Genomic DNA, 54,887 nt, shown 5'->3' with positions numbered 1-54,887 from the left:
TGCTGCGGGCCGACGTCCACCATCTGGTGGCGGGCGCCATCGCGGCGATGGTCGCCACCTTCGCCATCCGCGAGAAGCAGCGGTCCCGGCAGGCCGTCACGCTCGCGCTGGGACTGCCGGTGGCGCTCGCCTCGGTGGCGCTGGGCGCGCTCCTCAGCCCGCACGGCGTGGCCAGTGGCCTGTTCTTCATCGCCCTGATCTTCTGCGCCGTCTACGGCCGCCGGTTCGGCGACCGCGGCACGACGCTCGGTCTGATCGGCTTCCAGAGCTACTTCCTGTCGCTGTTCGTCGGCGCCACCGTGTCCGGCCTGCCCCGGCTGTACGGCGCCATCGGCGTGGCCTTCCTCAGCAGCGCGGTGGCCCGCTTCGCGCTCGTGCCCGAGACGCCCGCGGGCATCCTCGACCGGCTGCGCGAGGCCTTCCGGGCCCGGCTGGCACAGCTGGTGTCCGCTCAGCTCGAACTGCTGGACGCAGGGCCGGACGAGGTGGACAAGGCACTGGAGAACGTACGGGACGGCACCGCCCGGCTGCACGAGTCGGCCCTGATGATCCAGGGCCGGCTGGAGGAGGGGACATCCGACGAGACCGTGGCCGGGCTCGTGCAGCGCCGTGTCGCGGAGGCGGAGATCGCCGCCGAGCGGCTGGGCCTGTCGCTGCTGAGCGCCCGCGGCGCGGAACGGGCGGACACCTTGACTCTGCACCTGCCGGGCGCGCCCGCCCCGGCGGTCGGCTCACTGCCCGAGCGGGACGAGGCGGCAGCGCTGCTGCGCCGTGATCTAGAGGCGCTGCGCCTGCTCGTACTGCGGCCCGCGGCCGGTGATTCGGGCGCCGGGATGTCGCGCGTGCGCAACCGGCTCCTCGGATACCGCGACGAGGAGAACCTGCCGCCCGCCTCGGGCGCCGTCCAGGACGTCTTCCGGGGCATCGGCGAACTCGCCCGTGCGGTGCTGGGGCTGCGTATCGCCCTGGACGGGCCTCAGGACGAGTCGGACGACACCCCCGCGACCGCCCGCTCGCGCGAGGAACTGGACGCCGAGGACGCCGCGATCGACGCCGGCGAGGACAGCGGGCGGGAGGAAGAGGAGGAGCCGACCGGGTTGCGCCGGCCCACCACCCGGGCGGCCGTGCAGGTGGCCGTGGGGTCGGCGCTGGCCATCGTCGGCGGTGAGCTCCTGTCCAGCCATCGCTGGTACTGGGCGGTGCTGACCTGCTGGATCGTCTTCATCAACACGGCCTCGACGGGCGAGATCCTGGTCAAGGGCTACCGCCGGCTCGTGGGCACGGTGTTCGGCGTCGTGGCCGGCATCGTGCTGGCGGGTCTGGTCGGCCGGCACACCCTGACGGCGTTCGCGCTGGTGCTGCTCTGCGTCTTCGCGATGTTCTACACCGCACCGCTGTCGTACACGCTGATGTCCTTCTTCGTCACGGCGGCGCTGGGTCTGCTCTACACCCTGCTGCACACCTACAGTTTCTCCGTGCTCGTGCTCCGCGTGGAGGAGACGGCGCTCGGCGCGGCCTGCGGGGTCGTCGCGGCGGCGTTCGTGCTGCCGGTCCGGACGGACCGCCGTACCAACGATCTGCTGGTGACCGCGCTCGACCGGCTCGCCGACGTCACCGAGGCCGCGGTCGACCAGCTCAGCGGCGGGCCCGCGGCCGATCTGCTGGACAAGGCACGGGATCTGGACCAGGCGCTGTCCGACCTGCGGGCCGCCACCCAGCCGCTCACCCACCCGGTCACGCCGCTGCGGACGCGGCGCAACACAGCCCGCTACGTCGTGGCGCTCCTGGAGACCTGCGCGTACCATGCGCGGTCACTGGCCGCCACGGCCGAACTACTGCCCAGCAAACCCTCGATCGCCGCCGACCCCCGGCTGCGCCCGGCCGGGCACCGCGTCCTGCACAACATCAGGGCCATCGCCGCGCACGTCGCCGAAGAGCGGGCGACCGCGAAGGTCGAGACCGGGCCCAGCATCGCGTCGCTGCTCGAACCCGACACCCCCGGCACGCCCCGGTACGGCCGCGTCACCGGCCGGGTGCTGCGGCATCTGCAGCGCCTGGACGAAACGGTGGTCGGTCTGGCCCGGCCGCTGAACGTACGCGTGGCGCCGGCGCGGGGATGACCGGCGCGGGGACGTCTCTCACAGGTCGGTGGGCAGGCCGCTCGCTTCGGCGATACCGCGCAGTTCCTCGTTCGTCCGGTGCCGTTCCCGGATGAAGTCGGCGATCTCGCCGAGGCGCACCGGGTCGGACGCGGTCGCCGCGTCGGTGACCACCCTCACCGGGCCCGTCTCGTCGATTTGGAGCTCGACGACCTCGTTGTCCATCCGGCCCGTGACTGCGGTGGCGATGACCAGGGCGGCCTCGTCCCGGATCTCCTGGGGCAGCCCTTCGGCGTTCTCGTCGTCCAGGGCGAAGTCCAGCGAGGGCACCTGCTGCTGGTCGATGGCCCGCAGGACCGGTTCGACGACCGTGAGCAGGAGCCGGTAGTCGTCGGTGTCCATCCGCAGGCGCAGGAGCTCGAGGTACATGTCCACGGGCCGGCCGTCCGGTGGAAGCTCGGATTCGTTCATGGGGTGCGGGTTCCCCGCACGGGACCGGTCAGACGCGGCGCCAGCGTGCCATGGCGAAGGAGAACACACCGAACAGCACCAGACCGGCCGCGACGCAGACCAGCAGCCATGGTCCGAGCGGGGTGTCGGCGAGGGAGCGGAGGGTGTCGTCCAGGCCTTTGGCCTTCTCGGGTTCGTAGTCGACGGCCGCGTTCACGGCGAAGGCTCCGGCCGCGGCGAACACCGCTCCGCGCGCCGCGCCGCCGACCACGCCGGTCACGTCCACCAGACGCCGCGCACCCGGCCCCGTCTCCCCCGGCCTGAGCTTCTCGTGGAAGTCGCGGCGGACCGCCCGCACGCCGATCCACACGCCCGCCACGACGACCGCCGCCCCGGCGGCACCGACGAGCCACTGCCCGGCGGGAACCTCCAGCGCCCTGGCGGTGACGTCCCGGGACTGCTTGTCGCTCGATGTGCTCGTGCTGTCGTGCGGGGCGGCGGCGAACGACAGCACGGAGTAGGCGACGAACGTGTAGAAGACGAACCGGGCGGCCGCCAGCAAGCGTTTCCCGGGCTTGCGGCCGTCCGGTCCGTCGGAGCCGAAGAGGACCTGGGACAGGCGCCACAGGGCCATGCCTGCCATCCCGATGCCCAGGGCCCACAGCAGTGCGGCGCCGAAGGGCTTCTCCGCCAGTTCGGCGAGGGCGCCGCTGCGGTCCGCCTGCCGTTTGCCTTCCCCGAAGGCGATCTGCAGGGCCAGCACCCCGACCAGCAGGTAGATCACGCCCCGCGCGACGAAACCGGCCCGTGCGGCGCTCCGGGTCACCGAGCCGTTCGCCACCCGGCGGGCCTCACCGCGGCCGGTCCGCGCCATCGCGTGCGTGTCCATGTCTCCTCCCGGAGTGCCGGTGCCCCGTCTTCGGGGCGTCAGTCGGCCGAAGGCGCGGGCTCGGGCACGGGCACGGTGGTGGAGTCGAGCAGCCCGTGCGCCACTTCCAGGGCCTGTCTCACATCGCGTGTGCCGGTCGCCACGCAGAGCGTGTCGGCGAGGTCCCGCGCCCGCGGGCTCGGTCCGTTCGCCGGGATCCTGTCCTCCTCGGCCTCCAGCACCTCGTACCCGTCGACGGGCCCGCGCAGGAAACCGGGACGGGGGATCAGCATCTGTTCGCTCCTCGTCCGCTCAGGCCACCGCCCGTCCGCCTGCGTCATGACGGCTCCTGCGCTGCTCCAGCGCCTCGTCCCGCACCCGGGCGCAGCTGCGGCTGATGAGCCGGGAGACGTGCATCTGGGAGATGCCGAGCCGGTCGGCGATTCGACTTTGTGTCATGTCCTCGAAAAAGCGCATGTAGAGGATGGCGCGCTCGCGTTCGGGCAGGCGGCGCAGTCCTTCCTTGGCGGCCTCGCGGTCGACCACCACGTCGTACGAGGCGTCAGAGGCGCCCAGGGTGTCCGCGAGGCTGTATCCGTCGTCGGCCGACAGCTCGGCGTCCAGTGACAGCGTGCTGAAGCTTTCGAGGGCCTCCATGCCCGCGCCGACCTCGTCCTCGGTGAGGCCCGTGTGGGCGGCGATGTCGGCGACGGAGGGTTCGGCGGAGCCCGGGGTCTGGGTGAGCTCGCGGCGGGCCACCCGGACCTTGTTGCGCAGTTCCTGCACCCGGCGGGGCACCCTCAGTGCCCACATCCGGTCCCGGAAGTGCCGCTTGACCTCGCCGGTGATGGTGGGGACGGCGTAGCTCTCGAAGGCGCCCCGGTCCGGCTCGAACCGGTCGATCGCCTTCACCAGCCCCAGTGCCGCAACCTGCCTGAGGTCCTCGATCGACTCTCCGCGGTCGCGGAACCGGCCGGCGATGCGATGGGCCATGGGCAGCCATGCCGTGACGAGTTCGTCGCGCACGGCGTCCCGCTCGGGGCCGTCCTCGAGTTCGGCCAGACGGGTGAACAGGGCGGCGGTGTCGGGGGCGTCGTCGTGCCGGCGCCGGGTCGGGGTCGGGGCGGTGGGCTGGGTGGGCGTGCCGGGACGGCTGGTCGACATTTCGATGAGCATGCGGAATCGCTCCTGAACGGTGGTTTCAGGGACTTACCGCGGGAGGGTCGCTGCCCGGATCGCCTGGACGGCCCCGGGGCAGCCGTACCGCTCCCGCTGGCGCGCCTCCGGTCCGAAGCACGAAACTGCGTCTGCCCGCACCCTGGGGGACCAAACTCCGCTTCGCTGCGAAAAGTGCTGGGGCGGGGGCCGGGAGGCGTCGAGGAGAGGGCCGGCCGTGGTCAGATCAGGTCAGGTCAGGTCAGGTCAGGTCAGGTCAGTGGCACCATGGCGGTGATGCACTTGCCGCCCGTGGGCAGGTCCGTCACCCGGATGTCGTGGGCCAGCCGGCAGACGATGGGCCAGCCCCGGCCGCCGGGCCGCCATCGTCCGTCCTGGTCGACCTGCGCCAGGGCCACCGGAATCTCGTCGCTGCGGTCGCTCACCGATACGCGTACGTCGGGTCCGACGACGTCGACGTGGAAGTCCGTGACTCCGCCGCCGTGCAGGATCGCGTTGGTGGTGAGTTCCGAGGTGACCAGCAGGGCGTCCGAGAGGGCGTCCTCGTCGCAGGCGGTATGGGTGACGCGACAGCGTTCGGCCACGGCCTGCGCCACGGCCCTGCGCGCCTCGGCCGGCCTGCACGGACACGGGTGCCCGTGGTGTCGAGCGACGGACGGCTGGAGGGCGGATTCGGTCCTGTGCCTCTCGCACATGCCTGAACTCCCTGATCTCTGATGGAAGCCGGACCCGGCCACGCCCGCGGTACCGAGTCCGGACCGTACCCCGCTCTCGGACACGGCGGTCGCTCGCCACAGTTGTCGTGCCCCGCGCTGTGCGAGCTCCGCAGGCCTCTTCTCTTCGGCTGACCTTTCCGCGCCTGGACAAACCTCCCGATGTGCGGGCTTCAGCAGGCGATCCCGGTCCGATTCGGGGTACGCGGAGTTCATGACCGATGTCGTGGACTCAGACGAGCTGATGCGGCGTATCCAGCGCGCCAGGGCCTGTGCGCAGGAGGAGGAACGGGCATGGCGGGCGCGCAGCGGCAACCTGCGGCCGGGCGATCCGGAGGGAGCGCGTGACGCGGCCGTACGGAGCCTGGCCTACGAGGCCGTGATCAGGGTGCTGGACGAGGTCCTCACGCCCGGCAGACACGCCGCGGAACGCTGACCTGCCGGGACCCCGTGACGCGCCCCAGCCGGCGCAAGGGCTGATTGCGGCCGTTCGTGCCGGGAACCCGGCTCCCGTGACTGCCGATCACACCCAGGCACCGGTCCTTGAAGCCCTGGCGGACTATCACCGCAAGGGGCGGCTGTCGTTCGCGCCCCCCGGGCACAAGCAGGCCCGTGGTGCCGATCCCGCGGTGCGGGAGGTGCTCGGTGACGCGGTGTTCCTGGGTGACGTGCTGGCATCGGGCGGCCTGGACGACCGGCTGACCCGGGGGCGGGTGCTGGACCGCGCCGAGAAGCTGATGGCCGACGCCGTGCACGCCGAGCACACGTTCTTCACCACGTGCGGGAGTTCCCTGTCCGTCAAGGCGGCCATGCTGGCCGTCGCGGGTCCGCACGAGAAGCTGCTGATCGGGCGGGACGCGCACAAGTCGGTCGTGTCCGGTCTGGTCCTGGCCGGAATCGAGCCCGTCTGGGTCGAGCCGCGGTGGGACGCCGAGCGGAACATCGCCCATCCCCCGTCCGCAGAGGACTTCCGGCAGGCCTTCGAGGCTCATCCCGACGCCAAGGGCGCGCTGATCACCAGTCCGACGCCGTACGGCTGTTGCGCGGACCTGCGCGCCGTCGCCGAGGTCTGTCACCGGCGGCCGGTGCCGCTCATCGTGGACGAGGCCTGGGGCGCACATCTGCCCTTCCACCCCGATCTGCCGTCCTGGGCGATGGACGCGGGGGCCGACATCTGTGTGACCAGCATCCACAAGATGGGCAGCGGCCTGGAACAGGGTTCCGTCTTCCACCTGCAGGGTGACCTCGTCCCGCCGGACCTGCTGAAGATGCGCGCCGACCTGCTGGGCTCCACCAGTCCCTCGGTGCTGATCTACGCCGGGCTGGACGGCTGGCGCCGGCAGATGGCTCTGCACGGCAAGGAGCTCATGGGCGGCGCGCTGGATCTGGCGGCCCGGGTGCGGGCCGCCGTGGAGGAGATCGACGGGATGCACGTCAACGACCGCGAGGACTTCTGCGGTGCCGGGCTCGCCGACGACATCGACCCGCTGCCCGGCGTCATCGACATCAGCGGGCTCGGGATCACCGGTTTCCAGGCCGCCGACTGGCTGCGCGAGCACCGGAGGATCGACACCCATCTGACCGACCACCGCCGCATCGGCGCCCAGATCACCCATGCGGACGACCGCGAGACCACGAGCCAGTTGCTCGCCGCGCTCAGGGACCTCGCACAGGCGGCACCCGACCTGCCCCCGGCCCCGGGCGTGGATGTGCCCTCGCCTTCCGAACTGCGGATGGCCCAGGCGCTCCTTCCCCGGGACTCCTACTTCGGACCCGCCGAGAACGTGCCGGTGAGTGAGGCGGCCGGACGGGTCGCGGCGGAGATGATCACGCCGTATCCGCCCGGGATCCCGGCCGTCCTGCCGGGTGAACGGCTCACCGAGCCCGTGCTGCGGTATCTGCGCACCGGCCTGGCCGCCGGCATGAACCTCCCCGATCCCAGCGACCCGGAGCTGGACACGATCAGGGTGGTGGCGTCGGACGCGTAGTCAAGCCGAAAGGCGGACAGAGTGAAACAGGTCACGTGACCGGCTCCTGAGTACGCACCACGCACCATGATGGTTTACCTTTCATTGATACGTGGCGACGGGGTAGACAGCATCCGTCCTCCGTACGTCACCGCGAACGGCCCTGGCTGGCCTCCCCCGTCCAGCCAGGGCTTTTTAATGCCGCCGCACATCCCGGGCCGACAGTTGCGTCCGCCGAGGTGCCCGGGGCGTCGCGAGCCGCTGAAATGGGCGTAGGGAAAGCACCCCGGAAACGAACGCCGGCGAGGAGCCCCGCGTCATGACCAAAGCGACCAAACTGCTGACCGCCCTTCCCCCGCCCCAGCGTCAGCGCCTGATGACGCTCGCGCGCGAGGTCTCGTTCCCTGAGGACGCCCGGATCTTCGAGGCGGGAGGCACGGCCGACCGCTTCTGGGTCATCCGCTCCGGCGCGGTCTCCCTCGACCAGCAGGTGACCGCCGTGCAGAAGGTGACGGTCGCCAGCCTCGGCGCGGGCGATCTGCTCGGCTGGTCCTGGCTGTTCCCGCCGTACCAGTGGGACTTCGGCGCCGAGGCCTTCAGCCCCGTGCGCGCCCACGAGTTCGACGCGGCCGCCGTGCGGCGGCTGTGCCAGGAGGATCCCGAGCTCGGGATGATTCTGGTGCAGAACGTCGCCGAGATTCTCGCGCACCGCCTGGAGATGACCCGGGGCAAGCTCATGGAGCAGTACACGCTGCACCGGCGGAGCGCCCTGTAGGGCATCAGACGCGGTAGCGCCGCAGCGCCGGCACCACGAGGGCCAGGCCGAGCATCGCGGCGACGACCAGGAGCCCGCCGCCCGCGACCGCCGGGCGCGCACCGAAGGCCGAGCCGGCGGTGCCGTGCAGGACGTCGGCGAGGCGCGGTCCCCCGGCGACGACGACAATGAAGACGCCCTGCATGCGGCCGCGCATCTCGTCGGTGGCGGCGGACAGCAGGATCGCCCCGCGGAAGACCATCGAGACCATGTCGGCGACCCCGGCCACGGCGAGGAACACCACCGCGAGCCACAGGTTGCCGCTCAGCCCGGAACCGGTGACGGCGAGCCCCCAGGCGACGACCGCGCCGATCACCATCCAGCCGTGGCTGCGGGCCCGGGCGAACGTGCCCGAGAACAGTCCGCCCGCCACCGCGCCGAGGGGGACCGCGGCGAACAGCAGGCCGAGCGCGAGGCCTTCGCCGTAGGACGCGTACGTCTGGGCGGCGAGCTGCGGAAACAGTGCGCGCGGCATGCCGAAGACCATCGCGATGATGTCGGCGAGGAAGGACAGCAGCAGGACCTTGTGCGTGGCGATGTAACGGAATCCGGCCGCGATCTCCCGCACGCCCGCCCGGCGGACCGCCGCCGTCGCGAGAGGCGGAAGGGCGGGCAGCCGGTAGACGGCCCACACCGTGAGGCACAGCGCCACCGCGTCGATCAGATACAGCTCGGGCAGGCCGAGGACGGGGATGAGGACACCGGCGAGCAGCGGCCCGACCACCTGGCCGGTCTGCATGACGGTCGAGCCGAGGGCGTTGGCAGCGGGCAGTTCGTCCTCGGGGACGAGGCGGGCGATGGAGGCGTTGCGGGCCGGTGCGTTCAGGCCCCAGAACGCCTGCTGCACGGCGAGCAGGACCATCAGGGCGGCCACGGACTCGAGCCCGGCGAGGGCCTGTATCCAGAACAGCAGCGAGGTGACGGCTATGCCGCTGTTGGTGATCAGCAGCAGCTTGCGGCGGTCCATGCTGTCGGCCACGGCCCCGCCCCACAGCGCGAACACGATGAGCGGCACCAGGCCGGCGAGGCTGGCTGCGCCGACCCAGGCCGAGGAGCCGGTGATGTCGTAGATCTGCTTGGGCACGGCGACCGCGGTGAGCTGGCTGCCGACGGCCGTGACGATCGTCGAGGACCACAGCCGGCGGTAGGCCGGGCGGCGCAGGGGGCGGGTGTCCATCGCCCAGCGGCGCCATCCTCGCCGGGCCGGCTCGGCGGCTTCCGGCACTGCCGGCTGCGCTGCGGTACTGCTCTCGCTCGTGTCCACGGGCTTCCTGGATGCTCGATACATCTTTCGGGTCGGGCGTCACTATGGCAGCACTCGGTGAGCGGTCCGGATGAATTCCGATCACCGAGACGACGTTCAGGAGCCCGTCGTCGACTCCAGCTGGGCCGCCGCGCTGTCCAGGAGCATCTCCAGAGCCGTCGGATAGGCACTGGTGACCATGCGGGTCGCCAGGAGGGGCGCCGCCTCGGCGATGCGGGGGTGGGTGGTGCGGGGCAGGCGTGCGTACGTCGAGCGCCACATGTCCTCGTCGGCACGCTGTGAGGCGCTCGGCAGCGTCAGCGAGGCGGCGTCGAGCGCGGCGAAGGCCAGCGTCTGGTCGATGAAGGCGTGGTAGATGCGCACCGTGTCGGGCAGCGGGAATCCGGCCGTGCGCAGTACGTCGAGGACGGCCTCGTCGGCCGCGAGTTCGTGCGCCCGCCCGGTGACCCGGTTCGTGGTCAGCAGGGCCGCCTGTGGGTGGGCGACGTAGGCGGCGTGGATGCGCAGCCCGACGGCGCGCAGGTCCGAGCGCCACTGACCCGTCGGACGCCAGCCGTCCAGGGCCTGCCCGATGAGCGCGTCGCCGATGGCGAGCGTCAGGTCGTCCATGCCCCGGAAGTACCGGTAGAGCGTGCTCGGGTCGGCGTCCAGGGCCAGGCCGAGGCGGCGGGCGGTGAGGCCTGCGCTGCCGTGTTCGCGCAGCATGCGCAGCGCGGTGTCGACGATCAGCCGCTCGGACAGCACGGTACCGCTCCTGGTGGGCCGGCGCCGTCGCCGCTTCTCCTCGGGTACCACCGGTTTGGGCATCCCGTCACCCCCTTTCATCCTTATGCCAACGTCATTGACCTTACGGGAGTCCGCGGCGTTGTATCTCCCTCAGGGCCCCAGGTTCTTCGACCGTCAGCAGAGGGAGATCTGTCATGCGCGTACTGCTTGTGGGAGCCGGTGGTGTGGGCACCGCCATCACCCGTATCGCGGCCCGGCGTCCGTTCTTCGACGCGATGGTGGTGGCCGACTACGACCTGGCGCGGGCGGAGGCCGCGGTCGCGGCCCTGGGCACGGAGGAAGGCCGGTTCCGTGCCGCCCGGGTGGACGCGAGCGACGAGACGGCCGTGGCGGCGCTGCTGGAGCGGCACGCGTGCGACGTGCTCCTCAACGCCACCGACCCGCGGTTCGTGATGCCCCTGTTCCGTGCTGCGCGCAGCGCCGGGGCCGGCTATCTCGACATGGCGATGTCACTGTCGCACCCGCACCCCGAGCGCCCGTACCAGGAGTGCGGGGTCAAGCTCGGCGACGACCAGTTCGCCGAGGCGGCCGACTGGGAGAAGGCCGGGGTGCTCGCGCTCGTGGGCATGGGCGTCGAGCCGGGGCTGTCGGACGTCTTCGCTCGGTACGCGGCCGACGAGCTCTTCGACGAGATCGAGGAGATCGGCATCCGCGACGGAGCGAACCTGACCGTCGACGGCCACGACTTCGCGCCGTCCTTCAGCATCTGGACCACGATCGAGGAGTGCCTGAACCCGCCGGTGGTCTACGAGGCCGGCCGCGGCTGGTTCACCACCGAACCCTTCAGCGAGCCCGAGGTGTTCGACTTCCCCGAGGGCATCGGCCCGGTCGAGTGCGTGAACGTGGAGCACGAGGAGGTACTGCTCGTCCCGCGCTGGGTCGACGCGCGCCGGGTCACCTTCAAGTACGGCCTGGGCCGGGAGTTCGTCGAGACGCTCAAGACGCTGCATCTGCTGGGTCTCGACCGCACCGCCCCGGTCACCGTGCCGGGCGCCGCCGGCACGGTGACGGTGTCGCCCCGGGACGTGGTCGCCGCATGTCTGCCCGACCCGGCGACGCTCGGCGAGCGGATGCACGGCAAGACCTGCGCGGGCACCTGGGTGCGGGGCGTGAAGGACGGGGCGCCGCGCGAGGTGTACCTCTACCACGTGGTCGACAACCAGTGGTCGATGGCGGAGTACGGCTGCCAGGCGGTGGTGTGGCAGACGGCGGTCAATCCGGTCGTCGCCCTCGAACTCCTCGCCACGGGCGTCTGGTCCGGCGCGGGCGTCCTCGGCCCGGAGGCGTTTGCGTCCCGGCCCTTCCTGGATCTGCTGACCGAGTACGGCTCCCCGTGGGGCATGCGGGAGCAGTGAACGCATTTCCCGGGAATCCGCTGTTTCACTCGCGTGTCGACAGGTGACCCGAAAGCGAGTAATGCATCCCCGAGGGCACCGACTTCGATCGCAGGTGACATTGATGGACAACTGGCGAGACCACGCCGCGTGCCGCCACGAGGACCCCGATCTCTTCTTCCCCTTCGGCACGACCGGCCCGGCCCTGGTACAGACGGAGCAGGCGAAGGCCGTCTGCCGGAGCTGCCGCGTCCGGGAGCAGTGTCTGCGGTGGGCGCTCGACACCGGGCAGACCATCGGCGTCTGGGGCGGCACCAGCGAGAACGAACGGCGTGCGCTCAAGCGACGCGCGGGCTCCCGCCGGAGCTCCGGGTGACCCCCGTACCGACTCCACCGGGCACGCCCGTCGCCGGCAGCACCGAACGCCAGCCGTTCACCGGTGCCGCCGCGCCCGGCAGGCGCATGGTGAAAGGTGCCGCCGCGCCGGCCGCCGCAGCCCGTGGGGAACGGGATGCGGCGGCGGGCGTGAGGCGGGCTCTGCGTGTGGTCATGGATGGATCTTGACCGGCACCTGTGACGAACCCGTCGGGTTCTAGGGTTGGTTCGGCTTCCCCGCGGTGTACAGCCAGGTCTGGAACAGGCTGTCCAGATCCTTGCCGGACTCGCGCTCCGCGAGACGCACGAACTGCGCGGTCGTACCGTGGCCGTCGCGGTGCTCGGCCGGCCAGGCCTTCAGGATCCCGTAGAACACCTGGTCCCCGACGGCCGTACGGAGTTTGTGCAGGGCCATCGCGCCGCGCACGTAGACGGGGGTGCCGAAGATGTTCGCGCCGCTGCCGGGGTCGCCGGGCGGGAACTCCCACAGGTCGTCGCCGGCCGGGCGGGCGTAGAGCGCGTCGAAGGTCTTCTGCGCGCTGTCGCCGCCGTGCTGCTCGCTGTAGAGCCACTCGGCGTAGGTCGCGAAGCCCTCGTTGAGCCAGATGTCCTTCCAGGAGGTGAGCGAGACGGAGTCGCCGAACCACTGGTGGGCGCTCTCGTGCACGAGGGTGCTCAGGTCGGGCGCCGAGTCGTAGACGGGTCGCGTCTGGGTCTCCAGCGCGAAGCCGACGTTCGGGGCACGGTCGACGATCGCCCCGGCGGCACGGTACGGGTAGGGCCCGAAGACCTTGCTCTCCCATTTCAGGACGGACGGCAGCTTCTTGAGGACGGGAGCGGCCGCACCGGCCTCGCGCGGGTCGACGGCGTTGTAGACCTTGATGCCGTCGGATGTCGTGTACCGCTCGACCTTGAACTTCCCGATCGTCGCCGTGGCCAGGTAGGCGGCCATGGGTTCCCGCTGGCGCCAGCGGAACGTGGTCCTCCCGTCCTCGGTCCGCGAGCCGAGATAGACCCCGTTGGCGACCGCGGTACGCCCCTCGGGGACGGTGAGGGTGAAGTCGTACGACGACTTGTCCAAGGGGTGGTTGTTCGCCGGGAACCAGGTCATGGCGCCCTGCGGCTCGCCGGCGACGAAGGCTCCGTCGTCGGTGGGGATCCAGCCGTCGAGCGAACCGTCCGGGTCGGTGGCCGGCTTGGGGGTGCCCTTGTAGGTGACGGTCACCTTGAACTTCTCGCCCTTGTGCAGCGCCCGGCCCGGGGAGACGACGAGTTCCTGGCCGTCGCGCCGGTAGTCCGCCCTGTCGGGGCCGACCTTGAGGCCGGTGACCTTCAGCCCCTTGAGGTCGAGGTCGAAGCGGGTCAGCTTCTTGGTGGCGCGGGCGGTCAGGACGGCCCTGCCGACGAGATGCTTGCTCGTCGGGTTGTAACGGAGGGTCAGGTCGTAGTGCTCGACGTGGTAGCCGCCGTTCCCGGCGAGCGGGAAGTACGGGTCACCGACGCCGGATGCGCCGGTGGTGCCCGCGGCGGCGGGTCCGGCCGCCGCCAGCAGCGCCGCGAGGGCGACGGGGACGGTCATGGTCACGGCCTCGCGGCGGAGGACGGCGGGGCGTCTGGGGGCCTGGGTCACATGAACTCCTGTTTGGGGGGGTGGACAACTGCCCCAGCGTAGGGGCCGCTTGGCCCGAAATCCCCCTCGAACAGGTCAAGTCGCGCGGCGTCACCGGCCGTCGCTCGTTTCCCGGGCGTACGCTCCCCGCGTCATCGCCCCCGGAGAAAGGCCCGCCCGTGAGCGTGCGCATGCGTCGCGTGTATGAACCGCCCGAGCCGGACGACGGTGCGCGCGTCCTGGTCGACCGGCTGTGGCCGCGTGGTCTGTCGAAGGACGCGGCACGTGTGGGCGAATGGCCCAAGGCCCTCACCCCGTCGACCGAGCTGCGCCGCTGGTACCACGCGGGCGAGGGGTCGTACGAGGAGTTCGCCGAGCGCTACGAGGCGGAGCTCGCCGCCCCTGAGGCGGCCGAACTCCTAGACCGCCTCCGCGCGTTGGCCCGCAAGGGGCCGGTGACCCTGCTGACGTCCGCCAAGGCGCCGGAGCGGAGTCACGCGGCGGTGCTGGCCCGCCTTCTCGAGGCCTGAGGAGACGGACCGTGCGGTGCGGTCAGGCGGTCTGGCGCGCTGCCGCCCGGCCCGCCGCCCGCCCGGAGAAGAGGCAGCCGCCGAGGAACGTGCCCTCGAGCGCGTTGTAACCGTGGACGCCACCACCGCCGAAGCCCGCGACCTCGCCCGCGGCGTACAGCCCCTCGATGGCGTTCCCGTCGCGTCCCAGGGCGCGGGAGTCGAGGTCGGTCTGGATGCCGCCGAGCGTCTTGCGGGTCAGGACGTGCAGCTTGACGCCGATCAGCGGCCCGGCCGCCGGGTCGAGGATGCGGTGCGGGGTCGCGACCCTGCCGAGGCGGTCGCCGATGTAGCGGCGGGCGTTGCGGATGCCCTGCACCTGGGCGTCCTTGCTGTACGCGTTGGCGATCTGCAGGTCCCGGGCGTCGATCTGGCGGCGGATGCCGGCGGCGTCGAGAAGCGGCTTGTCCGTCAACTGGTTCATCTTGTCGACGAGTTGCTCCAGGTCGGGGGCGGTCACGAAGTCCGCGCCCTTGCGCAGGAAGGCGTCGACCGGTCCCGGCGCGCCCTTGCCGAGTACCCGCTCCTTCAGGAACCCGGCACGGTCCTTCGCGGTGATGTCGGGGTTCTGCTCGGAGCCCGACAGCGCGAACTCCTTCTCGATGATCTTCTGGGTGAGGATGAACCAGGAGTGGTCGTGCCCGGCGATGTCCTCGGTGGCGCGCAGGTACTTGAGGGTGCTCAGGGTGTCGTAGCCGGGCAGGCAGGGGCCGGGCAGCCGGCGGCCGAGGGCGTCGAACCACAGCGAGGAGGGGCCGGGCAGGATGCGGATGCCGTGGCCGGGCCAGATCGGGTCCCAGTTCTGCAGGCCCTCGGTGTAGTGCCACATGCGGTCGCGGTTGACCAGGCGCACGCCCGCGTCGGCGCTGATGTCGAGCATCCGCCCGTCGACGTAGGCCGGCACGCCCGTGACCATCTCCGCGGGCGGTGTGCCGAGGCGCTCGGGCCAGTAGCGGCGCACGATGTCGTGGTTGGCGCCGATGCCACCTGTGGTGAGGACGACTGCCTGCGCGGTGAGTTCGAACTCGCCCGCGCGGTCGCGGTTGGAGGCGACGCCCCGCGCCGAGCCGTCCTCGGCGAGCACCGTGCCGCGCACGCCGCGTGCGGCCCCGCCCTCGATGACGAGCTCGTCGACCTGGTGGCGGTGGTGGAAGGTGAGCAGCCCGTCGCGGGCGGCCTGCTCGGCGTAGTGGACGAACGGCTCCACAACCCCCGTGCCGGTGCCCCAGGCGACGTGGAAACGGGGTACGGAGTTCCCGTGTCCGTGCGCCCTCAGATCGCCCCGCTCGGCCCAGCCCACCGTGGGCAGGAACTTGATGCCGTGCCCGTCCAGCCATGCCCGCTTCTCCCCCGCAGCGAACTCGACGTAGGCGCGCGCCCAGCGCACGGCCCAGGAGTCCTCGTCGTCGGTCCGGTCGAACTGCGCGCTGCCCTGCCAGTCGCTCCAGGCCAGGTCGAAGGAGTCCTTGACGCCCAGCCGGCGCTGCTCCGGCGAGTCGACGAGGAAGAGCCCGCCGAAGGACCAGAACGCCTGCCCGCCGAGGTTGGCGGCGTTCTCCTGGTCCACGAGTGCGACCCTCCGGCCCCGGCTGGTCAGTTCGTGTGCGGCGGCCAGGCCCGCGAGTCCGGCTCCGACGACGATGACGTCCGCGTCCATGGCGACCGTTGCCTTTCTCAGGGGGTTCTACGGGGGTTCTATGGGTGTTCTCGGGCGTTCTGTCCGGGTGTGCCGCTGCCGTCGGTCAGGAGTGCGGTGAGCAGCCGGCCCAGCCAGGCGCGAGCACGCTCGACGTCCTTGTCCAGCAGCAGTTGGGTGGTGACACCGTCGTACGCGGCGACCACGGCGCGGGCGGCGCCGTCGGCGTCGCCGAGCACGGCGGGCAGTCCGGTGCGGCCCCTGGCCCGGGCGAGCCGGTCCGCGACCGCCTGCCGCAGCCGCTCCCGGTGCTCCAGCAGGGTGTGCGCGACGTCCGGATCCCGGGCCGCGTGCACCAGGAAGTCCGTCTTCACCAGGAGCCAGTCCAGGTCGAGCAGCAGCACGTCGGTGACGCGGTCGACGGCGGCGGGCACGTCGAGGTCCGGCCCGTCGAGGGCGAGCGCACCGGACACCTGCTCCGCGATCAGGTCGGCGCGTTGCCGGTAGAGGGCGAAGAACAGCTCGTCCAGGCTGTCGAAGTTCGAGTAGAAGGCGCCCCTGCTGTACCCGGCGGCCTCGCAGACCTCCTCGATGGAGACCCGCCCGAATCCCTTGGCCGCGAAGACCGCGAAGGCGGCGTCCAGGAGGTTGGCGCGAGTGCGGACACGGCGCCGGGTCACGCGCTTGGTCGTGCCGTCCGCCACCATGTGCCACCCTCCGTTCCCCCATTCGATACACGAATGTATCCGATACATCGACGTATCCAAAGGTCTGGAACGCGAAGAGTTCCGCACGAGCCCACCCGCCCGCTTTGGAACACATTTTCGAATAAGGAGTACGCTGGATCCATGACCACGCACCTCCAGGGCTCCCTCTTCGACCAGACCGACCAGCTGCGGCTCGGCTCTCTCGACGGGATGCGCCGGACCGAACTCGGCCTCGGCGCCTGGATCGACGTACTGCCCGGCTGGCTCTGCGGCTCCGACGCCCTGTTCGAACAGCTGGCCTCCGAGGTCCCGTGGCGGGCGGAGCGCCGCAAGATGTACGACCACGTCGTCGACGTACCGCGACTGCTGGCGTTCTACGGCGCCGGCGACCCGCTGCCGCACCCGGTGCTCGCGTCGGCACGCGACACGCTGTCCGCGCGCTACGCCGAAGAGCTGGGCGAGCCGTTCACCACGGCCGGGCTGTGCTACTACCGCGACGGCCGGGACAGCGTCGCCTGGCACGGCGACCGCATCGGGCGGGGCGCGCGCGAGGACACGATGGTCGCGATCCTCTCCGTGGGAACACCCCGCGATCTGCTGCTGCGTCCGGCGCACGGCGGCGACACGGTCCGGCGCCCCCTGGGGCACGGCGACCTGATCGTCATGGGCGGCACCTGCCAGCGCACCTGGGAGCACTCCATTCCCAAGACCACCAGGGCCGCGGGACCGCGTATCAGCGTGCAGTTCCGTCCGGACGGCGTGCACTGAGGCGGAGAGGCGGCTGCTTCGGCTGTGCGCCGGGGCTGCCTCCGGCGGACGGCGCCGGAGGCGGCCCTCTTCACACGTGCCCTGTCCGGTGCCGTGGGCTGGTACTGGGTGGTGGCGGTCCCGGGGCTGCTCGACGGGCCCGGCCGGGAGGGCGGTCCCCCGGTGTGCCCTCGGGTATCTCGCGGTCGCCGCACTGCCGTTGTACGTCCTGCACCAGCCGGTCGTCGTCGCCTTCGCCTGAGGGGTCATGGGCTGGAGCGCACCGTGGCGGTCAAGTACGCGGCGATCGTGGCCCCTTCGCCAGTGGTGATCCTTCTGGTGTACGAGTTCGGGGTGCGCACGACCCGGGTGACGCGTTTCCTGTTCGGTATACGGCCGAACCCGCCGACGACGTCGCCCTCGTGATCTGCTTTGCTGTGTCCGTCGGGCAGGGACCTCACCACTCGGGACGATCATGCGGACGGATGTGCGGCAAGTCGCCGACGGCACCTATCTGGTGCACGGCAGCAACACGAACTGGGTGATCATCACGGAGGGCGACGCGGTCACGCTGGTCGACACGGGTTACCCGGGAGACCGGGAGCAGGTTCTGGCCTCCCTGACGGAGGTGGGAAGTTCACCCGAGGCGGTGGCGGCGGTGCTGATCACCCACGCCCACAACGATCACCTGGGCTCCGCCGAGTACCTGCGCGGCACGTACGGCACCCCCGTGTACCTCCACGAGGCCGAAGTTCCGCACGCCCGCAGGGAGTTCCTGCACCAGGTGTCCGTCGGAACGGTCCTGAGGAACGGCTGGCGTCCGGGCGTCCTGCCATGGGCGCTGCACGCGATCCGCTCGGGTGGCACGACCCACGTCCCGGTGACCGCTCCCGAGCCGTTCCCCACGGCCGGTGCGCTCGACCTGCCGGGCCGCCCCGTGCCCGTGCCGACACCCGGCCACACCCTCGGGCACTGCGCGTTCCACCTCCCGGAGCGCGGGGTGGTCGTCTCGGGCGACGCCCTGGTGAGCGGCCACCCGACCTCCCGGGCCAAGGGGCCGCAGCTGCTGCCCGACATGTTCCACCACGAGCGCTCCCGTGCCGTGGCCTCACTGGCGGCGTTCGAGGGGCTGGAGGGCGACCTCCTGCTGCCGGGGCACGGGCCGGTGCACCGGGGTTCGGTCCGGGAGGCTGCGCTGCGGGCCCGGGAGCGGGCAGCTTAAGCTCGGGCCATGGCTTTGCAGATCAACGCCACCAACCCGGAGCACCCCGCGCTGCTGCTCGAGCTGCCGTGGCACCTGCCCCTGGAGGTGTGGCCCGAGGAGTACCTCGTCCCGCTGCCGCGCGGTATCTCCCGCCACGTGGTGCGCTACGCCCGCGCCGGCGACGAGGTGATCGCCGTCAAGGAGCTCGCCGAACGGCCCGCGCTGCGCGAGTACGAGCTGCTGCGCGACCTGGACCGCCTCGGCATTCCCGCGGTGGACCCGCTGGCCGTGGTCACCGGCCGCACGGACACCGGCGGGGCCCCGCTCGAACCCGTACTGGTCACCCGGCACCTGGGCGGCTCGCTGCCGTACCGCTCGATGTTCGAGACCACCATGCGCCCGGCGACCATGCACCGTCTGATGGACGCCCTCGCCGCGCTGCTGGTGCGCCTGCACCTCACCGGGTTCGCGTGGGGCGACTGCTCGCTGTCCAACACGCTGTTCAGGCGGGACGCGGGCGCGTACGCCGCGTACCTGGTGGACGCGGAGACCGGCGATCTGCATCCGCAGCTCAGCACCGGTCAGCGCGAGTACGACCTCGACCTCGCCCGGGTGAACATCAGCGGTGAGCTGCTCGACCTGGAGGCGTCGGGGGCGCTGCACCCGTCCGTGGACCCCGTCGAGTTCGGCATGGAGATCTGCGCCCGCTACGGGGGCCTGTGGGAGGAGCTGACCCGAACCTCCGTCTACCCGGCGGGCAAGTACCACTACATCGAGCGCAGGATCCGCCGGCTCAACGAGCTCGGTTTCGACGTGGCCGAGATGCAGATCGAGCACTCCTCCAACGGCGACACGGTCACCTTCGTGCCGAAGGTCGTGGACGCCGGCCACCACCAGCGTCAGCTGCTGCGCCTGACGGGCCTGGACACCGAGGAGAACCAGGCCCGGCGGCTGCTGAACGACCTGGAGAGCTGGATGGCCACCCAGGACGACTACGCGCCGCCCGGCGACCCGCTCGCGGCCCGCCCGGAGGTGCTTGCGCACCGCTGGGTGCGGGACGTCTTCCGCCCCACCGTGCGCGCCGTGCCGCTGGAGCTGCGCGGCTCCATGGACCCGGCGGAGGTCTACCACGAGCTCCTGGAACACCGCTGGTACATGTCGGAGCAGGCACAGCACGACATCGGGCTCGGCACGGCCGTCGAGGACTACATCTCGAACATCCTGCGCAAGGCGCGCGAGACGCCGGAGCCGACGACGCCGGAGTGACCGGGAACCGGCCCTGGGCCAGGCCTGGTGCCGCTGACGCGGCACTAGTGCCGCGTCAGCCAAGGTTTGCCCGTCAAGGAGCGGCGTCCGGTGCGTGCTCTCGGCGTGCCGGCCGGAAGTCCTCGTACTGGACGTACTTGGGCTTTCGGCCGGTGCGGCGAGAGGGGGCACCTCCCACGCCCTTGAGGCAGTGGGGGAGCGTGCCGGGCGTCGCGACGGGGCGAACCTTGGCTGACGCGGCACTAGTCGTGCGGGACGACGGCGACCGGGCAGCCCGCGTGGTGCAGGACGCCGTGGGCCACCGAGCCGATCCGGGCGCCCACGGCGGTGCGGTGGGCCCGCCGGCCGACGACCATCAGCTGGGCCTGCCCGGCCACCGACAGCAGCACCTGCCCGGCACTGCCCATCTCCACGTGCTCGACCACCGGAACGTCGGGGAAGCGCTCCCGCCACGGCTGCAGCGCCACGCCCAGCGCCTTCTTCTCGTACGGTTCCAGGCCACCGGACTCGTCGAGGAGCTTCAGGGAGCCCGGGCTGTAGGCGAACACCGGGGGCAGGGTCCAGGCCCGTACGGCGCGAACGGTGGCCCCGCGTGCCGCGGCCGTCTCGAACGCGAACCGCAGTGTCGCGGCGCTGTCGTCGGGCTCGCCCTGCTGGCCGACGACGATCTCGCGGCCGGCGGCCTCGGCGGCGGGCTCGTCCCCGGCCCGCACCAGGACGACGGGCCGCCGGGCCTCGGCGATCACCTGCTGGCCGATGGAACCCAGCAGGAAGCCGACGAGCGCCCCGTGGCCGCGCGAGCCGAGCACCAGCATCTCGGCCTCCGCCGCCGCGGCCACCAGCGCGTCGACGGTGTCGCCCGGCAGGACGTCGGTTAAGACGTCGAGTCCGGGGTGCCGTCCGTTGACGGTCCGGGCGCCCTCGGCCAGCGTGTCCCGCACCCACGAGGCCTGAGTGTCCGCGTCTCCCGCGTCTACCGCCTCGTACGGCTCGAACCGCCAGGCGTGCACCACGCGCAGCGCGAGCCCGCGGCGGACGGCTTCCCTGGCCGCCCAGCCCAGCGCGGCCAGGCTCTCCTCGCTTCCGTCGAACCCTGCCGTGATCGGGCGCGTCATGCGGTGGCCTCCCTGTGTCGCGGTCACGTACGTGAGGCCAGTCTTCACTACCCTGCCGACATGGCCTTGGAATGGGAGCAGGTTGTCGTGGACGCGGCCGATCCGGCGTCCCTGGGGCGCTGGTGGGCAGACGCCCTCGGGTGGGTGACGACCAACGACTCACCCGAGGAGTACGAGATCCGCCCCGAGCGGGACCGGCTGCCCGGCCTGGTCTTCGTCCCGGTGCCGGACGACAAGACCGTCAAGAACCGCCTCCACCTCGACTTCCGTCCCGCCGACCAGGAGGCGGAGGTCGCCCGCCTGCTCGCCCTGGGCGCGCGCCTCGCAGACGTCGGGCAGGGCGAGCAGCCCTGGGTGGTCCTCGCGGATCCCGAGGGCAACGAGTTCTGCGTGCTCGGCCGACGACACGGCTGACGCCGGCGGCCTCCCGCATGTCTGAGCGAAGCGGGACGATCGAACATACGATGGGCGGGAACCGGCGCGGGGAGAGCGGGGCTCGCCGTGCCGTGCATCCGACCAGTCGGGGTGGGAGACGTATGGCACAGGCCGCGGACACGGCGCGGACCGTCATCATGACCGTGGACGACGACCCGGGAGTCTCCCGGGCCGTCGCCCGGGACCTGCGGCGCCGCTACGGCCAGTCGTACCGGATCGTGCGGGCGGAGTCCGGCGAGTCCGCGCTGGAAGCGCTGCGCGAGCTGAAGCTGCGCGGCGATCTCGTGGCCGTGCTCCTGGCCGACTACCGCATGCCGCAGATGAACGGCATCGAGTTCCTCGAACAGGCACTGGACGTGTATCCGGGCGCGCGGCGGGTGCTGCTGACCGCGTACGCGGACACCAACGCGGCGATCGACGCGATCAACGTCGTGGATCTGGACCACTACCTGCTCAAGCCGTGGGATCCGCCCGAGGAGAAGCTCTACCCCGTCCTGGACGACCTCCTGGAGGCGTGGCGCAGCAGCGATCACCGTCCCGTGCCCAGCACCAAGGTGGTCGGGCACCGCTGGTCGGCGCGCTCCTCGGACGTACGGGAGTTCCTGGCCCGCAACCAGGTGCCGTACCGCTGGTACTCGGCCGACGAGCCCGAGGGCCGGCGGCTGCTTGCCGCCGCGGGGGCGGACGGGCAGCGGCTGCCGCTGGTGATCACCCCGGACGGCACGCCGCTCGTCGAACCGGAAGCTCCCGACCTCGCCGCCCGGGTCGGACTGGCGACCATGCCCACGGCCGACTTCTACGATCTCGTCGTCGTCGGCGGCGGCCCGGCGGGGCTCGGCGCGGCGGTGTACGGGGCTTCCGAAGGGCTGCGGACCGTGCTCGTGGAGCGGTCCGCGACGGGAGGGCAGGCGGGCCAGAGCTCGCGGATCGAGAACTACCTCGGCTTCCCGGACGGCGTCTCCGGCGCGCAGCTCACCGACCGGGCCCGGCGGCAGGCCACGAAGTTCGGCGCCGAGATCCTCAGCGCGCGCGAGGTGACGGGGCTGGAGGTCAACGGGGCCGCGCGGACCGTGCGCTTCTCCGACGGCTCGGCGGTCGCCGCGCACAGCGTGATCCTGGCGACCGGCGTGTCGTACCGGCAGCTGAACGCGCCGGGCGCCGACGACCTCACCGGCTGCGGGGTGTTCTACGGATCGGCGCTGACGGAGGCGGCCGCCTGCCAGGGGCAGGACGTGTACATCGTCGGCGGCGCCAACTCCGCCGGGCAGGCGGCGATGTACCTTTCGAGGGGCGCCAAGTCGGTGACCCTGCTGGTGCGGGGACCGTCGCTGGCCGCGTCGATGTCGTACTACCTGATCCAGCAGATCAGCGACGCACCCAACATCTCGGTGCGCTGCGGCACCGTCGTTCAGGCCGCGCACGGCTCCGGCCGTCTGGAACAGCTGACCCTGCGCGACACGGAGAGCGGGAAGACCGAACTCGTCGACGCGCAGTGGATGTTCGTGTTCATCGGAGCGGCCCCGCTGACCGACTGGCTGGACGGCACGGTGCTGCGGGACGAGCACGGCTTCATCCTGGCCGGCCCCGACCTGACCCCCGACGGCCGGCCGCCGGCGGGCTGGGAGCTGGACCGGCCGCCGTACCACCTGGAGACCAACATTCCCGGCGTGTTCGTCGCGGGCGACGCGCGCGCCGAGTCCGCGAAGCGGGTCGCGTCCGCCGTCGGAGAGGGTGCCATGGCCGTGATGCTCGTCCACCGTTATCTGGAGCAGTCGTGAGCGGGCGGGTCGTGCCCTGCAGCCCGCAGGAGATCGGTTCACTGTTCCTCTTCGAGAAACTGTCCCCGGAGCAGTTGGGGCGTCTGTGCAGCGAGGGACGGGTGGAGCTGTTCGAGCCCGGGCCCGTGTACACCGAGGGCGATCCCGCCACCTGCTTCTACGTGATGGTCGAGGGCACGGTCGTCCTCTCGCGCCGGGTCGGCACCGACGACGTGGAGGTCACCCGGACCTCCCAGCGCGGGGTGTACGCGGGGGGCATGCAGGCCTACCTCGGCGACCGGGTGCCGCAGGTCTACAACAACTCGATGCGCGTCACGGAGCCGACGCGGTTCTTCGTGCTGCCCGCGGACTCGTTCGCGAGCATCATGCAGGAGTGGTTCCCCATGGCGGTGCATCTGCTGGAGGGGCTCTTCTTCGGCTCGAAGAGCCTGCAGCGGGCCATCGGGCAGCGTGAACGGCTGCTGGCGCTCGGCTCGTTGTCGGCTGGTCTCACGCACGAGCTCAACAATCCCGCGGCGGCGGCCGTCCGTGCCACCGCCACCCTGCGGGAACGGGTGGCGAAGATGCGGCACAAGCTCAGCGTCATCTCCGCGGGACCGTATCCGCGTGAGGCCCTGGCCCACCTGATCGAGATCCAGGAGCGCACCGCCGAACGCGTCGCGAAGGCGCCCACGTTGAGCCCGCTGGAGGCCTCGGACCGGGAGGACGCCGTCACCGACTGGCTCGACGACCACGGCATCCCGGAGGGCTGGCGCCTCGCGCCCACCTTCGTGCAGGCCGGGCTCGACCTCGACTGGCTGGACCGGATCGCGGCGGCCGTGGACGAGGAGATCCTCCCCGGGGCGATCGGATGGCTCAACTACACGGTCGAGACCGAGCTGCTGATGGACGAGATCGAGGACTCCACCACCCGCGTCTCGCGTCTCGTCGACGCCGCCAAGCAGTACTCGCAGCTCGACCGGGCCCCCTACCAGAACGCCGACGTCCATGAACTCCTCGACAGCACCCTGCTGATGCTGTCTGGCAAGATCGGCCGGCGGATCGAGGTCGTCAAGGAGTACGACCGTACACTGCCGAAGATCCCTGCGTACCCGGCGGAACTCAACCAGGTATGGACCAACCTGATCGACAACGCGGTCTCCGCCATCGGCGACGCGGGCGGAGAAGGGACGCTGACCGTGCGGACGGCGCTCGCCGACGAACGGCTGCTCGTGGAGTTCCGCGACACCGGGCCCGGCGTGCCGAAGGAGATCCGCAGCCGGATCTTCGACCCCTTCTTCACCACCAAGCCGGTGGGCGAGGGCACCGGGCTCGGACTGGACATCTCCTGGCGGATCGTCGTCAACAAGCACCACGGCACCCTCCAGGTCGAGTCCGAGCCGGGCGACACCCGTTTCCAGGTCCTCCTTCCGCTCACCGCAGCCGAGAACGACGCGCCCGAGGAGCCCGCATGACCAGCGACACCGGAATAGACCCCAGCGTCCCGCCGAGCGGCGCCGGCTGCGTGGAGTGCGACGAGGCCGGCGGATGGTGGTTCCATCTGCGGCGCTGCGCGCAGTGCGGCCACGTCGGCTGTTGCGACTCCTCCCCCGCCAAGCACGCCACCGCTCACTACAAGGCCACGGGCCACCCGGTGGTCCGCAGCTACGAGCCGGGCGAGGCATGGTTCTGGAGCTACGAGACCTCCGAGCTGTACGAGGCCGGACCCGACCTGGCGCCGCCGGTGAGCCATCCCGCGGACCAGCCGGCGCCGGGGCCACAGGGGCGGGTACCGGGGGACTGGGCGAAGACGCTGCGCTGAGCCCCTCACCGGAGCCGCTCCTGATCACGGGGCGTTGTCAGTGCCGCATGCCAGGATGGATCTGTGCCCGAGACCGCGTTCACCACACCGCTCATCGGCCGGGAGGACGAACTCGCCCGACTCGCCGCAGTACTGGAGCGTGCCCGGGGTGGTGAGGCCCGCGCCGTGCTGATCGCCGGCGACGCCGGGGTCGGCAAGACCCGGATGCTGGACGAGGTCGCGGTCCGGGCGGCGGGGGCGGGCATGACGGTGCTCACCGGGCACTGCGTCGACCTCGGTGACGTCGGCCTGCCGTATCTGCCGTTCACCGAGATCCTGGGGGTTCTCGCCGCCGACGAGCGCTTCGCGGACGCTCTCACCGCCCACCCCGTCGTGGACCGCCTGCTGGGCGCGGGCCCGGACGCCGAGCGGGACGTGGGGGGACGGCTGCGGCTGTTCGAGGGCATGGCCGGACTGCTGGCCGACCTGGCGGACATCGCTCCGCTGCTGCTGGTCCTGGAGGACCTGCACTGGGCCGACCAGTCCTCCCGGGACCTGCTGCGGTTCCTGCTCAGCCGGGGCATCCTCCAGCGGCCGGCGGGCGGTGCGCCCACCCACCGGCTCGCGGTGCTCGCCTCGTACCGCGCGGACGACCTGCACCGGCGCCACCCACTGCGTCCGCTCCTTGCCGAGCTGGTGCGGCTGCCCGCCGTCGAGCGGCTCGAGCTGCGTCCCATGGCCGACGCCGAGGTGACCCGGCTGGTGCGGGCCCTGCAGGACCGTCCGCTGCCGGACACCACGGTCCGGCGGATCGTGGAGCGCGCCGAGGGCAACGCCTTCTACGCCGAGGAACTGCTCGCGGCCACGGACACGGAGGCCGGCGGTGTGCCCAGCGGCCTGGCCGACGTCCTCCTCATCCGCTTCGAGCAGCTGTCCGACACCGCCCAGCAGGTGCTGCGTACCGCCGCCGTCGCCGGGCGCCGCGTCGAGCACGACCTGCTGCGGGACGCCGTCGATCTCCCTGAGGACGAGCTGGAGACGGCGCTGCGCGAGGCCGTCGGCCGGCAGCTCCTCGTCCCGGGCCGGGGCGACACGTACTCCTTCCGCCACGCCCTGGCCCGCGAGGCGGTGTACGCCGATCTGCTCCCCGGTGAACGGTCCCGGCTGCACGGCGCGTTCGCCCGGCTGCTCGCCGGCCGCGGCCACCCGGCCGAGAGCGCGGCGGAGCGCGCCCACCACTACCGCGAGAGCCACGATTTGGCCGAGGCGCTCGCCGCCTCCCTGGAGGCCGCCGACCACGCCCAGCGGGTGGGAGCGCCCGCCGAGGAGCTGCGGCATCTGGAGGCCGCCCTCGACCTGTGGTCGGCGGTGGAGCCGTCCGCGCGGCCCTCGGGACCCGACATCGTGACGCTCACCCTGCGCGCCTCCGCCGCGGCCGCGCACGCGGGCGAGTCGCATCGCGCGGTCTCCCTCACCCGGGCCGCCCTCGCCGGCATCGGCCAGGACGCGGACTCCGAACTCGCCGCCCGGGTCCGCTACACGCTGGCCGGCAACCTCATGAGCGTCGACAACCTGTCGGCGGCGTTCGCCTACAGCAGCGAGGCGCTCGCCATGATCCCGGCCGAGCCCCCGTCACGCACCTGGGTGTGGGCGGCGGCCACCCATGTCATGGCGGCGCGTCAGGTCGGGGAGAACGAGATCGCGCGCCGTGTGGCCCGCCGGGCCCTGCGCACCGCGGAGCAGTTGCGGGTGACCGACGCGCAGGCCGACCTCCTGATCTCCCTGGCCGGCCTCGAAGGGGGCGGCCGCCGTACACCGGAGGGCCGCGAGCGACTCAGCCGGGCCCGGGAGCTCGCGCGGCGTTCGGGCAACCCACCGGTGGAGATGCGCGCCCTGTTCAACCTGGCCCTCGGCAGCTTCGAGTCCGGCGACCTCGAGGAGTGCCTGCCCTGGCTGGGCGAGGGGCTCGACCGCGCCCGCCGCGCCGGGCTGCTGTCCTCGCCGTATCCGACGGAGATGCGCTATCTCCAACTGCTCGTGCTCTACACGCTGGGCCGGTGGGACGAGTGCGCCCGCGCGGCGGAGACCGGTGCCGAGGTGCTGCCCGCGGCCGCCGGGTACACGGTCGGGCCCGCGCTGTACGTGGGGCTCGGGCGCGGCGACCTCAAGGCCGCGGACCGTGCACGCGCCCTGTTGGAGGGGCCGTTCGACTGGATGAGCACGCTGGTCGCCGGCATCGTGCTGACCGACGCCGCCGCGCTGCACGGTGAACCGGAGGCGGCCGTGGAGCGGATGCGGTCCACCGTCGCGAGCCTCACCGACGACTCGGGCACGTTTCCGGACGTCACGGTCCGGCTGGCCGCCCTCGCGCTGTCCGCGGTCGCCGACCGGGCCGCAGGGCTCCGCCTCACCGGCGACGAGAGCGGCGCGCGCCGCTGGGCCGGAACCGCGACCGACCTCGTGCTGCTGGCGCGGGACACTGCCACGCACGGCGAGGACGGCACACCGCAGGGACCGGAGGGACAGGCCTGGCTGGCGCGCGCCGAGGCGGAGTGGACCCGGGCCGTGTCCGGGCCGGATGCCGAGGCCTGGGAAAAGGCTGTCGCCGCGTTCGACTACGGTGATGTCTACGAGCGGGCGCGTTGCCGACTGCGGTTCGCCGAGGCCCTGTTGGCGGCCGAGCGGCGCGAGGAGGCGGCCGTCGAGGCCACCGCGGCGCGTGACACGGCCGCCGGGCTCGGCGCCGCGCCGCTGCTGGAGCGGGCGGACGCCCTGATCCGGCGGGGCCGGCTGTCGGGCGCCCGGCCCGCCGACATCCGCTCCCCGGTGCTCACCGCTCGCGAGCACGACGTGCTGCTGCTCCTCGCGCGGGGCCGCAGCAACCGGCAGATCGGCGAGGAACTGTTCATCAGCGGCAAGACGGCGAGCGTCCACGTCTCCAACATCCTGGCGAAACTGGGCGCCGCGAGCCGCACGGAGGCGGTGGCGATCGCCTACCGGGAGGGGCTGATCGCCCCGGAGGGGGCGACGCCCGCCTGACCTCGGTGCGTTCGTCGTCGTGGGCGGCGCCGTCCTCGGCGCGGTGGATCCGGGCCGGAGCGGAAAGGGTGCCCCGCCACGGGGCGGGGCACCCGGATCACCCTTGCCGGTCTGCCGTCAGCGGCGGACGGCCGGCGTGTTGGCGAAGGTCACGTTGACGGCGGCCCAGGACCGGTTCACCGCCTTGTACTCCGTGCTGTTCGCCCCGTACAGGTCCTTCGCCGCCTTCAGCGTCGCCTTGCGGGCGTCGTGGAAGTCGGTCGTGGAGACCATGTAGCGGGTCAGGGCACGGTAGTAGATCTTCGAGGCCTTGGCGCGCCCGATGCCCGTCACCGACCGGCCGTCGTAGGTCGGCGAGTTGTAGGTGACGGAGCCGATCGTCTTGCGGCCGCTGCCCTCGGCGAGGAGGTAGTACGCGTGCGAGGAGACGCCGGAGCCGGCGTGCACCTCGGCGTAGTACGTCGACGGGTCCCAGTAGTCGATCGCGCCTTCGAGCACGTCGAGGGACGGCTTGTCGAGGCGGCGCAGGAATCCCTGGTCGAGGCCCAGCTTCTCGCCGAGGAGGTAGTTCGGCGGGTTCTTGGCGTTCTTCGCGGTGAACTCGACGTGGGAGCCGAAGATGTCCGCGAGGGACTCGTTCAGGGAGCCGGCCTCGCCGTACTGGTTGCCGTACTCGTCGACGTACGTCGGCTCCAGCTTGGCGGTGGCGCCCACGACACCGTGGGTGAGCTCGTGGCCGGTGACGTCGAGCATGACCAGCGGCTTCTTGAACATGTCGCCGTCGCCGTCGCCGTACAGCATGCAGCCGCAGGTCGGGTCCCAGAAGGCGTTGGCGACGTTCTCGCCCCAGTGGACCATGGCGCGGGCGGCCTTGCTGTTGTTATTGATGCCCTTGCGCCCGAACTTCTCCTTGTAGAAGTCCAGGGTCTCGGCGACCCCGTACTGGGCGTCGACCGCCGCACTGGTCCGGCTGGAGACGGTGCCGTTGCCCCACTTGTTGGTGGAGCTGGTGAACCTCTTGCCGGCGCTGAAGCTCTCCGTGTACTGGCCCTTGGCGTCCCGGGTCGCCGTGCCGTAACGGCTCGGGTCCTTGAGGACGAACTTCGTGGGAGCCGTCTGGGTGGTGGTCAGGGTGACCTTGCCGGAGAAGAGCGAGCGGCCCGTACCGGTGGCCTTGCGCGGGTAGCTGACAGCGGCGTCCGTGGAGTCCGCGGTGAGCCCGGCGGACTGCGAACCGATGCCGGTCTCGGGGTCGAGCGTCTCGCCGCGGTCGCGCAGGGTGTCGATCAGCTTCGGCGACAGGAACCCTTCGTTGTCGGGCGTGTTGCTGCGCACCTTGCCGGTGAGGGCGTCGATGACGACGGTCCGGGAACCGCCGGCCTCGGTGGTGGAGCTGTCGCTCACCCGCACCTGGTAGGCGAGGGAGGAGGCGCCGTTCCGGGCGTCGACGACGAGTTCGGCGCTGCCGGCGTCGCCCTTGGCGACCGACGCCGCCTTGGCCTGCGCCTGGCGGGCCGTCAGCTTGGCCTCGGCGGCCGTGGCGTCCACCTTGTGGTCGGCGGCCCGGGTGACACCGTCGTACGCCAGCTTCTCGGTGAGGTGGACGACGAGGTCGCCGCCGAGGACCGCCATGCCCTCGTGGGCCCGGACGAACCGGACGTGCCGGGCGCCTTCCGGGTCGATCATCACTTCCTGGGCGTGCAGTTCGTCGCCCTGGGTGACACCGGTCGCGGAGGCGTGGGCGAAGGCTGCGGCGCGGGCCGCCTCGACGACGGAAGCGGCGGAGTCGGCGGCGGCGGAGGAGGCCGAGACCTGGTCCGTCCCCGTGGCCGGGTCCGCGAAGGCCGTGCCCGCAAGACCCGTTGCGGCCGTCGTCACTGCGACGGCGACCGCCAGGCTGCGTATGTGGGCTCTACGCACTGATGAGGGTTCCTTCGTTCAAAGGCGGCCGGGATCGCCAACCGCCTCGATTCATGGCGCAGTTGAGCGCCATGGGGGCTGGTCGGGCCCCAGCACGAAACCCTTTCAAACAAGTCATGCGCATGTAAAGCGCGAATAGTCGCCTTCCGCGCCTTCCATGACAATCCTTTGCAAACCCCCACAGCCCAGCGGCCCGTAGCGACCAACTGTGCTTCAACTGTGAAGATGCGACCTGATCCGTGAAGGTTGCGCGGCGCGACTGTGACGCATCTCGCACCGGAAGTCGGCGGTACCGGCACCGGCTTGCTGCGCGATCTTGGCGGAATCAACTCCTCCGGGACAGGATGCCCACATGAAGGGTGACTTGTTTTCCAGCGAGCACATGGTGCAGCCGGCCACACAGCCCGGCATGACGGTCGAGAACGCCAAGTGCATCAAGTACGCGGTGCACGGCGAGATGCTGGCCCGGCAGGGGGCGATGATCGCCTATCGCGGCGCCCTCCAGTTCGAGCGCAAGGGCCAGGGCGTCGGCGGCATGCTCAAGCGCGCGGTGACCGGTGAGGGGCTGCCGCTGATGACGGTGCGCGGCCAGGGCGAGGCCTGGTTCGCGCACGAGGCGCAGAACTGCTTCGTCGTCGAGGTCGACCCCGGCGACGAGTTCACGGTCAACGGCCGCAACGTCCTGTGTTTCGACGCCTCGTTGGCATACCGGATCGCGACCGTGAAGGGCGCCGGCATCGCGGGTGGCGGTCTGTTCAACAGCGTCTTCACGGGACACGGCAGGCTGGGCCTGGTGTGCGAGGGCAATCCGCTGGTCATCCCGGTCTCGCCGCAGTACCCGGTGTACGTCGACACGGACGCCGTCGTGGGCTGGACCGCGAATCTCGCGACCTCGCTCCACCGCTCCCAGTCCATCGGGTCGATGCTGCGCGGCGGCTCGGGCGAGGCCGTGCAGCTGATGCTGCAGGGCGAGGGCCACGTGGTCGTACGGCCGAGCGAGGCGACGCCGCAGAAGGCGCAGCAGCACTGAGGCCTCATGAGGTGATCTGCGCCTCACGAGCAACCCGGCCGGTTCTGCCGACGTCTTGATCGACAACAGGTGACCCCCCTGGCCTTCTGGGCCGGGGCCTGTTTTCGACACACTATACACATCACGTATACACGCAGCGTATACGTGATGTGTATACGCGACCGGAAGGCATCCATGTACGGCAAGGCATTCGCCCCGGAGTATCAGGGCGCTCTCACCACGCTGTCGGTCAACTCCTCACTGGCCGACGTACTGGCCGCGGGAACAGAGCGGTTGCGGGCGGCCGAGCGGGCGGGACAGCACGGTGAGGCGGCGCGCTCCGGACTCGCGGTCGCCGAGGCGCACCGCCGGCTCGGTCAGGTCGGGGACGCGGAGCGGGCGTGGAAGGCGAGTTACCGTGCCGCCCGGGAGGCCCAGGACACCGCGGCGATGGCCTGGGCGCTGTGGAGCGGCGGCACGCTGGCCCGCCAACGGGGGGCGTTCCCCCTGGCCCGGCGGCTGCTGGAGCTCGCGGCCGAACTCGGCGAGCGTGGCGGGGACATCGTGGTGCGGGGCTACTCGCTGGCGGGCCTGGCCGAGACGGGCCGCATCCAGGGCGACTACGAAGCCGTCGGCAGGCTGCACGAGCAACTGCTGGCGGAGGCCCGCCGCCGCGGGGAGGCCCGGCACACGGTGTGGGCGCTGGAAGGCATAGCCCAGATGCACCGCAACACGGGCGCGTACGACACGGCGTACGGGCTGTTCGAGGAAGCGGCCGAGATCGCCGGGCGGGCCGACGACCGGCGGGGCCACGCCTGGGCGCTGCGGGGGCTCGCCGACGTCGTCTCGGTGCGCGACGGGGACACGGAGCGGGCGCTCGCCCTGCTCTGCGAGGCGGAGACGACGTGCCGCGAGATGCGGCTGTCCAGCGCGCTGGCGTACAACCACAAGATGCGCGGCAACGTCCTGTACCGCGCCGGGCGTTACACCGAGGCCCGGGATCTGTACGAGCAGGCGCTCGCGGAGTTCCGGGCCATGAGTGAGCCGCGCGGGCAGGCGCTGGCGCGGCTCGGGCTGGCCAAGTCGCTGGCGCGGCTGGGCCGCGACCGGGCCGAGACCGCCGATGAACTGGCCGACGTGGCACGGGTGTTGGAACAGATCGGGCTGCGGCACGCGAGGGCGATGGTGGCCCGGGCGCAGGAGGAGTTCGGCATCACCCCGGAGGCGAACCGGGCCACCGCCGCGGAGGCCGTACGGTGACGCGGCTGCCCTCGACGGTCCACGCACCGCTCGCCACGCCCCAAGTCCTCGACCGGTGCCGCGCGTTGGTGCTGCCCGCCCTTCGGGAGGCCGTCGGACGGCTGCATCCATGGGTCGGTGAGATGGCGGCGTACTCGTTCGGCTGGTGCGAGGTCGGCGGCGCGCCCGCGCTCGCCTCCGGCGGCAAGGGGGTACGGCAGGCGCTGGCGGTGCTCGGGGCCGAGGCGGCCGGTGCGCCGGGGCGGGCCGGGGTCGCCGCCGCGGTCGCGGTGGAGCTGGTGCACGTGTTCTCCCTGGTGCACGACGACATCATGGACGGCGATCCGGCCCGGCGCCGCCGCCCCACCGTCTGGAAGGCGTACGGCACGGGCCCCGCGGTCCTCGCGGGCGACGGCCTGTTCGCGCTCGCCGTGCAGACGCTGGCCGAGACGGCGGCGAGCAGCGAAGCCGTACGACGGCTGTCCGCGGCGCTCGGGGACCTGGTGCGCGGACAGGCGGACGATCTGCTGTTCACCGCACGCCCCTGGACGGGCCCGCAGCGGGTGGGGCCGGACGAGTACCGGGCGATGGCCGAGCACAAGACGGGCGCGCTGCTGGGCTGCGCGGCCTCGCTCGGGGCGGTGCTCGCCGGGGCGGCCCCTGCCACGGTCGCCGCCCTCGACCGCGCCGGCCGCCGTCTTGGGATCGCCTTCCAGGTGGTCGACGACATGCTGGGCGTCTGGGGCGACCCCGCCGTCACCGGCAAGCCCGTGCACGCCGATCTGCGCGAGCGGAAGAAGACGTTCCCGGTCCTGGCCGCGCTGGGCTCCCCGCTTCCCGCGGCGCGGCGTCTCGCGCTGCTCCTGGAGTCGGCCGGTGACCCCGCGGAGGCGGCCGCGCTGGTCGAGGAGGTGGGCGGCAGGTCGGCGGCGCTGACCGAGGCACGCCGCCAAGTCGACGCAGCCGAGGCGGCACTCGCCGGCGTGCCCCTGGAGGGGCGGGCCGCCGGCGAGCTGGGGTCGCTGCTGGACTTCCTGGTGCGCCGCGATCTTTAGAAAGCCCTGTTGACGTTCTCGGCGTCCCGCGTCAGGGTCGAAGCTGCGGGCATCCGCGCCCGTGCCTGGAAGGTGAGTGTCTTGATCGGAGTCTCGGACGTCGAAGCCGCCGCCGAGCGCATCGCCGGACATGTCGTACGCACTCCGACGGTGGCGAGCCCCGGCCTGTCCGCGCTGCTCGGCGTGCCGGTCACCGCCAAGCTGGAACTGCTGCAGCGCACCGGTTCGTTCAAGGCGCGGGGTGCGACGGCCAAGCTGCTGTCGCTGAGCGAGGCGGAGCGGGCCGCCGGAGTGGTGGCGGTCAGCGGAGGAAATCACGGGATCGCCCTCGCGGTCATGGCCGCCGCCCTCCATGTGAAGGCCACGGTGGTCATGCCGCGGTCGGCTCCCGACCGGGCCGTGGAGATCGCGGAGAGCGCCGGCGCGTCGGTGCGGCTCACCGACGACATGGCGGGCGCCTTCTCGCTCGTGACCCGCCTGCGGGACGGAGGGCTGACGCTGGTCCACCCGTTCGACGACCCCGTGGTGGTCGCCGGGCAGGGCACCGTCGGACTGGAGTTCGCCGAGGACGCCGGTGAACTCACCGATGTGCTCGTCAGCATCGGGGGCGGCGGACTGATCGCCGGTGTGGCGGCGGCACTGCGGGCCCGCCGGCCTCACGTACGGATCTGGGGCGTGGAGACCGAGGGCGCCGAGGCCATGTCCAAGGCGCTGGCCGCGGGCGGTCCGGTGCCGGTCGCGCTGTCGTCGATCGTGTCCACGCTCAGCGCACCGTCCGTCTCGCAACTGACGTACGACCATGTGTCCGCCCTGGTCACCGATGTCCTGGTGGTTCCGGACCGCGAGGCCGTGCAGGGCACGCTCGACCTCGCCGACCACGCCAAGGTGTGGGCCGAGCCGGCCGCCGGCTGTCTGCTGCCCGCGGTCCGGCGGGTGGTGGAGCGGGTCGGCCGCGGCGCACGGCTGGGACTTGTCGTGTGCGGGGGCAACGCGACGACCGGCGATGTCATGGCGTGGTCGGAGCGTTTCGGTCTGCGCTGACGGGCCACGGCGCCGAATTCTCGCCGGGGGCGGCGAGTTTCCCCGACCGGTTTTTCTCCGTCGCCGCTTCCCGATTACCGATGGTTACCCACAGGTGGGACAGGAAACAGGGTTCTTCGGGCGGGCCCGGAGGAAATACGGGGTACCTGCACACCGCCGTGAGCTCGGATGACGCCGCCGCGTCCGCTCCCTGGCCGCTTTTCGTCGCACACATGCCCGCAACGGTCGGCAAATCGAAAGAGGCGCCGGGTAGTTGGGGATGCATTTGAACACACACCGTCGCACGCGTCGTACCTATGGGAAAGGTGAGAGCCAGCGGTTTCAGCGAGGGATGACCATGGTCAAGGCACACGTCTCCGCACACGAGTTGGTCGCCGGAAGGTACCGGCTCCTGGAGGTCCTGCACCGCGAAACGAACCGGACGTGCTGGTACGGCGAGGACGTCGACGCGGACCGGCCCCGCCTTCTCACCCAGATCGGACTTCCGTCCGGCCTCGACGCGGACAGCGCGCGCCGGGCCACGGCACGCGTCGTCCGCGCGTCCGAGACCATGACCCTGCTCTGCCCCGGCCGGGTCGCCGCGGTCGTCGACGCCATGGAGGAGGCCGGCACCCTGTGGACCGTCACCGAGTGCATAGACGGCGTCCCCCTCGGCCAACTCCTCGCTCAGCAGGACACGTTCGACCACGTGCGGGCCGCGCGCGTCGGCCTGGAGCTGCTGGAGGTGCTGGAGGCCGGGCACCACGAGGGCATCACCCACGGCGAACTGAGCCCGAACCAGGTGTTCGTGCGCGACCGCGGCCCCGTCGTCCTCACCGGCTTCGGCCTGGCCGGGGCGACCCTCGCACCACGGGTCACCGCACCGTCGTACGCCTCCCCCGAACAGGCCCGCGACGAACGCATCGGGCCGGCGGCCGACCTGTGGGCGCTGGGCGCGATCCTCTACACGATGGTCGAGGGCCGTCCGCCCCTCCGGGACCGGGACCGGCCCGAGGCCACGCTGAAGGGGGTGGCCCGGCTTCCGGTGCGGACGCCGCTGCGCGCCGGGCCGCTCACCCAGGTCGTGCAGGGGCTGCTGCGCAAGGACTCCCGGGAGCGGCTTTCCCACGCGGTGGTCCGCGAGGCGCTCGTCCGGGTTCTCGACGAGGACCCCGACGCGGCCGAACAAACGATGCCGCGGCGGCCCTGGCAGCGCGGCCCGAAAGGGCTCGGCCCGGGGTGGAGCAGACGCACCATGGCCGCCGGGACGGCGCTCGCCGTGGTGACCGTCGCGGTCGCGGTGTTCGCCGTCATACGGCAACTGCCCGGTACCGACGACTCCGCGGCGGACACGGCGGCCCGCCCGTCGGCCGGTGACCGCACCGAGACCCGGACCACCAGCCCGTCCGCGTCGCCGACGCCCACCGCGACCCCGTCGGCCCCTTCGTCCCCCTCGGCCACGGCCCTGCCCGCCGGCTACCGCCGCTACCACGCGCCGGAGGGCTTCTCCGTCGCCCTGCCCGACGGCTGGAAGCGGCTGAGCACCTCGCGCGTGTCGGACGTGGCGTACCGCGTGGTCTTCGGTGCGGCCGGCGACCCCCGCACGCTCGCCGTCACCTACAGCGAGCGGGTCGGCCCCGATCCCGTCGCCGTCTGGCGCGACGACGTCGAACCGAACCTGAAGCAGGACGGCGACTACCGGCGGATCGGCGAGATCCGCGCGACGGCGTACCGCGGCTACGAGGCAGCCGACATGGAGTGGCTCGCCGACAGCGGCGGTACCCGGGTGCGCACCTTCGGCCGCGGATTCCTCCTCGGCGGAACCCGGGGCTTCTCCCTGCGCTGGACGACCCCGGCGGCCGACTGGGACGACAGAGCCAGCCGCGAGGCGCTCGACACCTTCCTGCGGACGTTCCGGGAGCCGTCGGACTGAGCCCCGGGGCGCTTCCCGCGCGGGGGGGGGCGGGCCGCCGTGGGCGACGACGGCGAGGACTCCGGCGAGTGGGCCGGCGAGGCGTACGACACCGTCAAGTCCCTTGTCGCCGAGGTGGTGTAGGCAGATCCCGAGCGCGTCCAGGAACGGCGAGGACCTCCAGCGGGCCATCGCCACGTGCATCACCGCGCTGCGCGGCGCCCAGGAGAATCACCCGCAAGGCTGAGCATCTTGCGCGCGAGAGGGGTACTAGAGGTCCCTACGTCCGAACGTGCTCCACGTCCGCTCCCCTCGGAGGCCCTGCCGTGAACTCCTTCGTGCACAAGACCCTCGTCATGCAGCTCCAGGCGGGCGTCACGGACCGCTTCCCCGTGCTCGCCCACCTGAGCTACGACGCCGACGACCCGTTCGCCGTCACCGCCGTGTTCAGCCATGACGGCCGCGTGCTCGCGCAGTGGCGGCTGGACCGCGAGATGCTCGCCGACGGACTGCGCCGGCCGGTCGGCGTGGGCGATGTGCGCATGCGTCCCGTGTCGGCCGGCATGTGGGAGGAGCTGTGCATGGAGTTCTACGGCGACGCCCGCCCCGACGGAGGCCGCCACCACGCCGTGGTGTTCGCTTGGGCTCCGGGAGTCGCGGCCTTCCTGCGGGAGACCTGCGAGATCGTCGCGCCGGGGCGGGAGAAGGTCCGGGTGGACGACTTCCTGGCCGCGGTCATCACCGGGGGCTGACACGGACGCGAGCTGAGTAGCCGTACTCATGCCGCCGCGGGCGCGCGTCGCGACGATGGGATCTCCACGAGAAGGAGCCCGTCGATGACTGCAGTTCCCCGCCCCGTGCCCACAGCCCTGACCGCGGTGGTGGTCGCGGGACTCGCCGTGTCCGCCTGGGGGGCGCACGACCGGACCACCTGGTTCCTGGAGACCGTGTGGGTGCTGGTCGGACTGCCGGTCGTCGTCCTGGCCCGGCGCCGCTTTCCGCTGACCGACCTGTTGTGCTGGCTGCTGGCCGCGCACGCCCTCGTCCTGGCCGTGGGCGGCCACTACACGTACGCGCAGGTGCCCCTGGGCGACTGGGTCCGGGACACGTTCGGCCTGGACCGCAATCCGTACGACCGGTTCGGGCACCTCATGCAGGGCTTCGTGCCCGCCGTGCTGGTGCGGGAACTGCTCAGCCGTACCTCTCCGCTGCGCGGCAGCCGGTGGCTGGCGCCGCTGACGGTGTGCGCGTGCCTCGCCTTCAGCGCGGTCTTCGAGATGTTCGAGTGGGCGGCGGCGGTGATCGGCGGCCAGGCGGCGGACGCCTTCCTGGCCACCCAGGGGGATGTGTGGGACACGCAGTGGGACATGTTCTGCGCCCTGATCGGCGCCACCGCCGCGGTCCTGCTGCTGGCCCGCGTCCACGACCGGCAGCTCGACGCGCTGCCGGTCACTTCGTCGTATGGCGGCGCCGCGTCCACAGCGGCACCGCGAACCAGCACACCGCGTACCACACGACCACTGCGGTGACCAGATAGGGCACGTATCCGTCGCCGGTGGCGACCCGGAGGATCAGCAGCAGCGCGGCGGTCATGGTGGCGAGCAGCAGCAGCAGGCCGACGAAGGTCATCCGGGACGCCCACCGGACCGCCTGCGGTTTGACCAGCCGCCCCGCCACCAGACGGTGCAGGGACACCGGGCCGATCAGCGCGCCCGTCGCGGCGGCGCCCAGTACGACGGTCACGATGTAGATGGTCTGGTCCGTCTGCTCCAGCTCCGCGTACCTCGGCGTGAACACGACCGTGAGCAGGAACCCGAACAGGATCTGCACGCCGGTCTGGGCGACCCTGACCTCCTGGATCAGCTCCCCCCACATCCGGTCGGCTCTCTCCTCCTCGGTCTCGTTGCGCCCCCTCTTCCGTTCGGCTGCAGGACTTCCCGTGATCGGCAAGGTTCCTCCCGGTGTGCTCGACCCCGATTCCCTCCCTCACCGGGTTCCCCGTTTCACCCGTCCGTTGCCTACCGGTCACGGTGGTGGCAATGCCATGTCGCGGAACGTGTTTGCCTGCGGATCGAACGGCAAAGCGGTTCCCATGAAGGAAACGGACAAGGAAGCGAAGAAGACCACGACCGCGCGAACGGCGGACAAGGCGGAGCGGACTGCGGACAAGGCCACGGCTCCGGCCGCGCGCACCGCACGGGCCGCGGCCACGAAGACGGATGAGGCGGCGTCAGCGGCGAAGGCCGGTGCCGAGCGGGCCGCCGACGCGACTGGCCGGGCCGCGCAGACCGCGGCCCGCAGCGTCGAGGCGGGCCGTCAGGCGATCGTGTCGGCCTCGGGGCAGGTCGCGGCCGGCGCGAAGACGGCCTGGACGGCACTCGCCCACCGCAAGCTCGTCGCCGCGGGCGTCGGCGCGGGCCTGACCGTGCTGGGCGCCGCGTCCTTCGCGGCGGGCCGCCGCGCGGAGCGTCACACACTGGGGCCGGTCACGCGGCTCACCGGAGGACGTTTCTGAAGACGGCCGGCGCGCCCCCGTCGTCGCCCAGGGAGGAGTCACGTCGGTCATGTCCGGCACCGAGCTCACCGTCACCCTCAGCGGTGGCAGCGCCGCCGACGCACGGACGGTCGTGCGGGCCCTCGAGCGTGCCTTCGGAAACACGGACCAGGCGCCCGCCGCCGAGGACGCCACGGTTCACACGGCCACGTTCGAGTACGACCCGTCCCACCGGCCGCGACCGGCCGCACCGGGTGACGACCGCCACCTGTCTGCGCCGGTGACCGTCACCGTGCAGGGCACGCCCGAGGCCGTCGAGAAGGCGGGCTCGACCCTTGCTCACACCTTCGAGGCACAGGACCAGGGATCCGCCTCCGGCGACCAGGAGCGCGAGCGGCAGCTGCTCCTGGAGCCGTGAGCACGCGGCCCGGGGCCTACCAGCGGGCCTCGACCTGGTCCTTGATCCGCCGGTCGTAGAGGCCGCGGATCGCGCGGAGCGTCTCCTGCGGAAGGTCCGGCAGCTTGGCGGCGGCAGCGTTGGCACGGGCCTGCTCGGGCGAGCGGGCGCCCGGGATCACGGTCGTCACCCCTGGCTGCTGGACGATCCAGCGCAGCGCGAGCTGGGCCGGGGTGTATCCCTCGGGGGCGAGGGCGGAGAACTCGGCTGCCGCCTCGACGCCCGTCGCGAAGTCGACGCCGGAGAAGGTCTCGCCCTGGTCGAAGGACTCGCCGTGCCGGTTGTAGGTGCGGTGGTCGTTGGCGGGAAAGACCGTCTCCCTGGTGTACTTGCCCGACAGCAGACCGGAGGCCAGCGGTACCCGGGCGATGATTCCGACGCCCGCCTCCCGGGCGGCGGGCAGCACCTCGCGCAGGGGCTTCATGCGGAACGGGTTGAGGATGATCTGCACGCTCGCCACGTTCGGCCGGGCGATCGCGGTCAGCGCCTCCTCGCAGGTCTCCACGCTGACTCCGTACGCGGCGACGCGCTCCTCGTCGACCATCGTGTCGAGGGCGTCGAACACCTCGTCGGTCGAGTACACGGGCGTCGGCGGGCAGTGCAGCTGCACCAGGTCGACGCGGTCGACGCCGAGGTTGCGCCGGGAACGGTCGTTCCAGGCCCGGAAGTTGTCCAGGACGTAGTTCTCCGGGATCTGGTCGACGCGGCGGCCCATCTTCGTCGCGACCAGCACGTGCAGGTCGGGCCGGCCGCTCAGGAACGCCGCGATGGTCTGCTCGCTGCGTCCGTCGCCGTAGACGTCGGCCGTGTCGAAGAAGGTCACCCCCGACTCGGCCGCCGTCTCCAGCACCGCCAGGGCTTCCTTGTCGTCGACGTCTCCCCAGTCGGCTCCGAGCTGCCAGGTGCCGAGGCCGACGACCGATGCGTGCTGCTGTGACCTGCCGAAAGTGCGCTCGTCCATGACATCAGTCTGTCATTCCCGGTCCGGCGGTTCCGCCAGGCGTCAGGTTGTGCGGGCAATTCACCATGCCAATGAGTTGCCGTTCACCGATACAGGTCATCCGCCGGACGGGCTGCCTGCCGGAGGCCATCACCTCAGGCCCCGCAGCCCCCCGGGCTTCCCGTTTGCGCCACGTTCTCCGCGTGAGGCAGGCCACTGGGGTCCCGTCCGCCCGCGAAAGACCACCGGAAACACCGCCCCCACGAGAAGGAACTCCCCTTCCGGGACGCACGGGACCCCGTCCGGAGCAAGATCATCTTCGTTCAATGTTGCACGGCATGTGGCTGATTGTCCTGATCGCAGCCAACCACCTCCGAGCGATTTCTCCCGCTCTCGACCGGGCCGATAGGCATGTGGGGTCGTCAACCGAACGAACCCTGGAGGTCCGCATGCCGGAACTCAGCCGACGCCGCGCGCTCACCGCCGCGGCCGCCCTCGCCGCCGCGGCAGGCGCCCAGACGGGCGCCGCCCCCACCGCGTCCGCCGCCGGACACCAGCACGGCTCCCCCGCCGCCTTCGACGAGGTCTACAAGGGCCGCCGGATACAGGGCCGCCCGGCCACCGGGGGCGGCCATCACGACCACGGCGGCGGCTACGCCGTGTTCGTCGACGGGGTCGAGCTGCACGTGATGCGCAACGCCGACGGCAGCTGGATCAGCGTCGTCAGCCACTACGACCCGGTGCCCACTCCGCGCGCCGCCGCCCGCGCCGCCGTGGACGAACTGCAGGGCGCCGCACTCCTCCCCTTCCCCGCCAACTGACCCGTTCCGCCCGCACGTTGGGAGCCACCCGCACATGACCGTCCGCAAGAACCAGGCGAGCCTGACCGGCGACGAGAAGCGGCGCTTCGTCGCCGCCGTCCTGGAACTCAAGCGCAGCGGCCGTTACGACACCTTCGTCACGACGCACAACGCCTTCATCATCGGCGACACCGACAACGGCGAGCGCACCGGCCACCGTTCACCCTCCTTTCTGCCCTGGCACCGCAGATTCCTCCTCGACTTCGAGCAGGCCCTGCAGTCGGTGGACGCGTCGGTGGCACTGCCGTACTGGGACTGGAGCACCGACCGCTCGCCGCGCTCGTCGCTGTGGGCGCCCGACTTCCTCGGCGGCACCGGGCGCAGCCGGGACGGCCGGGTGGAGGACGGGCCGTTCGCCGCGTCCGCCGGGAACTGGCCGGTCAACGTGCGCGTGGACGGCCGTACTTATCTGCGCCGCTCGCTCGGGGGCAGCGGACTGCAGTTGCCGACCCCGTCCGAGGTCGAGTCGGTCCTTTCCATACCGACGTACGACACGGCGCCCTGGAACAGCGCCTCGGACGGCTTCCGCAACCACCTCGAAGGCTGGCGCGGCGTCAACCTGCACAACCGGGTCCACGTCTGGGTCGGCGGACAGATGGCCACCGGCGTCTCCCCCAACGATCCGGTGTTCTGGCTGCACCACGCCTACATCGACAAACTGTGGGCCGACTGGCAGCGCCGCCACCCCGGCTCCGGCTACGCACCGGCCGCCGGCACGCCGAACGTGGTGGATCTGGGCGAGACGATGAAGCCCTGGAACGACGTGCGCCCGGCCGACCTGCTCGACCACACCGCCCACTACACCTTCGACACCGACTGACGGCCGGGACGCGGGCTTTGCTCACGCGGCACGGCGGTGTGACCGGCGCGGGCTATCCGGCGGGCGCCGTACGGCACTCCGGATGGCCCCAGCCCTGGTCGTTCCTGGCGATGGGCTCCCCCGCCGCGTAGGAGCGTCCGCAGACGCAGCTGCCGGGGAACTTCGCCTTGATCGTCCGCGAGGAGCCGCCACGCCCGCCGGACGCCTTGGCTCCGGCGGACCGCTTGCGCGGGGCACGGGCCGGCGGCGTGTCCGGTGCGGGCGGCGGCTCCGGCGAACCGAGACCACTGCCCGCGGGCTCCTGGACGGTCGCCGCCTGGCTGGCGGCACGGTCTGCGAAGTCGTTGAGGGGGTCGCCGTCCACCTGGTGGGCGGGTACGTAGCGGAATTCGACCGAGCGGCCGTCGAGCAGCTCGTCGATGCGCACGACCAGGTCCTGGTTGGCGACCGGCTTGCCGGCTGCCGTCTTCCAGCCGTTGCGCTTCCAGCCGGGCAGCCAGGTGGTGACGGCCTTCATGGCGTACTGCGAGTCCATCCGGATCTCGAGGGGTACGTCCGGGTCGGTCGCCGCCAACAGGCGTTCCAGCGCGGTGAGTTCGGCGACGTTGTTGGTGGCCCTGCCGAGCGGCCCCGCCTCCCAGCGGGCGGGGGTCTCCGTATCGTCGGCGACGACCCAGGCCCAGCCCGCCGGACCGGGATTTCCCTTCGAAGCCCCGTCGCACGCGGCCACCACACGTTCACGCATGTGCCCGATCATGCCACGCACGGACGCGAGGCCCGGCCACGGCTCAGGAGACGTCCGTGACCTGCGGCATCTCTCCCTGCTTCGTCGTGACGTCGATCACCGAGAAGCTGGCGCCCTGCGGATCGCCGAGCGCCGCGAAGCGCCCGAACGGGGTGTCCATCGGCCCGAACCGCAGGACACCACCGAGCTTGGTGGCCGTCGCCACGGCGTCGTCGCAGTTCTCGACGGAGAAGTAGACGTTGATGTACGGCGGCACCTCGGGCGGGAACTCCTCCGTCATCCTCATGCGGCCGAGGACCGACTCGCCGCCCACCTCGAAGATGCGGAAGTCCACCGCGTCGTCCTGCAGCTGCTTCGCGGCGTACGGGAAGACGGCGGGGAAGAACGCGTCCGACTTCCCGGGCTCCCGGGTGAAGACCTCGGCCCAGCAGAAGGCACCCGGCTGCTCGGGCGGCGCCTCGAAGCCCTCGTGGGTACCGGCCTGCCACACACCGAACACGACGCCGCTCGGGTCGCGGCCCAGGCACATCGTGCCGAACTCGCCGACCTGCATCGGCCCCGTCAGCACCTCGCCGCCGTTGTCACGGATCTTGCCGGCGGTGGCCTCGGCATCCGGTGACGCCAAGTAGAGGCACCACTGCGACGGGCCCTCCTGGCCCGGCATGGGCGGCACGACGGCGGCGACCGCCTTGCCGTCCGCGTAGGCCTGGGTGTAGTTGCCGTACTCCGACGACGCCTGGCCGAAGGTCCAGCCGAGGACGTCGCCGTAGAAACTCTTGGCTCCCTCGACGTCGCTGAACATCGCATCGGCCCAACAGGGGGTTCCCTCAGGTCGTACGGCCATGACTGCGGCCTCTCCGAATCGGTGGACGGTCCGATACCTCACGCTAGCGAGCGGTTCGCCCGGCCGCGCGCCGAACCGCGCGGCCCGCCTCAGACTGGAGGGAGAGGACGGCGTTCGGCGGCAGGGGAGCGGGATGGCGGACGGGACGATGCACGCGTGGGCCGTGACGGCACCGGGGCCCGTGGAGGAGGCGCCGGGGCCCCTCCGCTTCGTCGAGAGACCGGTTCCGGTGCCCGGGGAGGACGAACTTTTGGTGCATGTGCTCGCGTGCGGGGTGTGCCGCACCGACCTGCACGTGGCCGAGGGCGACCTGCCGGTGCGCCGGCCCGGCGTGACCCCCGGACACGAGGTGGCCGGCGTGGTGGCGGGCCTCGGCGCGGCGGTGCGCGGCTTCACCGTCGGCGACCGCGTCGGGGTGGCCTGGCTGCGCCGCACGGACGGCACGTGCGCCTGCTGCCGGCGCGGCGCCGAGAATCTCTGCCCGTCCTCGCAGTACACGGGCTGGGACGCGGACGGCGGCTACGCGGCGTACACGACCGTGCCGGCCGCCTTCGCCCACCGGCTCCCCGACGGCCTCGACGACGTGGCCGCGGCTCCCCTGCTGTGCGCGGGGATCATCGGCTACCGCGCGCTGCGCCGGGCCGCGCTGCCGCCGGGCGGACGGCTGGGCCTGTACGGGTTCGGGGGCAGCGCCCATCTGTGCGCCCAGGTCGCGCTGGCCGAGGGCGCCACCGTGCACGTCCTGACCCGGGGTGCGGCGGCCCGGCGTCTCGCGCTGGAACTGGGCGCCGCCTCCGCGCAGGACGCGTACGGCCTGCCGCCGGAGCCCCTGGACAGCGCGATCCTGTTCGCGCCTGCCGGCGACCTGGTCCCGGTCGCGCTGCGCGCCCTCGACCGGGGCGGAGTCCTGGCGATCGCCGGCATCCACCTCAGCGACATCCCGCCCCTGCGCTACGAGAGCGAGCTGTTCTACGAGAAGCAGGTGCGCAGCGTCACCGCCAACACCCGTGAGGACGCCAGGGAGTTCCTGGCCCTGGCCGCCCGGTACGGCGTACGCGCCACCACGCACACCTACCCGCTGACCCGGGCCGATGCCGCACTGCGCGACCTGAAGGCCGGCCGCTTCGACGGGGCGGCGGTGCTGGTGAACGACGCGTCCTGAAGGTTCCGTGGCCGACGTATGTCTTCCCCCCGATGCCCGCCATTGCTTGCCTGGGGAGTCGTTTTCGGTGTCCGGGGCGGGGGTTGCTGCGTGCGGAAGCCGTGGTTCGTGGGGTTGCTGCTGGGTGTCGGTGACCCGGCGGTCGACCTGATCGTGGCCTGGAATGTGCTGCCCGACCAGGCCCGCGGCACCTTCCGGGAGGCGGTGGGCGCGGGCGGCGCCGAGTGGGCGCGCGGCCCGGGCTGGGCGCTGTCGATCTCGCTGATCCAGCTCCCGTACTACTGGGAGACCAATCAGGCGCTCGCGGCGAACTCCCGGCATGTGATCAGGGAGATCCTGGCCGAGACCGCGTAGGGCCCTGGGGCCGCCTGTCCGGCGACGGACAGGCCCCAGGCCGGCCGGAATCAGCCGGATCCTCGGCCGGCCTCCGCCGCTGCGGTGTGTCACCCGCCGGCTGCCGCCTTCTCCAGGGCCGCGATATCGATCTTGCCCATCGCGAGCAGGGCCTCGGTCGCGCGGGCCGCCTTCTCCCCGTCCGGGTCGCCCATCAACTCAAGGAGGCGGTCGGGGACGACCTGCCAGGACACGCCGTACCTGTCCTTCAGCCAGCCGCAGGGGCCCGGCTCGCCGCCCTCGGTGAGCTTGGTCCAGTAGTAGTCGACCTCCTCCTGGTTCTCGCAGTGGATCTGGAAGGAGATCGCCTCGTTGAACGTGAACTCGGGGCCGCCGTTGAGCGCCACGAACTTGTGGCCGTTGGCCGTGAAGTCGACGGTCAGCACCGTACCGGCGGGGCGCGGGGCTCCCTCGGAGTAGTGGGTGACGTTGCCGACGCTGGAGTTCTTGAAGATCGAGACGTAGTAGTGGGCAGCGTCCTCGGCCTGGTCGTCGAACCAGAGACACGTAGTGAATCCTTCGGCGGTCATGAGCACCTCCTGGGGGTGAAACGCGGTCATCTGTGTCGACTGATCCTCGCCACGGAACTCATCGGTCGGTCGGCCGATCGATCCGGATGGCCCCGTGCCGGCCCGGAACCAGCATCCGGACCATGACGTCTTCGCCCGCAGACACCATCCGGCCCTTCCGCATCGACGTTCCGCAGCGCGGAGTGGACGGACTCCGCGGAACTGCCCGAGGAGGCGGTGGACCGGGACCGGATGCCGACCAACCTGATGCTGTACTGGCTGACCGGGACGGCCGGTTCTTCGGCCCGCATCTATTACGAGCGGGCGCACACCACGGGCCGTACGGCCCGGCCCGCCGAGCCGTCGACCGCGCCGACCGCACTCGCCTCTCTTCCCGGCCGAGCCGCAGATCGCGCTGCGGCACAAGGCGGAGCGGACCGAGAACCTCGTGGGCTGGACGGAGTTCGGCCGCGGCGGGCACTTCGCGGCGACGGAGGAGCCGGACCTGCTGGTCGGGGACGTACGGGCCTTCTTCCGGGAGCTGCGGGAGAAGGAGGTCCGCTGACACTCTGCCCGCAGCGAATCTGCTGCGGGCAGAGAAATCCCGTGAGCGGGCATCCCCGGGCCGAGAGTGGAAATCACGGCGACGCTGGGCGGACGAGGTGCTCAGCCGGCGTCTCGCACGGGTCTGAGGCGCCGGCTCGGGACGGGTGGTCAGGCGGCCAGGCACAGGCCGTTGTACGGCGAAGTGGACGCGTTCCGGCTCCTGCCCGGCTGCGCCGCGGTGAGCCGGGTGAGCTCGGTCCTGGCCAGCGACAGCAGGTCGCCGAGGCCGAGGCCCAGTGCCTGGGCGGCGGCCGCGAGGACGGGCGGAGGGTCATCAGACGTGCACGCCCGGGTCCACCGGCAGATCCTGGCCACGTTCGCGGGCACCTTACCGGAGTTGGGCAGCTCGACGAGGGTGCCGAGGTCTCCGGAGGAGAAGGCCCGGGCACCCGTCACGCACGCCACCGATTTTCCGCCGGGCGGACACGCGACGGGCATGGCCCGTCACGCCACGGGTACGCGCAACGCAGCAGGATCTGCGGGCGGCCCGCCGCCCGGCGGACGACGTGTGCATACGTCGCCGCCATCCGGGTACACGGCAAGCCGCACACCCGGGCAGGACCAGAAACAACCGAGGCCGAAGAGGCAGACGTCGAGCCGTGACTTTCGTGGGAGAGGTAATGGACACCGCCGTGATCCGGTCGGAGGCACAGGTCGTCGAGAAGACCACCGAAAACGCCAGGACCAGGACGACGGGTGACGGACCACTGCCGGGAGTCGAGGACCCGAAAACCGTGGCTCCGCGCGACGCGCGTGAGCTGTCCCGCCAGTTCTTCCAGCGCCTGACGGAGCTTGAGGAAGGCACGCACGAATACCAGTACGCGCGCAACACGCTCATCGAGATGAACATGTCGTTGGTGCGGTTCGCCGCCGGCCGGTTCCGCGGCCGCGGCGACGACATGCAGGACATCGTCCAGACGGGCATGATCGGCCTGATCAAGGCAATCGACCGCTTCGAGCTGGCGCGCGAGGTGGAGTTCACCTCGTTCGCTCTGCCCTACATCGTGGGCGAGATCAAGAGGTTCTTCCGCGACACCACGTGGGCGGTGCACGTGCCGCGGCGCCTGCAGGAGCTGCGGGTCGAGCTGGCCAAGGCACGGGAGGAACTCGCCAGCAGGCTGGACCGCGATCCGACGGTCTCCGAACTCGCCACCCTGATGAACCTCTCCGAGGACGAGGTCATCGAGGCCCAGATCGCCTCCAACGGCTACAACTCCTCCTCCCTGGACGCCGCTCTCAACGGAGACGGGACCGAGGGCGGCGAGGCGGTGCTGGCCGACTTCATCGGCGTGGAGGAGGAAGGGCTGCGGCTGGTCGAGGACTTCCAGTCGCTCGCCCCGCTGATGGCGGAACTGAGCGAACGCGACCGGCAGATCATCCACATGAGGTTCGTGGAGGAGGCCACCCAGGCGGAGATCGGCGAGCGGCTCGGCTGCTCGCAGATGCATGTGTCCAGGCTGATCAAGCGGATCATCCTGCGGCTGCGCGAGGGAATGCTGGGCGAGCTGGGCTGCGCCTGAGCCGGGCGCACGCAAGCGGGTGCCACCCCACGTTCAGGTACGGGGTGGCACCCGCGTCCGGGGGTGCGGTGGCGCCCGCGTCCGTGCTCACTCGCTGCCGAGGCTCACCGCGGCACTGATGCGCTTGCCGACCGGCACCCGTTCGACGACGACATGCGCCGCGAGCGCGTGGACTATCTCAAGGCCGTGCCGGCCGACCCGTTCGGGATCACGGGGGAAGCGCCTGGGCAGCGCGGCGCTGCTGTCGTAGACCGCCACCGTGAGCGAGGTGTCCGTGCCCTCCAGCTCCAGGATGTACGGCCCGTTGCTGTGCCGGTCGGCGTTGGTGACCAGCTCGCTCACCACCAGGAGCACCTCCCCCTGGGCGCGGGCGCCGATGGCGGCGTACCACTCGGTCCTGAGCTGGTCGAGGAAGAGCGCGGCGAAGTGCCGGGCATCCGCGATGCATCCCGGTTCGCCTGTGTAGTGTGCCGCCCGCCGCAGCGGTTCCACGGGCACGTCGAAACCAGTCGGTATCACTGCCCCGTCCAGGTGGTCGATCATGCGTTTCTCTCTCGGAAGCCGGACTGGCCGGACGCTGCTGCACCAGTGCTCGTACCCCGAGCTGCGCCTCGCAGTCCTGGAAGACACCGTGAGTCCCTTACGCCGTCGGCGCCCGGCCCGGGTGGGTCACAGCAGCGTCGATCGAGTCGTGGAGTCCTGCGGAGCCGAGGAGGGGGGCGGAGCCGAGGACGGGGCAGGCGACCCGGGCGAGGGTGACACGGGAGGCGCGGAGGAAGGCGTCACGGGGGGAGGCGTCACGGCGGAAGGTGTCACGGACGAAGGCGGCACCGAGGACGGCGGCACCGAGGCGGGCGGAGGCACCGAGGACGGTGAGGAGGGCGGCACGGAGCTCGGGGGCGACGGCGCCGTCGGTGTCGGCGGGCACGGGGTCGTCGAGGGGGCGGGCTTCCCCGAGGCGCACGGCGAAGGTGAAGTGGTCGACGGGGACGTCGAAGGAGACGTCGGAGTGGTCGCGCTCACCGACGGGGAGGGCCGGTGCGCCGGCGGCTTGGTCTTCTTGTCCTTGTGGCCGGTGTCGCCGTGGTGCCGGGAGAACCAGCTGTGACGCTTGGAGTCGTAGACCACGAAGGTGTTGACCACCTTCGGCGCCGGCGTGACCACGACGACGTTCGAGGGGTTGTACGACGGCCACGAGTCGCCCGTGCGCCGGGGCGCGGTCTGCTGGGCGACCGGAGGGGTCAGCGGGTTGCCGCAGGCACAGCGCACGCGGGGCACGCCACGGTTGTCCACGAGAACGGCCGTGCCGGTCTGCAGGACGGCCTGGTAGCTGGTGGCGGCGCCGTCGCGGTAGCCGTGGTTGGTGACCCGCGTGTCCATGCGCAGCTGTACGGGAGTGAGGGAGCGCAGATAGGCGGGGGTCCTGGGGGGCTCGACACCGGCGACCGAGGCGAACGCCCTGTTCTTCGAGGGGGATGCCTGGAGGCTCTTGACCTGCTTCTCCACATCGCAGCTGGAGACGTTCTGCGTGCCGCCGTAGAGGCCGGGTGCTCCGCCGTCCACGCCCCGGACCGCGTTGGCCGGGGCCGACTCGGTGGCCGTGGAGGCGGAGACCGGCGGGGCGGAGTTGTCGGTGGCGGTCGACGCGGTGAACGGGTCGGGGCCGGTCTTGCCGGCGGCCTGGAGGAAGACCTCGCCGCCGCTGCCCGAGCTGCCGTCGGGGCGGCTGAAGAGCACCGCCAGCACCACCGCGGCCACGACCAGGGTGGCGAGTACGGCGACGCGGGGTGCGGACTTCCACCACGGGTGGCGGGGCCCCGGCTCCGGCGCCGCTCCGCCGCCCGTCGGCTGGGAGGGCGGGCCCGGAGGCGGCGGCTGGGAGGGCGGGCCGGAAGGCGGCTGCGAAGGGCCTGACAGGGGGCCGGAAGGCGGTCCTGTGGGGCGGCCGGACGACGGCGGTTCCACGCTCACGAGCTCTTCTTCCCGAAGCGGAGCCAAGCGTGTTTGTCATGCTTTCACCGCTTCTGCACCATGACACTTCCATTGTGTGCTCCGGATGCCTGCCGTGCGCAAGCCGACGCGGACGGCCCTCCCGGCGGGCGCACCGCGCGGGGGCTGCATAGCGTGGCAGCGTGAGCCCGCGTACCCCCTCGGACCAGGCAGTCGCCCGACACGGGTGGCCGCAGGCGCTCGCCACGGTGCTGGGCGCGCTGATCGCCATGGGAGCGGTCGCCGCCCTGGGGCTGTGGGCGGCCGGTGCGGCGGATCTGCCGGACAACGCCTTCCCCCGGGTCGTCGCGGCGACCGTGGTCACGGCGGTCGGCGGCACGATCGAACTGTCGGGGAACGCCGGCGCGCTGGCCGAGACCCAGGCGGGGCTGGCCGTGATCCCGCTGTCGGTCACGCTCGTCGGGGCCCTGATGATCGCCGCGGGTTTTCTGCGTGCGCTGCGCCGCCGGGCGGTCGCCGGCGCCGTGGAGCTGGCCGGCTGGGCGGGGAGGATCGCCGTGGTGTGGCTGGTCGCGCTGCTGGCCCTGGCCTTCGCGGCCCGCCAGACGTTCGCGCTCTCCCTCGGGGAGGAGGCGATCGAAGACCTGGGTGACCTGTTCGGCGTCGCGCCGAAGGTCGGCTTCACCACGGACGTGCCGCTGACCGTCTTCTTCGGTCTGGTGTGGCTGGGCGGTGTGCTGGTGCTGGCGCTGCTGGTCTCGCGCAGGGCTCCGCTGCCGGCGCGGCTGCTGCGCTTCCAGGAGACGGTACGGCCGGCCGCGTACGCCATGGTCGCGCTGCTGCTCGTCTACGTCGCCCTGGGCGTCGTCATCGCCCTCGTCGTGGCGGCGACCCGCGGCCATGCCGCCGAGACGATGGCCGTGATCCTGCTCGGCATGCCGAACCTGGTCTGGCTGACGCTCACGATCGGTCTCGGGGCGACTTGGAACGGCCAGGTGTCGGGCCCGTTCGGGCTGCCCATGCCGCATGTGCTCGACGAGGTGCTGCGCAGGGACGACGTCTCCGCGCTCAGTCTGAGCACGCTCTCCCAGTACGACGGGAGGGTGTGGTGGCTCGTGGCCGTCGACGCGGTGCTGCTGCTGGCCGCCGCGTTCGTGATGGCGGCGCGCTCCCCGGCGCGGATGCGGGCCTGGCAGCACGCCGTGCACATGGCGGCCGCGCTCACGCTCACAGTCCTCATGATCTGCCTCGTCTGCCGCGTCACGGCGCACTTCGGTCTGTCGGTGCTCGTCTTCGGCGACCTGGGCGGCGGCCTGTCCGGAAAGCTGTTGCTGGAGCCTGAGTTGTGGTCCGCGCTGGGACTCGCCGTGCTGTGGGGCCTGGTCGCCGGTTTCCTCGGGGGGCTGCTGGCCGGCCCGGTGCACCGGCGGGGAGAGGTCGACGACGTCCGGGGGCGGTGACACCGGCCACGGCTGCCCTGTGCCGCGAAACGGCCCTTGGCCGGGTACGCCTAGTTAGGTGCGCTGCCGGAAGACCGGCTCGGCCCAGCGCGGCGGTGCGGCCGGGCGTTCCCCTCGCGGGTCCACGACCCGCAGGTCCACCTCCGTGGACGGATGGGGGGCCGCCGGGGTGCCGTGGGCGGCCGTGCGCAGGGCGGCCACGAAGGCGAGGCAGGTGTCGTAGCGGTCGTCGGGACTCTTGGCCAGGCCCTTGGCGAACGCGGAGTCCACCTGTGGGACCAGGTCGGGGCGGGCTTCGGTCAGCGGGGGCGGTGGGTCGTACTGGTGGGCCCACAGGAGGGCCATGTCGTCGTCGCGGAGGAAGGGCGGCCGGCCCGCGAGGGTCTCGTAGACGACGCAGGCGAGGCCGTAGACGTCGCAGCGGCCGTCGACCGGGCGGCCGGAGATCTGTTCCGGCGCCACGTAGTCGAGGGTGCCCACGAACTGGCCGACCGTCGTGAAGCCGGTCAGGGACAGCGACTTCTTGGTCAGGCCGAAGTCGGTGAGGTAGACATGCTCGGGGTGGTCGCTGTCGGTGCCGCGGGCGACCAGGATGTTGCCGGGCTTCACGTCCCGGTGGACCAGTCCGTGCTCGTGGGCCGCGTCCAGCGCGGAGGCCACCTGCACCGCGATCCGCAGGGCGGTGGCGTGCGGCAGCGGGCCCTCGCGGTCGAGGAGATGGCGCAGGTCGCTGCCGGAGACGTACCGCATGGCGATGTACAGCACACCGTCCGTCTCCCCCGCCTCGAAGACCGGCACGATGTTGGGGTGGTCGATGGCGGCGGCCACCCGGGACTCGTGGCTGAAGCGCTGCCGGAAGGTGTCGTTGCGGGCGAGTTCGGGGGCGAGCAGCTTGAGGGCGACGGTGCGCTCCAGGCGCAGGTCCCGGGCGCGGTACACGACGGCCATGCCGCCGCGGCCGATCTCGGCCTCGATGCGGTAGCCCGCGACCTTCCTGCCTATCAGTTCGGAGGGCCGGCCGGAGAACAGGCTCGTCTCGTGTGCCATCACGTACCGCCGTCGGGTGTCACGACCTGGGTGGGCGCGTGGCCGGAGTCCTCGGCGGCGCTCGGCGCGTCGTCGGCCGCGTAGGTGTTCAGCCGTGTGCCGTCCCCGTACACCCAGCACCCCTGCCGGCTGTCGTACAGCCACACGGACTCCCCGTCGACCACGACCCCGATCCGCAGCCCCGCCGTACGGCTGCGGAAGGCCTCGCCGTCGAGGGCCGCCTCCGCCAGTTCCTCGACCGCGGTCCGGTAGCGGGCCAGGGCCTGTTCGGTGCGGGCGAGCAGGGGGCGTGGGTCGGCGGTGCGGGCGGGCGGGTCGTCGGCGGCGGGCGGGTCCTGGGGTACGGCGACCAGGTGACGGCCGTCGACCCAGGCCGACCAGCCGTTGGCGCACAGGACGTGGCCCCAGTCGCCGCGCCGCTCCACCAGCTGGACCGGCAGCAGCGGGTCGAGGGGCACGGTGGGCCGGTCGGGGTCGGGTGCCTCCCAGGCGGGCATCCCGTGCCGGGGCACGACGTGCGTGGGCCGGAAGCCGGGTGTCGTCGTCACAGCGCCTACTCCCGCATCACGGCCGGTTCGTGCCGGCGCAGCAGCCGCGACACGACCCAGCCGAAGACCGCCGACAGGACGACCAGCATCGCCACGTTGAGCAGCCAGACGCCCGTGGAGTGCCGGAACATCGGGTCGTCGGTCAGTTCTCCGGGCACGATCCGGGCCAGCCCGATCGTGCCGGCCATCGCCCCGAGCGCCCAGCGCGAGGGAACCAGCCAGGACAGCTGCTCCAGGCCGGGAACGCCGTCGAGCTTCAGCAGGGCGCCGCAGAAGACCACTTGGACGATGGCGAGCAGCACGAGCAGCGGCATCGTCACCTCCTCCTTGCGCACCAGCGCGGAGACGAGCAGGCCGAGCATCATCGCCGTGAAGGCGAGCAGGGCGACGGCGACCGTGATTTCGGCGAGGGGCGGCATCAGCACGCCTTCGCCGCCGGGCGCGTTGAGGTCGACGCCGAGCAGCGCGACGAGGGTGAGCACCACCGCCTGCAGCACGGTGATCGCCCCGAGGACCACCACCTTCGACATCAGGTACGCCGATCTGGACAGGCCCACGGCCCGTTCGCGCTGGTAGATCACGCGTTCCTTGACGAGTTCCCGGACGGCGTTGGCCGCGCCGGTGAGGACTCCGCCCACGCACAGGATCAGCAGCGCGTTCATCGCCGACTCCTGGGTCAGCTTGCTGCCGGCCAGCGCTCGGGCCAGGGCGCCCATCACGAACGGAAGGGCGATCATGACGGCAAGGAAGGTGCGGTCGGCGCTCAGCGCGGCCGTGTACCGGCGGATCAGCGTGCCGAGCTGTGCGGTGCGGCTGCGCGGCCGGGGCGGGCGCGTGATGATGACCGGCTCCGACCTGGGCAGGCGGGGCTGGGCGGAGGCGTCGGCGACGTACTGCCGGTGGACGGGCGATGCGCGGAAGTCTCCCGCCCAGTCCCGCTCGCGGTCGCGTTCGAAGGCCTCGAATGCTTCCGGCCAGTGCTCGAAGCCGAAGTAGGCGAGGGCGTCCTCCGGCGGGCCGTAGTACGCGATCCTCCCGCCAGGCGCGAGGACGAGGAGCCGGTCGCAGACGTCGAGGCTGAGGACGCTGTGGGTGACGACGATGACGGTGCGGCCGTCGTCGGCGAGGCCGCGCAGCATGTGCATCACGGAGCGGTCCATGCCGGGGTCGAGTCCGGAGGTCGGCTCGTCGAGGAAGAGCAGCGACGGCTTGGTCAGCAGCTCCAGGGCCACGCTCACGCGCTTGCGCTGTCCGCCCGACAGGCTGTGCACGGGCTGCCCTGCGCGCTGCTCCAGGCCGAGTTCGAGGATGACCTCGTCGACCCTGGCCCGGCGCTCGGCCCTGGCGGTGTCCTGCGGGAAGCGCAGTTCGGCGGAGTAGGACAGGGCGCCGCGGACGGTGAGCTGGGTGTGCAGGATGTCGTCCTGCGGGACGAGACCGATGCGCTGGCGCAGCTCGGCGTAGTCGCGGTACAGGTCCCGGCCGTCGTACAGCACGGTGCCGTGGTCGGCGGGCCGCTGCCCGGTGAGGGAGTTGAGGAGGGTGGACTTTCCCGCGCCGCTCGGGCCGACGACCGCGAGCAGGCACTTCTCCCCCACCGGGAACGACACGTGGTCGAGCAGCGTTTTGCTGCCGCGGTCGACGGCGACCGTGAGGCCCTGCACGTCGAGGGAGACCTCGCCCGTGTCGACGTACTCCTGCAGCTGATCGTCGACCAGGCAGAACGCCGAGTGGCCGATGCCGACGATGTCACCGGGCCCGATGGTGGCGGACTCGACGGGCCGGCCGTTGAGGAACGTGCCGTTGTGGCTGCCGAGGTCGGCGATCTCGTACGTCCCGTCGGGCAGGGCCCGCAGTTCGGCGTGATGGCGGGAGACGATCAGGTCGTCGACGACCAGGTCGTTGTCGTCGGGGTCGCGGCCGATGCGGACGGTGCGGGCGGGCAGCGGTCGTACGGCGGTGGGGTGCCGGAAGGTGCCGGTGAGGGCGGGCATCGAGACACCGACGGCGGAGGGGCGCTCCGGGGCCGGTTCCGGGCGGCCGAGCAGTGTCACGCGCGGGCCGTCGAAGGGGTTGCCGAGGTGGATGACGCTGCCGGGGCCCACGCTCCACTCTTCGACACGGCGGCCGTCGGCGTAGGTGCCGTTCGTGCTGTTCTCGTCCGCGAGCGTCCAGTGTCCGCCCTCGGGCCGCAGGACCGCGTGGTGCCAGGAGACCCGGGCGTCGTCGATGACGATGTCGCTGGAGGGGTCGCGTCCGACGTGGTAGGCGTGGCCCGGACTCATCACCATGGAGCCCGACTCGGTCTCCAGCACGAGTTCGGGCGCCGTCGGCGCGACCGGCCGCTCCGCCATGCCAGAATTCTACCGATTTGTTCATGTATGCGCCTGATGCACCGCTTCTGGAGCCCGCTCAGGCGACGGGTACGGCCAGCGCCGGAATGGTCCGCTGCATACGCAGGGCGTCGATGGACTCCGCGAGAAGTTCGTACTCCGTGGTGTCGTCGACGGCGGCGATCCGCACCAGCCGCCCGGCCGCCAACTCGTCGGCGACCAGCTCCTGTCGGGCCACGTCGCCGCACCAGGCGCGCAGCAGGGCCGGCACGTCAGGCACGGTGCCGGCGACCGGGACGAGCGCACCGGGCGG

Annotated in this window: 54 protein-coding genes and 3 pseudogenes (2 of these 57 running past the window's edge); 33 read left to right on the top strand and 24 right to left on the bottom strand. The window is 71.9% G+C overall.

The genetic code is table 11. The annotated features are described in order from the left end of the window. On the top strand, positions 1-2,120 hold the 3' portion of the coding sequence (locus ACZ562_RS26730) for an FUSC family protein (RefSeq protein ID WP_471183925.1). Its footprint begins 100 nt before the window's first position; the window shows 2,120 of its 2,220 coding nt (coding positions 101-2,220); its start codon lies beyond the left edge, outside the window; its stop codon occupies positions 2,118-2,120. A gap of 18 nt (positions 2,121-2,138) precedes the next feature. Here the strand turns inward: ACZ562_RS26730 and ACZ562_RS26725 are convergent, their stop codons facing one another. The 5 genes from ACZ562_RS26725 to ACZ562_RS26705 all read right to left on the bottom strand — a co-directional run bounded on the left by ACZ562_RS26725 (position 2,139) and on the right by ACZ562_RS26705 (position 5,288). Then, a complete protein-coding gene (locus ACZ562_RS26725; protein ID WP_471183856.1) occupies positions 2,139-2,570 on the bottom strand; it encodes a hypothetical protein in 432 nt (143 codons plus the stop codon). A gap of 28 nt (positions 2,571-2,598) precedes the next feature. Further along, positions 2,599-3,438 carry a DUF1206 domain-containing protein gene (locus tag ACZ562_RS26720; RefSeq protein WP_471183854.1) on the bottom strand — a complete coding sequence of 280 codons (840 nt, stop codon included), beginning with the start codon at positions 3,436-3,438 and terminating at the stop codon, positions 2,599-2,601. A gap of 38 nt (positions 3,439-3,476) precedes the next feature. Continuing rightward, positions 3,477-3,710 (bottom strand): DUF5133 domain-containing protein, encoded by a 234-nt coding sequence (locus tag ACZ562_RS26715; protein ID WP_471183851.1) that lies wholly within the window; start codon positions 3,708-3,710, stop codon positions 3,477-3,479. 19 nt (positions 3,711-3,729) lie between these two features. Then, positions 3,730-4,593, bottom strand: a complete 864-nt coding sequence (locus tag ACZ562_RS26710) for a SigB/SigF/SigG family RNA polymerase sigma factor (protein WP_471183849.1) — start codon at positions 4,591-4,593, stop codon at positions 3,730-3,732. Between the two features lie 251 nt (positions 4,594-4,844). After that, positions 4,845-5,288: an ATP-binding protein gene (locus ACZ562_RS26705; RefSeq protein ID WP_471183847.1), complete on the bottom strand. Its 444-nt coding sequence runs from the start codon at positions 5,286-5,288 to the stop codon at positions 4,845-4,847. A 232-nt stretch (positions 5,289-5,520) separates the two neighbouring features. Here ACZ562_RS26705 and ACZ562_RS26700 point away from each other — a divergent pair, with 232 nt between their 5' ends. From ACZ562_RS26700 to ACZ562_RS26690, 3 genes are all read left to right on the top strand, one after another. Then, the gene (locus ACZ562_RS26700; RefSeq protein ID WP_471183844.1) at positions 5,521-5,742 is read left to right on the top strand and encodes a hypothetical protein; all 222 of its coding nucleotides are present in this window, start codon (positions 5,521-5,523) and stop codon (positions 5,740-5,742) included. Between the two features lie 76 nt (positions 5,743-5,818). Continuing rightward, the gene (locus ACZ562_RS26695; RefSeq protein WP_471183842.1) at positions 5,819-7,294 is read left to right on the top strand and encodes an aminotransferase class I/II-fold pyridoxal phosphate-dependent enzyme; all 1,476 of its coding nucleotides are present in this window, start codon (positions 5,819-5,821) and stop codon (positions 7,292-7,294) included. Between the two features lie 298 nt (positions 7,295-7,592). Beyond that, on the top strand, positions 7,593-8,048 hold the full coding sequence (locus tag ACZ562_RS26690; RefSeq protein WP_471183839.1) for a cyclic nucleotide-binding domain-containing protein: 456 nt from the start codon (positions 7,593-7,595) through the stop codon (positions 8,046-8,048). A gap of 4 nt (positions 8,049-8,052) precedes the next feature. Here the strand turns inward: ACZ562_RS26690 and ACZ562_RS26685 are convergent, their stop codons facing one another. Both ACZ562_RS26685 and ACZ562_RS26680 read right to left on the bottom strand, forming a co-directional pair. Beyond that, complete coding sequence (locus ACZ562_RS26685) at positions 8,053-9,351, bottom strand: MFS transporter (RefSeq protein WP_471183837.1); 1,299 nt, start codon at positions 9,349-9,351, stop codon at positions 8,053-8,055. A 96-nt stretch (positions 9,352-9,447) separates the two neighbouring features. After that, complete coding sequence (locus tag ACZ562_RS26680) at positions 9,448-10,158, bottom strand: TetR/AcrR family transcriptional regulator (protein WP_471183835.1); 711 nt, start codon at positions 10,156-10,158, stop codon at positions 9,448-9,450. Positions 10,159-10,271: 113 nt separating this feature from the next. Between ACZ562_RS26680 and ACZ562_RS26675 the strand changes: the two genes are divergently transcribed. Together ACZ562_RS26675 and ACZ562_RS26670 are read left to right on the top strand one after the other, a co-directional pair. Further along, positions 10,272-11,492 carry a saccharopine dehydrogenase family protein gene (locus ACZ562_RS26675; RefSeq protein ID WP_471183832.1) on the top strand — a complete coding sequence of 407 codons (1,221 nt, stop codon included), beginning with the start codon at positions 10,272-10,274 and terminating at the stop codon, positions 11,490-11,492. Between the two features lie 103 nt (positions 11,493-11,595). Continuing rightward, positions 11,596-11,847 carry a WhiB family transcriptional regulator gene (locus ACZ562_RS26670; protein ID WP_471183829.1) on the top strand — a complete coding sequence of 84 codons (252 nt, stop codon included), beginning with the start codon at positions 11,596-11,598 and terminating at the stop codon, positions 11,845-11,847. A gap of 216 nt (positions 11,848-12,063) precedes the next feature. On the opposite strand, the gene ACZ562_RS26665 is transcribed toward ACZ562_RS26670, so the two are convergent. Next, positions 12,064-13,425: a M1 family metallopeptidase gene (locus tag ACZ562_RS26665; protein WP_471183923.1), complete on the bottom strand. Its 1,362-nt coding sequence runs from the start codon at positions 13,423-13,425 to the stop codon at positions 12,064-12,066. Between the two features lie 209 nt (positions 13,426-13,634). On the opposite strand from ACZ562_RS26665, the gene ACZ562_RS26660 reads away from it, so the two are divergent. Beyond that, complete coding sequence (locus ACZ562_RS26660) at positions 13,635-13,985, top strand: DUF488 domain-containing protein (protein WP_471183827.1); 351 nt, start codon at positions 13,635-13,637, stop codon at positions 13,983-13,985. A 22-nt stretch (positions 13,986-14,007) separates the two neighbouring features. On the opposite strand, the gene ACZ562_RS26655 is transcribed toward ACZ562_RS26660, so the two are convergent. Both ACZ562_RS26655 and ACZ562_RS26650 read right to left on the bottom strand, forming a co-directional pair. Then, positions 14,008-15,681 (bottom strand): FAD-binding dehydrogenase, encoded by a 1,674-nt coding sequence (locus ACZ562_RS26655; RefSeq protein ID WP_471183825.1) that lies wholly within the window; start codon positions 15,679-15,681, stop codon positions 14,008-14,010. A 38-nt stretch (positions 15,682-15,719) separates the two neighbouring features. After that, positions 15,720-16,367: a TetR/AcrR family transcriptional regulator gene (locus ACZ562_RS26650; protein WP_471183822.1), complete on the bottom strand. Its 648-nt coding sequence runs from the start codon at positions 16,365-16,367 to the stop codon at positions 15,720-15,722. 141 nt (positions 16,368-16,508) lie between these two features. Here ACZ562_RS26650 and ACZ562_RS26645 point away from each other — a divergent pair, with 141 nt between their 5' ends. From ACZ562_RS26645 to ACZ562_RS26630, 4 genes are all read left to right on the top strand, one after another. Beyond that, on the top strand, positions 16,509-17,135 hold the full coding sequence (locus tag ACZ562_RS26645) for an alpha-ketoglutarate-dependent dioxygenase AlkB (RefSeq protein ID WP_471183819.1): 627 nt from the start codon (positions 16,509-16,511) through the stop codon (positions 17,133-17,135). Between the two features lie 264 nt (positions 17,136-17,399). Next, positions 17,400-17,540, top strand: a complete 141-nt coding sequence (locus ACZ562_RS26640; protein WP_471183816.1) for a hypothetical protein — start codon at positions 17,400-17,402, stop codon at positions 17,538-17,540. A 49-nt stretch (positions 17,541-17,589) separates the two neighbouring features. Further along, a complete protein-coding gene (locus ACZ562_RS26635) occupies positions 17,590-18,336 on the top strand; it encodes an MBL fold metallo-hydrolase (RefSeq protein ID WP_471183814.1) in 747 nt (248 codons plus the stop codon). A gap of 9 nt (positions 18,337-18,345) precedes the next feature. Next, on the top strand, positions 18,346-19,584 hold the full coding sequence (locus ACZ562_RS26630; protein ID WP_471183811.1) for a DUF4032 domain-containing protein: 1,239 nt from the start codon (positions 18,346-18,348) through the stop codon (positions 19,582-19,584). A gap of 242 nt (positions 19,585-19,826) precedes the next feature. Here ACZ562_RS26630 and ACZ562_RS26625 read toward each other — a convergent pair whose 3' ends face one another. After that, positions 19,827-20,699 carry a universal stress protein gene (locus ACZ562_RS26625; RefSeq protein ID WP_471183808.1) on the bottom strand — a complete coding sequence of 291 codons (873 nt, stop codon included), beginning with the start codon at positions 20,697-20,699 and terminating at the stop codon, positions 19,827-19,829. A gap of 60 nt (positions 20,700-20,759) precedes the next feature. On the opposite strand from ACZ562_RS26625, the gene ACZ562_RS26620 reads away from it, so the two are divergent. The 5 genes from ACZ562_RS26620 to ACZ562_RS26600 all read left to right on the top strand — a co-directional run bounded on the left by ACZ562_RS26620 (position 20,760) and on the right by ACZ562_RS26600 (position 27,731). Then, positions 20,760-21,113, top strand: a complete 354-nt coding sequence (locus ACZ562_RS26620; protein WP_471183805.1) for a VOC family protein — start codon at positions 20,760-20,762, stop codon at positions 21,111-21,113. A gap of 122 nt (positions 21,114-21,235) precedes the next feature. After that, entirely contained in the window at positions 21,236-22,912 is a 1,677-nt protein-coding gene (locus ACZ562_RS26615; RefSeq protein WP_471183802.1) for an NAD(P)/FAD-dependent oxidoreductase, read from the top strand. Continuing rightward, the gene (locus ACZ562_RS26610) at positions 22,909-24,366 is read left to right on the top strand and encodes an ATP-binding protein (protein WP_471183799.1); all 1,458 of its coding nucleotides are present in this window, start codon (positions 22,909-22,911) and stop codon (positions 24,364-24,366) included. The genes ACZ562_RS26615 and ACZ562_RS26610 overlap by 4 nt, the downstream gene beginning before the upstream one ends. Continuing rightward, positions 24,363-24,713 (top strand): UBP-type zinc finger domain-containing protein, encoded by a 351-nt coding sequence (locus tag ACZ562_RS26605; RefSeq protein ID WP_471183796.1) that lies wholly within the window; start codon positions 24,363-24,365, stop codon positions 24,711-24,713. The genes ACZ562_RS26610 and ACZ562_RS26605 overlap by 4 nt, the downstream gene beginning before the upstream one ends. A gap of 63 nt (positions 24,714-24,776) precedes the next feature. After that, a complete protein-coding gene (locus ACZ562_RS26600; protein WP_471183794.1) occupies positions 24,777-27,731 on the top strand; it encodes a helix-turn-helix transcriptional regulator in 2,955 nt (984 codons plus the stop codon). A gap of 117 nt (positions 27,732-27,848) precedes the next feature. On the opposite strand, the gene ACZ562_RS26595 is transcribed toward ACZ562_RS26600, so the two are convergent. Next, positions 27,849-29,651: a M4 family metallopeptidase gene (locus tag ACZ562_RS26595; protein WP_471183791.1), complete on the bottom strand. Its 1,803-nt coding sequence runs from the start codon at positions 29,649-29,651 to the stop codon at positions 27,849-27,851. 352 nt (positions 29,652-30,003) lie between these two features. Here ACZ562_RS26595 and ACZ562_RS26590 point away from each other — a divergent pair, with 352 nt between their 5' ends. The 8 genes and pseudogenes from ACZ562_RS26590 to ACZ562_RS26555 all read left to right on the top strand — a co-directional run bounded on the left by ACZ562_RS26590 (position 30,004) and on the right by ACZ562_RS26555 (position 37,415). Continuing rightward, the gene (locus ACZ562_RS26590) at positions 30,004-30,681 is read left to right on the top strand and encodes an AIM24 family protein (protein ID WP_471183788.1); all 678 of its coding nucleotides are present in this window, start codon (positions 30,004-30,006) and stop codon (positions 30,679-30,681) included. A 174-nt stretch (positions 30,682-30,855) separates the two neighbouring features. Further along, positions 30,856-31,920 carry a tetratricopeptide repeat protein gene (locus ACZ562_RS26585; protein WP_471183785.1) on the top strand — a complete coding sequence of 355 codons (1,065 nt, stop codon included), beginning with the start codon at positions 30,856-30,858 and terminating at the stop codon, positions 31,918-31,920. Continuing rightward, positions 31,917-32,954: a polyprenyl synthetase family protein gene (locus ACZ562_RS26580; RefSeq protein ID WP_471183783.1), complete on the top strand. Its 1,038-nt coding sequence runs from the start codon at positions 31,917-31,919 to the stop codon at positions 32,952-32,954. The genes ACZ562_RS26585 and ACZ562_RS26580 overlap by 4 nt, the downstream gene beginning before the upstream one ends. Positions 32,955-33,035: 81 nt before the next feature. Continuing rightward, complete coding sequence (locus ACZ562_RS26575; protein WP_471183781.1) at positions 33,036-33,995, top strand: threonine/serine dehydratase; 960 nt, start codon at positions 33,036-33,038, stop codon at positions 33,993-33,995. A gap of 331 nt (positions 33,996-34,326) precedes the next feature. Further along, the gene (locus tag ACZ562_RS26570) at positions 34,327-35,907 is read left to right on the top strand and encodes a serine/threonine protein kinase (RefSeq protein WP_471183779.1); all 1,581 of its coding nucleotides are present in this window, start codon (positions 34,327-34,329) and stop codon (positions 35,905-35,907) included. Between the two features lie 45 nt (positions 35,908-35,952). Beyond that, positions 35,953-36,133, top strand: a pseudogene (locus tag ACZ562_RS26565) (hypothetical protein); the annotation flags it as partial. Positions 36,134-36,212: 79 nt separating this feature from the next. Then, positions 36,213-36,638 (top strand): SsgA family sporulation/cell division regulator, encoded by a 426-nt coding sequence (locus tag ACZ562_RS26560; RefSeq protein WP_471183777.1) that lies wholly within the window; start codon positions 36,213-36,215, stop codon positions 36,636-36,638. 84 nt (positions 36,639-36,722) lie between these two features. Continuing rightward, entirely contained in the window at positions 36,723-37,415 is a 693-nt protein-coding gene (locus tag ACZ562_RS26555) for a DUF2238 domain-containing protein (protein ID WP_471183774.1), read from the top strand. On the opposite strand, the gene ACZ562_RS26550 is transcribed toward ACZ562_RS26555, so the two are convergent. After that, entirely contained in the window at positions 37,336-37,761 is a 426-nt protein-coding gene (locus tag ACZ562_RS26550) for a DUF6328 family protein (protein ID WP_471183921.1), read from the bottom strand. The two genes, ACZ562_RS26555 and ACZ562_RS26550, sit on opposite strands and share 80 nt — an antisense overlap. Before the next feature lie 217 nt (positions 37,762-37,978). Between ACZ562_RS26550 and ACZ562_RS26545 the strand changes: the two genes are divergently transcribed. Further along, on the top strand, positions 37,979-38,401 hold the full coding sequence (locus ACZ562_RS26545) for a hypothetical protein (protein ID WP_471183771.1): 423 nt from the start codon (positions 37,979-37,981) through the stop codon (positions 38,399-38,401). A 49-nt stretch (positions 38,402-38,450) separates the two neighbouring features. After that, on the top strand, positions 38,451-38,798 hold the full coding sequence (locus ACZ562_RS26540; RefSeq protein ID WP_471183768.1) for a hypothetical protein: 348 nt from the start codon (positions 38,451-38,453) through the stop codon (positions 38,796-38,798). A gap of 16 nt (positions 38,799-38,814) precedes the next feature. Here ACZ562_RS26540 and ACZ562_RS26535 read toward each other — a convergent pair whose 3' ends face one another. Beyond that, a complete protein-coding gene (locus ACZ562_RS26535) occupies positions 38,815-39,798 on the bottom strand; it encodes an aldo/keto reductase (RefSeq protein ID WP_471183766.1) in 984 nt (327 codons plus the stop codon). A gap of 428 nt (positions 39,799-40,226) precedes the next feature. Between ACZ562_RS26535 and melC1 the strand changes: the two genes are divergently transcribed. Further along, on the top strand, positions 40,227-40,598 hold the full coding sequence (melC1, locus tag ACZ562_RS26530) for an apotyrosinase chaperone MelC1 (RefSeq protein ID WP_471183764.1): 372 nt from the start codon (positions 40,227-40,229) through the stop codon (positions 40,596-40,598). 34 nt (positions 40,599-40,632) lie between these two features. Beyond that, the gene (melC2, locus tag ACZ562_RS26525; RefSeq protein ID WP_471183761.1) at positions 40,633-41,457 is read left to right on the top strand and encodes a tyrosinase MelC2; all 825 of its coding nucleotides are present in this window, start codon (positions 40,633-40,635) and stop codon (positions 41,455-41,457) included. A 52-nt stretch (positions 41,458-41,509) separates the two neighbouring features. On the opposite strand, the gene ACZ562_RS26520 is transcribed toward melC2, so the two are convergent. Continuing rightward, complete coding sequence (locus ACZ562_RS26520; protein WP_471183758.1) at positions 41,510-42,214, bottom strand: ribonuclease H family protein; 705 nt, start codon at positions 42,212-42,214, stop codon at positions 41,510-41,512. Between the two features lie 31 nt (positions 42,215-42,245). Next, positions 42,246-43,046, bottom strand: coding sequence for a VOC family protein (locus ACZ562_RS26515; RefSeq protein ID WP_471183756.1), 801 nt, complete (start codon positions 43,044-43,046; stop codon positions 42,246-42,248). Positions 43,047-43,194: 148 nt separating this feature from the next. Here ACZ562_RS26515 and ACZ562_RS26510 point away from each other — a divergent pair, with 148 nt between their 5' ends. Together ACZ562_RS26510 and ACZ562_RS26505 are read left to right on the top strand one after the other, a co-directional pair. Further along, positions 43,195-44,208: a zinc-binding alcohol dehydrogenase family protein gene (locus ACZ562_RS26510; RefSeq protein ID WP_471183919.1), complete on the top strand. Its 1,014-nt coding sequence runs from the start codon at positions 43,195-43,197 to the stop codon at positions 44,206-44,208. A gap of 123 nt (positions 44,209-44,331) precedes the next feature. Next, positions 44,332-44,562: pseudogene (locus ACZ562_RS26505) on the top strand (phosphotransferase); the annotation flags it as partial. Positions 44,563-44,651: 89 nt separating this feature from the next. On the opposite strand, the gene ACZ562_RS26500 reads toward ACZ562_RS26505, so the two are convergent. Continuing rightward, complete coding sequence (locus ACZ562_RS26500) at positions 44,652-45,131, bottom strand: VOC family protein (protein ID WP_471183753.1); 480 nt, start codon at positions 45,129-45,131, stop codon at positions 44,652-44,654. Between the two features lie 180 nt (positions 45,132-45,311). On the opposite strand from ACZ562_RS26500, the pseudogene ACZ562_RS26495 reads away from it, so the two are divergent. Further along, positions 45,312-45,675: pseudogene (locus ACZ562_RS26495) on the top strand (epoxide hydrolase); the annotation flags it as partial. A 149-nt stretch (positions 45,676-45,824) separates the two neighbouring features. Here the strand turns inward: ACZ562_RS26495 and ACZ562_RS26490 are convergent. Beyond that, positions 45,825-46,112: a hypothetical protein gene (locus ACZ562_RS26490; protein WP_471183751.1), complete on the bottom strand. Its 288-nt coding sequence runs from the start codon at positions 46,110-46,112 to the stop codon at positions 45,825-45,827. A gap of 224 nt (positions 46,113-46,336) precedes the next feature. On the opposite strand from ACZ562_RS26490, the gene ACZ562_RS26485 reads away from it, so the two are divergent. Further along, complete coding sequence (locus ACZ562_RS26485; protein WP_471183748.1) at positions 46,337-47,236, top strand: RNA polymerase sigma factor SigF; 900 nt, start codon at positions 46,337-46,339, stop codon at positions 47,234-47,236. A gap of 87 nt (positions 47,237-47,323) precedes the next feature. On the opposite strand, the gene ACZ562_RS26480 is transcribed toward ACZ562_RS26485, so the two are convergent. Together ACZ562_RS26480 and ACZ562_RS26475 are read right to left on the bottom strand one after the other, a co-directional pair. Beyond that, on the bottom strand, positions 47,324-47,779 hold the full coding sequence (locus tag ACZ562_RS26480) for an ATP-binding protein (RefSeq protein ID WP_471183745.1): 456 nt from the start codon (positions 47,777-47,779) through the stop codon (positions 47,324-47,326). 126 nt (positions 47,780-47,905) lie between these two features. Continuing rightward, positions 47,906-49,207 (bottom strand): DUF6777 domain-containing protein, encoded by a 1,302-nt coding sequence (locus ACZ562_RS26475; protein WP_471183743.1) that lies wholly within the window; start codon positions 49,205-49,207, stop codon positions 47,906-47,908. A gap of 161 nt (positions 49,208-49,368) precedes the next feature. On the opposite strand from ACZ562_RS26475, the gene ACZ562_RS26470 reads away from it, so the two are divergent. After that, positions 49,369-50,646: a streptophobe family protein gene (locus ACZ562_RS26470; protein WP_471183740.1), complete on the top strand. Its 1,278-nt coding sequence runs from the start codon at positions 49,369-49,371 to the stop codon at positions 50,644-50,646. Between the two features lie 54 nt (positions 50,647-50,700). Here ACZ562_RS26470 and ACZ562_RS26465 read toward each other — a convergent pair whose 3' ends face one another. The 4 genes in view from ACZ562_RS26465 to ACZ562_RS26450 are tightly spaced (at most 58 nt apart) and all read right to left on the bottom strand, a layout consistent with a single transcriptional unit that may run on beyond the window. Beyond that, positions 50,701-51,693, bottom strand: a complete 993-nt coding sequence (locus tag ACZ562_RS26465; protein ID WP_471183738.1) for a serine/threonine-protein kinase — start codon at positions 51,691-51,693, stop codon at positions 50,701-50,703. Further along, on the bottom strand, positions 51,693-52,190 hold the full coding sequence (locus tag ACZ562_RS26460; RefSeq protein WP_471183917.1) for a hypothetical protein: 498 nt from the start codon (positions 52,188-52,190) through the stop codon (positions 51,693-51,695). Before ACZ562_RS26460 ends, ACZ562_RS26465 begins: the two co-directional genes overlap by 1 nt. A 56-nt stretch (positions 52,191-52,246) precedes the next feature. Further along, positions 52,247-54,595 (bottom strand): ABC transporter ATP-binding protein/permease, encoded by a 2,349-nt coding sequence (locus ACZ562_RS26455; RefSeq protein WP_471183735.1) that lies wholly within the window; start codon positions 54,593-54,595, stop codon positions 52,247-52,249. A gap of 58 nt (positions 54,596-54,653) precedes the next feature. Continuing rightward, a protein-coding gene (locus ACZ562_RS26450; protein WP_471183733.1) for a hypothetical protein crosses the window boundary here: on the bottom strand, positions 54,654-54,887 show its 3' portion. The gene runs 177 nt beyond the window's last position; 234 of the gene's 411 nt are visible here — the last part of the coding sequence; the start codon falls outside the window, past its right edge; its stop codon occupies positions 54,654-54,656.

It is taken from the genome of Streptomyces sp. NPDC040410 (assembly GCF_055595715.1).
This window is presented reverse-complemented; position numbering and strand designations above follow the sequence as displayed.

Excerpts from the sequence above, each read along its gene's own strand:
- ACZ562_RS26725 (WP_471183856.1), bottom strand. The coding sequence starts at position 2,570 with ATGAACGAATCCGAGCTTCCACCGGACGGCCGGCCCGTGGACATGTAC.
- ACZ562_RS26720 (WP_471183854.1), bottom strand. The coding sequence starts at position 3,438 with ATGGACACGCACGCGATGGCGCGGACCGGCCGCGGTGAGGCCCGCCGG.
- ACZ562_RS26715 (WP_471183851.1), bottom strand. The coding sequence starts at position 3,710 with ATGCTGATCCCCCGTCCCGGTTTCCTGCGCGGGCCCGTCGACGGGTAC.
- ACZ562_RS26710 (WP_471183849.1), bottom strand. The coding sequence starts at position 4,593 with ATGCTCATCGAAATGTCGACCAGCCGTCCCGGCACGCCCACCCAGCCC.
- ACZ562_RS26705 (WP_471183847.1), bottom strand. The coding sequence starts at position 5,288 with ATGTGCGAGAGGCACAGGACCGAATCCGCCCTCCAGCCGTCCGTCGCT.
- ACZ562_RS26700 (WP_471183844.1), top strand. The coding sequence starts at position 5,521 with ATGACCGATGTCGTGGACTCAGACGAGCTGATGCGGCGTATCCAGCGC.
- ACZ562_RS26690 (WP_471183839.1), top strand. The coding sequence starts at position 7,593 with ATGACCAAAGCGACCAAACTGCTGACCGCCCTTCCCCCGCCCCAGCGT.
- ACZ562_RS26680 (WP_471183835.1), bottom strand. The coding sequence starts at position 10,158 with ATGCCCAAACCGGTGGTACCCGAGGAGAAGCGGCGACGGCGCCGGCCC.
- ACZ562_RS26675 (WP_471183832.1), top strand. The coding sequence starts at position 10,272 with ATGCGCGTACTGCTTGTGGGAGCCGGTGGTGTGGGCACCGCCATCACC.
- ACZ562_RS26670 (WP_471183829.1), top strand. The coding sequence starts at position 11,596 with ATGGACAACTGGCGAGACCACGCCGCGTGCCGCCACGAGGACCCCGAT.
- ACZ562_RS26665 (WP_471183923.1), bottom strand. The coding sequence starts at position 13,425 with ATGACCGTCCCCGTCGCCCTCGCGGCGCTGCTGGCGGCGGCCGGACCC.
- ACZ562_RS26655 (WP_471183825.1), bottom strand. The coding sequence starts at position 15,681 with ATGGACGCGGACGTCATCGTCGTCGGAGCCGGACTCGCGGGCCTGGCC.
- ACZ562_RS26650 (WP_471183822.1), bottom strand. The coding sequence starts at position 16,367 with ATGGTGGCGGACGGCACGACCAAGCGCGTGACCCGGCGCCGTGTCCGC.
- ACZ562_RS26645 (WP_471183819.1), top strand. The coding sequence starts at position 16,509 with ATGACCACGCACCTCCAGGGCTCCCTCTTCGACCAGACCGACCAGCTG.
- ACZ562_RS26635 (WP_471183814.1), top strand. The coding sequence starts at position 17,590 with ATGCGGACGGATGTGCGGCAAGTCGCCGACGGCACCTATCTGGTGCAC.
- ACZ562_RS26630 (WP_471183811.1), top strand. The coding sequence starts at position 18,346 with ATGGCTTTGCAGATCAACGCCACCAACCCGGAGCACCCCGCGCTGCTG.
- ACZ562_RS26625 (WP_471183808.1), bottom strand. The coding sequence starts at position 20,699 with ATGACGCGCCCGATCACGGCAGGGTTCGACGGAAGCGAGGAGAGCCTG.
- ACZ562_RS26620 (WP_471183805.1), top strand. The coding sequence starts at position 20,760 with ATGGCCTTGGAATGGGAGCAGGTTGTCGTGGACGCGGCCGATCCGGCG.
- ACZ562_RS26615 (WP_471183802.1), top strand. The coding sequence starts at position 21,236 with ATGGCACAGGCCGCGGACACGGCGCGGACCGTCATCATGACCGTGGAC.
- ACZ562_RS26605 (WP_471183796.1), top strand. The coding sequence starts at position 24,363 with ATGACCAGCGACACCGGAATAGACCCCAGCGTCCCGCCGAGCGGCGCC.
- ACZ562_RS26590 (WP_471183788.1), top strand. The coding sequence starts at position 30,004 with ATGAAGGGTGACTTGTTTTCCAGCGAGCACATGGTGCAGCCGGCCACA.
- ACZ562_RS26585 (WP_471183785.1), top strand. The coding sequence starts at position 30,856 with ATGTACGGCAAGGCATTCGCCCCGGAGTATCAGGGCGCTCTCACCACG.
- ACZ562_RS26570 (WP_471183779.1), top strand. The coding sequence starts at position 34,327 with ATGACCATGGTCAAGGCACACGTCTCCGCACACGAGTTGGTCGCCGGA.
- ACZ562_RS26555 (WP_471183774.1), top strand. The coding sequence starts at position 36,723 with ATGACTGCAGTTCCCCGCCCCGTGCCCACAGCCCTGACCGCGGTGGTG.
- ACZ562_RS26550 (WP_471183921.1), bottom strand. The coding sequence starts at position 37,761 with ATGTGGGGGGAGCTGATCCAGGAGGTCAGGGTCGCCCAGACCGGCGTG.
- ACZ562_RS26545 (WP_471183771.1), top strand. The coding sequence starts at position 37,979 with ATGAAGGAAACGGACAAGGAAGCGAAGAAGACCACGACCGCGCGAACG.
- ACZ562_RS26540 (WP_471183768.1), top strand. The coding sequence starts at position 38,451 with ATGTCCGGCACCGAGCTCACCGTCACCCTCAGCGGTGGCAGCGCCGCC.
- ACZ562_RS26535 (WP_471183766.1), bottom strand. The coding sequence starts at position 39,798 with ATGGACGAGCGCACTTTCGGCAGGTCACAGCAGCACGCATCGGTCGTC.
- melC1 (WP_471183764.1), top strand. The coding sequence starts at position 40,227 with ATGCCGGAACTCAGCCGACGCCGCGCGCTCACCGCCGCGGCCGCCCTC.
- melC2 (WP_471183761.1), top strand. The coding sequence starts at position 40,633 with ATGACCGTCCGCAAGAACCAGGCGAGCCTGACCGGCGACGAGAAGCGG.
- ACZ562_RS26520 (WP_471183758.1), bottom strand. The coding sequence starts at position 42,214 with ATGATCGGGCACATGCGTGAACGTGTGGTGGCCGCGTGCGACGGGGCT.
- ACZ562_RS26515 (WP_471183756.1), bottom strand. The coding sequence starts at position 43,046 with ATGGCCGTACGACCTGAGGGAACCCCCTGTTGGGCCGATGCGATGTTC.
- ACZ562_RS26510 (WP_471183919.1), top strand. The coding sequence starts at position 43,195 with ATGCACGCGTGGGCCGTGACGGCACCGGGGCCCGTGGAGGAGGCGCCG.
- ACZ562_RS26500 (WP_471183753.1), bottom strand. The coding sequence starts at position 45,131 with ATGACCGCCGAAGGATTCACTACGTGTCTCTGGTTCGACGACCAGGCC.
- ACZ562_RS26485 (WP_471183748.1), top strand. The coding sequence starts at position 46,337 with ATGGACACCGCCGTGATCCGGTCGGAGGCACAGGTCGTCGAGAAGACC.
- ACZ562_RS26480 (WP_471183745.1), bottom strand. The coding sequence starts at position 47,779 with ATGATCGACCACCTGGACGGGGCAGTGATACCGACTGGTTTCGACGTG.
- ACZ562_RS26465 (WP_471183738.1), bottom strand. The coding sequence starts at position 51,693 with ATGGCACACGAGACGAGCCTGTTCTCCGGCCGGCCCTCCGAACTGATA.
- ACZ562_RS26460 (WP_471183917.1), bottom strand. The coding sequence starts at position 52,190 with ATGCCCGCCTGGGAGGCACCCGACCCCGACCGGCCCACCGTGCCCCTC.
- ACZ562_RS26455 (WP_471183735.1), bottom strand. The coding sequence starts at position 54,595 with ATGGCGGAGCGGCCGGTCGCGCCGACGGCGCCCGAACTCGTGCTGGAG.